The organism is Allobosea sp. 2RAB26 (assembly GCF_052115465.1).
Taxonomy (GTDB): Bacteria; Pseudomonadota; Alphaproteobacteria; order Rhizobiales; family Beijerinckiaceae; genus Allobosea.
This window is the reverse complement of the sequence record NZ_JBFRGS010000001.1, coordinates 458812-514457: the sequence shown is the minus strand read 5'-3', so window position 1 is coordinate 514457 and position 55646 is coordinate 458812. Positions and strand designations below refer to the sequence as shown.

General features: G+C 65.1%; 58 protein-coding genes (1 of these 58 running past the window's edge). 27 read left to right on the top strand and 31 right to left on the bottom strand.

The features are described from left to right. Window positions 1–86 precede the first annotated feature (86 nt). Entirely contained in the window at window positions 87–1079 is a 993-nt protein-coding gene (locus tag AB4118_RS02330) for a flagellar motor protein MotA (RefSeq protein WP_441488349.1), read from the top strand. 57 nt (window positions 1080–1136) lie between these two features. Beyond that, the gene (locus AB4118_RS02325) at window positions 1137–2153 is read left to right on the top strand and encodes a peptidoglycan -binding protein (protein ID WP_441488197.1); all 1017 of its coding nucleotides are present in this window, start codon (window positions 1137–1139) and stop codon (window positions 2151–2153) included. A gap of 93 nt (window positions 2154–2246) precedes the next feature. Here AB4118_RS02325 and AB4118_RS02320 read toward each other — a convergent pair whose 3' ends face one another. Then, window positions 2247–2909: a GNAT family N-acetyltransferase gene (locus AB4118_RS02320; RefSeq protein ID WP_441488348.1), complete on the bottom strand. Its 663-nt coding sequence runs from the start codon at window positions 2907–2909 to the stop codon at window positions 2247–2249. A gap of 82 nt (window positions 2910–2991) precedes the next feature. Between AB4118_RS02320 and pdxR the strand changes: the two genes are divergently transcribed. Next, complete coding sequence (gene pdxR / locus AB4118_RS02315; RefSeq protein ID WP_441488196.1) at window positions 2992–4440, top strand: MocR-like pyridoxine biosynthesis transcription factor PdxR; 1449 nt, start codon at window positions 2992–2994, stop codon at window positions 4438–4440. Window positions 4441–4452: 12 nt separating this feature from the next. On the opposite strand, the gene AB4118_RS02310 is transcribed toward pdxR, so the two are convergent. Together AB4118_RS02310 and AB4118_RS02305 are read right to left on the bottom strand one after the other, a co-directional pair. Beyond that, window positions 4453–6042, bottom strand: a complete 1590-nt coding sequence (locus AB4118_RS02310; RefSeq protein ID WP_441488195.1) for an EAL domain-containing protein — start codon at window positions 6040–6042, stop codon at window positions 4453–4455. Window positions 6043–6487: 445 nt separating this feature from the next. Beyond that, the gene (locus AB4118_RS02305) at window positions 6488–8266 is read right to left on the bottom strand and encodes an ABC transporter transmembrane domain-containing protein (protein ID WP_441488194.1); all 1779 of its coding nucleotides are present in this window, start codon (window positions 8264–8266) and stop codon (window positions 6488–6490) included. Between the two features lie 145 nt (window positions 8267–8411). On the opposite strand from AB4118_RS02305, the gene rpmE reads away from it, so the two are divergent. Then, window positions 8412–8645 carry a 50S ribosomal protein L31 gene (gene rpmE / locus AB4118_RS02300; RefSeq protein WP_043238453.1) on the top strand — a complete coding sequence of 78 codons (234 nt, stop codon included), beginning with the start codon at window positions 8412–8414 and terminating at the stop codon, window positions 8643–8645. Between the two features lie 119 nt (window positions 8646–8764). On the opposite strand, the gene rcdA is transcribed toward rpmE, so the two are convergent. After that, complete coding sequence (rcdA, locus tag AB4118_RS02295) at window positions 8765–9295, bottom strand: protease adaptor protein RcdA (protein ID WP_113513280.1); 531 nt, start codon at window positions 9293–9295, stop codon at window positions 8765–8767. A 418-nt stretch (window positions 9296–9713) separates the two neighbouring features. Continuing rightward, a complete protein-coding gene (locus AB4118_RS02290; protein WP_069879389.1) occupies window positions 9714–9914 on the bottom strand; it encodes a DUF1192 domain-containing protein in 201 nt (66 codons plus the stop codon). 120 nt (window positions 9915–10034) lie between these two features. Here AB4118_RS02290 and AB4118_RS02285 point away from each other — a divergent pair, with 120 nt between their 5' ends. The 3 genes from AB4118_RS02285 to AB4118_RS02275 all read left to right on the top strand — a co-directional run bounded on the left by AB4118_RS02285 (window position 10035) and on the right by AB4118_RS02275 (window position 12945). Continuing rightward, the gene (locus tag AB4118_RS02285) at window positions 10035–11036 is read left to right on the top strand and encodes an NAD(P)H-quinone oxidoreductase (RefSeq protein ID WP_441488193.1); all 1002 of its coding nucleotides are present in this window, start codon (window positions 10035–10037) and stop codon (window positions 11034–11036) included. Window positions 11037–11291: 255 nt separating this feature from the next. Beyond that, on the top strand, window positions 11292–12017 hold the full coding sequence (locus AB4118_RS02280) for a DUF1013 domain-containing protein (protein ID WP_441488192.1): 726 nt from the start codon (window positions 11292–11294) through the stop codon (window positions 12015–12017). A gap of 43 nt (window positions 12018–12060) precedes the next feature. Next, entirely contained in the window at window positions 12061–12945 is an 885-nt protein-coding gene (locus AB4118_RS02275) for an MBL fold metallo-hydrolase (RefSeq protein ID WP_441488191.1), read from the top strand. Window positions 12946–12987: 42 nt separating this feature from the next. Here AB4118_RS02275 and AB4118_RS02270 read toward each other — a convergent pair whose 3' ends face one another. Then, a complete protein-coding gene (locus tag AB4118_RS02270) occupies window positions 12988–14904 on the bottom strand; it encodes a propionyl-CoA synthetase (RefSeq protein WP_441488190.1) in 1917 nt (638 codons plus the stop codon). 166 nt (window positions 14905–15070) lie between these two features. On the opposite strand from AB4118_RS02270, the gene AB4118_RS02265 reads away from it, so the two are divergent. Next, window positions 15071–15835 carry a sulfite exporter TauE/SafE family protein gene (locus AB4118_RS02265; protein WP_441488189.1) on the top strand — a complete coding sequence of 255 codons (765 nt, stop codon included), beginning with the start codon at window positions 15071–15073 and terminating at the stop codon, window positions 15833–15835. Window positions 15836–15944: 109 nt separating this feature from the next. Then, window positions 15945–17573: an acyl-CoA synthetase gene (locus AB4118_RS02260; RefSeq protein WP_441488188.1), complete on the top strand. Its 1629-nt coding sequence runs from the start codon at window positions 15945–15947 to the stop codon at window positions 17571–17573. 116 nt (window positions 17574–17689) lie between these two features. On the opposite strand, the gene AB4118_RS02255 is transcribed toward AB4118_RS02260, so the two are convergent. Further along, a complete protein-coding gene (locus AB4118_RS02255; RefSeq protein WP_043238472.1) occupies window positions 17690–17878 on the bottom strand; it encodes a DUF465 domain-containing protein in 189 nt (62 codons plus the stop codon). A 228-nt stretch (window positions 17879–18106) separates the two neighbouring features. Between AB4118_RS02255 and AB4118_RS02250 the strand changes: the two genes are divergently transcribed. The 5 genes from AB4118_RS02250 (at window position 18107) to AB4118_RS02230 (ending at window position 21554) form a co-directional block, all read left to right on the top strand. Beyond that, window positions 18107–18325, top strand: a complete 219-nt coding sequence (locus tag AB4118_RS02250) for a YdcH family protein (protein ID WP_043238474.1) — start codon at window positions 18107–18109, stop codon at window positions 18323–18325. A 110-nt stretch (window positions 18326–18435) separates the two neighbouring features. Continuing rightward, entirely contained in the window at window positions 18436–18933 is a 498-nt protein-coding gene (gene purE, locus AB4118_RS02245) for a 5-(carboxyamino)imidazole ribonucleotide mutase (RefSeq protein WP_441488187.1), read from the top strand. Then, a complete protein-coding gene (locus tag AB4118_RS02240) occupies window positions 18930–20030 on the top strand; it encodes a 5-(carboxyamino)imidazole ribonucleotide synthase (RefSeq protein WP_441488186.1) in 1101 nt (366 codons plus the stop codon). Before purE ends, AB4118_RS02240 begins: the two co-directional genes overlap by 4 nt. A 209-nt stretch (window positions 20031–20239) precedes the next feature. Next, window positions 20240–20473: a 30S ribosomal protein S21 gene (gene rpsU, locus AB4118_RS02235; RefSeq protein ID WP_038359685.1), complete on the top strand. Its 234-nt coding sequence runs from the start codon at window positions 20240–20242 to the stop codon at window positions 20471–20473. Between the two features lie 235 nt (window positions 20474–20708). Further along, on the top strand, window positions 20709–21554 hold the full coding sequence (locus tag AB4118_RS02230; protein ID WP_244523454.1) for a tetratricopeptide repeat protein: 846 nt from the start codon (window positions 20709–20711) through the stop codon (window positions 21552–21554). Window positions 21555–21575: 21 nt separating this feature from the next. Here the strand turns inward: AB4118_RS02230 and AB4118_RS02225 are convergent, their stop codons facing one another. The 9 genes from AB4118_RS02225 to AB4118_RS02185 all read right to left on the bottom strand — a co-directional run bounded on the left by AB4118_RS02225 (window position 21576) and on the right by AB4118_RS02185 (window position 29520). Next, on the bottom strand, window positions 21576–22421 hold the full coding sequence (locus tag AB4118_RS02225) for an alpha/beta hydrolase (protein ID WP_441488185.1): 846 nt from the start codon (window positions 22419–22421) through the stop codon (window positions 21576–21578). Window positions 22422–22462: 41 nt separating this feature from the next. Further along, complete coding sequence (locus AB4118_RS02220; protein ID WP_441488184.1) at window positions 22463–22942, bottom strand: GNAT family N-acetyltransferase; 480 nt, start codon at window positions 22940–22942, stop codon at window positions 22463–22465. A gap of 70 nt (window positions 22943–23012) precedes the next feature. Continuing rightward, the gene (locus AB4118_RS02215; protein WP_441488183.1) at window positions 23013–24416 is read right to left on the bottom strand and encodes an NAD(P)(+) transhydrogenase (Re/Si-specific) subunit beta; all 1404 of its coding nucleotides are present in this window, start codon (window positions 24414–24416) and stop codon (window positions 23013–23015) included. Between the two features lie 6 nt (window positions 24417–24422). Beyond that, window positions 24423–24854, bottom strand: coding sequence for an NAD(P) transhydrogenase subunit alpha part 2 (locus AB4118_RS02210; RefSeq protein ID WP_069879377.1), 432 nt, complete (start codon window positions 24852–24854; stop codon window positions 24423–24425). Between the two features lie 26 nt (window positions 24855–24880). Beyond that, a complete protein-coding gene (locus AB4118_RS02205; RefSeq protein WP_441488182.1) occupies window positions 24881–26020 on the bottom strand; it encodes a Re/Si-specific NAD(P)(+) transhydrogenase subunit alpha in 1140 nt (379 codons plus the stop codon). 22 nt (window positions 26021–26042) lie between these two features. After that, entirely contained in the window at window positions 26043–26330 is a 288-nt protein-coding gene (locus tag AB4118_RS02200; protein WP_069879375.1) for an aa3-type cytochrome c oxidase subunit IV, read from the bottom strand. A gap of 168 nt (window positions 26331–26498) precedes the next feature. Beyond that, window positions 26499–27866 (bottom strand): ABC1 kinase family protein, encoded by a 1368-nt coding sequence (locus AB4118_RS02195; RefSeq protein WP_441488181.1) that lies wholly within the window; start codon window positions 27864–27866, stop codon window positions 26499–26501. A 117-nt stretch (window positions 27867–27983) separates the two neighbouring features. Continuing rightward, window positions 27984–28463 (bottom strand): SRPBCC family protein, encoded by a 480-nt coding sequence (locus AB4118_RS02190; RefSeq protein ID WP_441488180.1) that lies wholly within the window; start codon window positions 28461–28463, stop codon window positions 27984–27986. Window positions 28464–28635: 172 nt separating this feature from the next. Further along, window positions 28636–29520 (bottom strand): beta-keto acid cleavage family enzyme, encoded by an 885-nt coding sequence (locus AB4118_RS02185; protein WP_441488179.1) that lies wholly within the window; start codon window positions 29518–29520, stop codon window positions 28636–28638. A 178-nt stretch (window positions 29521–29698) separates the two neighbouring features. Between AB4118_RS02185 and AB4118_RS02180 the strand changes: the two genes are divergently transcribed. Next, window positions 29699–30151 (top strand): MaoC/PaaZ C-terminal domain-containing protein, encoded by a 453-nt coding sequence (locus tag AB4118_RS02180; RefSeq protein ID WP_441488178.1) that lies wholly within the window; start codon window positions 29699–29701, stop codon window positions 30149–30151. Next, window positions 30151–31782: an acyl-CoA synthetase gene (locus tag AB4118_RS02175; RefSeq protein ID WP_441488177.1), complete on the top strand. Its 1632-nt coding sequence runs from the start codon at window positions 30151–30153 to the stop codon at window positions 31780–31782. Before AB4118_RS02180 ends, AB4118_RS02175 begins: the two co-directional genes overlap by 1 nt. 29 nt (window positions 31783–31811) lie before the next feature. Here the strand turns inward: AB4118_RS02175 and AB4118_RS02170 are convergent, their stop codons facing one another. From AB4118_RS02170 to AB4118_RS02155, 4 genes are all read right to left on the bottom strand, one after another. Beyond that, a complete protein-coding gene (locus tag AB4118_RS02170) occupies window positions 31812–32774 on the bottom strand; it encodes an alpha/beta fold hydrolase (protein WP_441488176.1) in 963 nt (320 codons plus the stop codon). Window positions 32775–32889: 115 nt separating this feature from the next. Then, the gene (locus AB4118_RS02165) at window positions 32890–33744 is read right to left on the bottom strand and encodes a PCC domain-containing protein (RefSeq protein WP_441488175.1); all 855 of its coding nucleotides are present in this window, start codon (window positions 33742–33744) and stop codon (window positions 32890–32892) included. Then, window positions 33744–35384 (bottom strand): acyl-CoA synthetase, encoded by a 1641-nt coding sequence (locus AB4118_RS02160; RefSeq protein ID WP_441488174.1) that lies wholly within the window; start codon window positions 35382–35384, stop codon window positions 33744–33746. Before AB4118_RS02160 ends, AB4118_RS02165 begins: the two co-directional genes overlap by 1 nt. 1 nt (window position 35385) lies before the next feature. Next, window positions 35386–36249, bottom strand: a complete 864-nt coding sequence (locus AB4118_RS02155; protein ID WP_441488173.1) for an IclR family transcriptional regulator — start codon at window positions 36247–36249, stop codon at window positions 35386–35388. 317 nt (window positions 36250–36566) lie between these two features. Here AB4118_RS02155 and AB4118_RS02150 point away from each other — a divergent pair, with 317 nt between their 5' ends. The 3 genes from AB4118_RS02150 (at window position 36567) to AB4118_RS02140 (ending at window position 40492) form a co-directional block, all read left to right on the top strand. After that, window positions 36567–38435, top strand: a complete 1869-nt coding sequence (locus tag AB4118_RS02150) for a TRAP transporter large permease (RefSeq protein WP_441488172.1) — start codon at window positions 36567–36569, stop codon at window positions 38433–38435. Window positions 38436–38578: 143 nt separating this feature from the next. After that, window positions 38579–39598, top strand: coding sequence for a TRAP transporter substrate-binding protein (locus AB4118_RS02145; RefSeq protein ID WP_441488171.1), 1020 nt, complete (start codon window positions 38579–38581; stop codon window positions 39596–39598). An 87-nt stretch (window positions 39599–39685) separates the two neighbouring features. Further along, on the top strand, window positions 39686–40492 hold the full coding sequence (locus AB4118_RS02140; RefSeq protein ID WP_441488170.1) for an SDR family NAD(P)-dependent oxidoreductase: 807 nt from the start codon (window positions 39686–39688) through the stop codon (window positions 40490–40492). 104 nt (window positions 40493–40596) lie between these two features. Here the strand turns inward: AB4118_RS02140 and AB4118_RS02135 are convergent, their stop codons facing one another. The 6 genes from AB4118_RS02135 to AB4118_RS02110 all read right to left on the bottom strand — a co-directional run bounded on the left by AB4118_RS02135 (window position 40597) and on the right by AB4118_RS02110 (window position 46261). Continuing rightward, window positions 40597–40986 carry a VOC family protein gene (locus AB4118_RS02135; protein WP_441488169.1) on the bottom strand — a complete coding sequence of 130 codons (390 nt, stop codon included), beginning with the start codon at window positions 40984–40986 and terminating at the stop codon, window positions 40597–40599. A 353-nt stretch (window positions 40987–41339) separates the two neighbouring features. Next, a complete protein-coding gene (locus AB4118_RS02130; RefSeq protein ID WP_113513228.1) occupies window positions 41340–42014 on the bottom strand; it encodes a GntR family transcriptional regulator in 675 nt (224 codons plus the stop codon). 25 nt (window positions 42015–42039) lie between these two features. Next, window positions 42040–42936, bottom strand: coding sequence for a dihydrodipicolinate synthase family protein (locus AB4118_RS02125; RefSeq protein ID WP_441488168.1), 897 nt, complete (start codon window positions 42934–42936; stop codon window positions 42040–42042). Window positions 42937–43030: 94 nt separating this feature from the next. Next, window positions 43031–43849: a carbohydrate ABC transporter permease gene (locus AB4118_RS02120; RefSeq protein ID WP_441488167.1), complete on the bottom strand. Its 819-nt coding sequence runs from the start codon at window positions 43847–43849 to the stop codon at window positions 43031–43033. Next, on the bottom strand, window positions 43846–44760 hold the full coding sequence (locus tag AB4118_RS02115; RefSeq protein WP_441488347.1) for a carbohydrate ABC transporter permease: 915 nt from the start codon (window positions 44758–44760) through the stop codon (window positions 43846–43848). The genes AB4118_RS02120 and AB4118_RS02115 overlap by 4 nt, the downstream gene beginning before the upstream one ends. Before the next feature lie 148 nt (window positions 44761–44908). Then, complete coding sequence (locus tag AB4118_RS02110; protein WP_441488166.1) at window positions 44909–46261, bottom strand: ABC transporter substrate-binding protein; 1353 nt, start codon at window positions 46259–46261, stop codon at window positions 44909–44911. Window positions 46262–46449: 188 nt separating this feature from the next. On the opposite strand from AB4118_RS02110, the gene AB4118_RS02105 reads away from it, so the two are divergent. From AB4118_RS02105 to AB4118_RS02080, 6 genes are all read left to right on the top strand, one after another. Further along, complete coding sequence (locus AB4118_RS02105; RefSeq protein WP_441488165.1) at window positions 46450–47478, top strand: aldo/keto reductase; 1029 nt, start codon at window positions 46450–46452, stop codon at window positions 47476–47478. Window positions 47479–47482: 4 nt separating this feature from the next. After that, the gene (locus tag AB4118_RS02100; RefSeq protein WP_441488164.1) at window positions 47483–48322 is read left to right on the top strand and encodes an amidohydrolase family protein; all 840 of its coding nucleotides are present in this window, start codon (window positions 47483–47485) and stop codon (window positions 48320–48322) included. Between the two features lies 1 nt (window position 48323). Then, window positions 48324–48779 (top strand): RbsD/FucU family protein, encoded by a 456-nt coding sequence (locus AB4118_RS02095; protein WP_441488163.1) that lies wholly within the window; start codon window positions 48324–48326, stop codon window positions 48777–48779. 100 nt (window positions 48780–48879) lie between these two features. Further along, window positions 48880–49272, top strand: coding sequence for an OsmC family protein (locus tag AB4118_RS02090; protein WP_441488162.1), 393 nt, complete (start codon window positions 48880–48882; stop codon window positions 49270–49272). 128 nt (window positions 49273–49400) lie between these two features. Further along, window positions 49401–50375 (top strand): ornithine cyclodeaminase family protein, encoded by a 975-nt coding sequence (locus AB4118_RS02085; RefSeq protein WP_441488161.1) that lies wholly within the window; start codon window positions 49401–49403, stop codon window positions 50373–50375. A gap of 83 nt (window positions 50376–50458) precedes the next feature. Continuing rightward, window positions 50459–51370, top strand: coding sequence for an MBL fold metallo-hydrolase (locus tag AB4118_RS02080; RefSeq protein ID WP_441488160.1), 912 nt, complete (start codon window positions 50459–50461; stop codon window positions 51368–51370). Window positions 51371–51385: 15 nt separating this feature from the next. Here the strand turns inward: AB4118_RS02080 and AB4118_RS02075 are convergent, their stop codons facing one another. The 3 genes from AB4118_RS02075 to AB4118_RS02065 are packed head-to-tail and all read right to left on the bottom strand — an operon-like array spanning window position 51386 to window position 53313. Continuing rightward, a complete protein-coding gene (locus tag AB4118_RS02075; RefSeq protein ID WP_441488159.1) occupies window positions 51386–52483 on the bottom strand; it encodes a YeeE/YedE family protein in 1098 nt (365 codons plus the stop codon). Window positions 52484–52513: 30 nt separating this feature from the next. Next, complete coding sequence (locus AB4118_RS02070; protein ID WP_043238549.1) at window positions 52514–52897, bottom strand: ArsR/SmtB family transcription factor; 384 nt, start codon at window positions 52895–52897, stop codon at window positions 52514–52516. After that, a complete protein-coding gene (locus AB4118_RS02065; protein WP_441488158.1) occupies window positions 52894–53313 on the bottom strand; it encodes a thioredoxin fold domain-containing protein in 420 nt (139 codons plus the stop codon). Before AB4118_RS02065 ends, AB4118_RS02070 begins: the two co-directional genes overlap by 4 nt. A gap of 50 nt (window positions 53314–53363) precedes the next feature. On the opposite strand from AB4118_RS02065, the gene AB4118_RS02060 reads away from it, so the two are divergent. Both AB4118_RS02060 and AB4118_RS02055 read left to right on the top strand, forming a co-directional pair. Beyond that, window positions 53364–54104, top strand: a complete 741-nt coding sequence (locus AB4118_RS02060) for a cytochrome c biogenesis CcdA family protein (protein WP_441488157.1) — start codon at window positions 53364–53366, stop codon at window positions 54102–54104. Window positions 54105–54117: 13 nt separating this feature from the next. Continuing rightward, window positions 54118–54681 carry a thioredoxin family protein gene (locus AB4118_RS02055; RefSeq protein WP_441488156.1) on the top strand — a complete coding sequence of 188 codons (564 nt, stop codon included), beginning with the start codon at window positions 54118–54120 and terminating at the stop codon, window positions 54679–54681. 82 nt (window positions 54682–54763) lie between these two features. On the opposite strand, the gene soxX is transcribed toward AB4118_RS02055, so the two are convergent. Both soxX and soxA read right to left on the bottom strand, forming a co-directional pair. Beyond that, window positions 54764–55387 (bottom strand): sulfur oxidation c-type cytochrome SoxX, encoded by a 624-nt coding sequence (gene soxX / locus AB4118_RS02050; protein WP_441488155.1) that lies wholly within the window; start codon window positions 55385–55387, stop codon window positions 54764–54766. A 13-nt stretch (window positions 55388–55400) separates the two neighbouring features. Further along, window positions 55401–55646, bottom strand: the end of a protein-coding gene (soxA, locus tag AB4118_RS02045) for a sulfur oxidation c-type cytochrome SoxA (protein WP_441488346.1). It continues 546 nt past the right edge of the window; 246 of the gene's 792 nt are visible here — the last part of the coding sequence; its start codon lies beyond the right edge, outside the window; its stop codon occupies window positions 55401–55403.

Sequence of the window (55646 nt, the reverse complement as noted above, 5' to 3'; positions counted from 1 at the left end):
GAGACGCCAACTCGGGATCACCCGGGAGTGGCAGGCTCCAGGCGAACGGAAGACGAGGCATGGACAGAGAGGTCCCAGCGGCCGAGATGGGCACGGTCGCGACGACACGGGAAACCACCCGCTTTTCGCGGCCGCTGCGCTACGCGATCCGCGCAATCCTGTTCCTTGCCCTGATCGGATTCCTGGGCTTCATCCTCCAGGGTGGCCTCGTCACGGCCTTCATGACCAATCCCGGTCTCAACGGGCTCATCCTCGGCGCGCTCCTGGTCGGAGCGCTGATCGCACTGCGTGAGCTCTGGCGCGTCAACAGCGAAGCGGCCGCTGCGACCCGCCTCGCCGCAGCGCCCGGGCTCGCCGATGTCGAGCGCGGCCAGGTCATTGCCCCGCTCGGTCCGGTGCTGCCGGCCCTCGACGCCGGGACCCTCGCCCCTACTCAAGCGGCCTCCGTACTCGAATCGATTGCGGTCAGGCTCGACGACGGTCGTGAGGTCCTGCGCTATCTCGCAGGCCTGCTCGTCTTCCTCGGCCTGCTCGGCACCTTCTGGGGCCTCCTTGAAACCGTGAGCTCGGTCGGAAACGTCATCAAGAGCCTGCGCACCGGCGCGGAAGCCGGCGTGCTCTTCGACGAACTCAAGGCCGGCCTCGCCGCACCACTTGCCGGCATGGGCCTCTCCTTTTCGTCTTCGCTCTTCGGCATCGCGGGCTCGCTGATCCTCGGCTTTCTGGAACTGCAGGTCGGCCAGGCGCAGCGCCGCTTCCGCAACGAACTCGAGAGCTGGCTCGGCTCGCGCAGCCGCGAGGCGGCCTCGGCCGTCGCGGCCCCCGGCTTCGCCCCCGAGATCGGCCGCAATCTCGGCGACAAGCTCGACCGGCTCAGTGCAGCGCTGGCCGACGGCCCCAATAACCGCGCCGCCACTCAGGCCATCTCGAACCTTGCCGAAGGCGTGCAGGGGCTGGTTCAGCATATGCGCGCCGAACAGCAGCTGATCCGCGATTGGGTCGAGGCGCAGGCTGCCCGCGAGAAGGATCTGAAGCGCCTGATCGAGCGGCTGACCGCAAACGGCGTCTCCGAGCCATGATCCGCTCGTCGGGCTCATTGACGAAGGCCTACGCGAAGCCGAAGGAGGCCTGAGGCCATGGCTTTGTCCCGCACCTACCGCCGTGAGCAGCTGAATTTCTGGCCCGGCTTCGTCGATGCCCTCTCGACGATGCTGATCGGCATCGTCTTCCTGCTATCGGTCTTCGTGCTCGGCCAGTTCTTTCTGTCGCAGGAACTGACCGGCAAGGACACCGCGCTGGAACGGCTGAATCGCCAGATCTCAGAGCTGTCCGACCTGCTTGCGCTGGAGCGCGTCTCCAACCGGCAGGCCCAGGAGAACCTGCTCCTGATGCAATCGACCCTGACGCGCGAACAGAGCGAGCGCGGCCGTTTGCAGGGTGCGCTTGAAGCGCAGGCGACGAACGGACCAACCCAGCTTGCCGACACCCAGAAGGCGCTCGACGCGGAGAAGCAGCTCTCGGCGAGAGCCCAGGCGACGGTCGAGCAGGTCAACATGCAGATCCAGGCCATGCGCCGGCAACTCGCTGCGCTAGAGCAGGCCATCGAGGCTTCCGAAGCCAAGGACAAGGAATCGCAGGCCCGTATTGCCGATCTCGGCTCGCGCCTGAATGTCGCCCTCGCCCAGCGCGTGCAGGAACTGGCGCGCTATCGTTCCGACTTCTTCGGCCGTCTCAGGCAGGTGCTCGGAGCACGTCCCGACATCCGCGTCGTCGGGGACCGTTTCGTCTTCCAGTCAGAGGTGTTCTTCGATGCCGGCCAAGCCGTGCTGAAGCCTGAAGGAAAGGCCGAACTCGACAAGCTCGCAACCATCCTGACCGATCTCGGCCATGAGATGCCACCCGATATCCCGTGGATCCTGCGCGTCGACGGCCACACCGACGCGCGCCCGATCCGCTCCGCACAGTTCCCGTCCAACTGGAGCCTGTCGACGGCGCGTGCGGTCGCGGTTGTCGAGTATCTGATCACACGCGGCCTCCCCGCCGATCGCATCGCTGCAACCGGGTTCGGCGAGTTCCAACCCCTCGATCTCGCCAGCAACGACGAAGCCTATCGCCGCAATCGCAGGATCGAGTTCAAGATCACGGAGCGGTAGGGTAAAGCCGCTCCTGCGGCCTCCCCAACCCGCATCGCGCCCATCCAGCCAAGCGCCTTGACCGGAAGGGCATGCGAGACGCTGGCGCCAATCCTAAAACGCCAGCTTCGAACGCTGCTGGCCGGTCTCGTCGAAATTATCCGGGCTGAGCCAGGCCTCGTAGCCGGCCTTCAGGCGCGGCCAGTCGCCATCGACCATCGCGAACCAGGCCGTATCGCGGTTTCGCCCCTTGGTGACCATGTGCTGGCGGAACACGCCCTCCGGCGTGAAGCCGAAGCGCTGCGCGGCGCGCTTCGAGGGCTCGTTGAGGTTATTGCACTTCCACTCGAAACGGCGATAGCCGAGCGTGTCGAATGCATGGCTGGCAAAGAGATAGAGCGCCTCGGTCGCGACGCGGCCGCGAGCGATCGCGGGTCCCCACAGGATGTTGCCGATCTCGATCACACCATGTGCAGGCTCGATCCGCATCAGCGCCTGGCGTCCCTCGGCCCGACCGGTCCTCTTGTCGATCACGGCAAAGAACAGCGGATCGGGCGAGGCTGACGCCTTCTCGAGCCAGGGACCGAAGGCTGCCAGATCGGCCGGCGCTTCCTCGAACAGATAGCGGAAGCGGTCCTCCGCGCCTGGTTGCTGGGCTGAGGCGAAGAGATCCTTGCCGTGCCGCGCAGCCTCCAGCGGCTCGAGCCGAGTGTATCGCCCATCCAGCGCTACGCGTTCCGGACGCGGCACGCCCTTCCAATGTGAGAGATCCATGATGCGTTCCTGATGTCGAACCGGATTGAAGACCGGAACCGGCGACAGTTGCCGGGATTTCCGGTAGGACATAAACTGCCACTTCATGGATTTTCATCAGACCACTTTGGACGTCGCGACAACACCTCCGCATCCGGTGTGGTCTCCGCTCGATCGGGCCGCGGGCGATCTAGAAGGACAGGTCTACCGCGCGGTACGGGACCGCATCCTGCAGGGCCGATTGCTTGCAGGTCAGCGCCTGCTGTCGACGCGCGTCTTGGCCAACGCTCTTGGTGTCGCCCGCTCGACGGTCGTCCTGGCCTATGACCGGCTCAAGGCGGAAGGATATCTTGAGGCCGCGTCCGGATCGGCCAGTCGCGTTGCCCCCGTTGCGAAGCTGCCCTCGCCGGGACCGGATCGCGCCGAGCCGACCACTCCATGGCCGAGCGCCGAACCGCCCGCCCAGAAACTCTTCGAGCCCGGCATCCCGGACCTGGCCGGTTTTCCGCACGCAACCTGGGCGCGATGCCTGGGCGCCCGAGCCCGCTCGCTGCGGATTCACGATCTCGGCTACGGCGACGCCGGTGGCATCCGCGAGTTGCAGGAAGCGATCATCGCTCATGTCGCCGACCGGCGCGGGGTTGTCGCGCGGCCTGAGCAGGTCCTCGTCCTTCCCTCGACCAGGGCGGCGATCGGCCTGCTCGCGTCCATCCGGCTCCAACCCGCCGCAAGCGATGCCAGCATCGCCTGGATGGAAGAGCCTGGATACCCGGCGACACGGGCCTTGCTGCAGGCGGCCGGAGCACGCATCGTCCCGGTCCCCTGCGACAGCGCAGGGATCGATGTCAGCAAGGCCTCCGGCCCGCCGGCGCGGCTGATCTATGTCACGCCCTCGCATCAATACCCCACCGGCGCAACGATGAGCCTGCAACGACGACTGGCCTTGCTGGAGGTCGCACAGGCCAGTGGAGCTCTGATCATCGAGGACGACTACGACAGCGAATTCCAATACGCATCCCGCCCGATCGCGGCGCTGCAGGGCATCGATCGGAACAATGTCGTCGCCTATCTCGGCACGTTCTCGAAGGTTCTGGCACCGGGGATAAGGGTCGCCTATGCGATCGTTCCGCCCTGGCTGCTGGAAGACGCCCATGTCGGCCTGCAACTCCGTGGCGCGGTTGTACCGATCCATGTTCAGGCGGCGCTTGCCGATTTCATCCGAGAGGGGCGGCTGCGCGCCTATATTCGCAAGATGAACGCTGCCTATGCCGCGCGCATGGCCATGAGCATGGCGGCCCTGAGCCATCATTGCGGTCAGGTTCTGCACCTCGGCGGCGGTACAGGTGGCCTCCAGCTGGCCGCATGGTTCAAGGATCAGCGTGTCGATGATCGCGCCACGGCTCACCACCTCAGCCAGCACGGCTATGCAATGCAGCCCATGTCGCGCTTCCATCTTGGTCCGCCCCGGGCCGGGCTCGTCTTCGGCATCTCGCGCGTGACCGCCGACACGGTCGAGGAGGTTGTGGCGAAACTCGGTCGGTTGCTCCCGGCGTAACCGCGGGACCGTTCAGGCGGCGGCGCGCCGGATGACATCGGGCCCCGAACCGTGGCTCGCCTGCCTGTCGTGATAGAAGGCGATGAACTCCTTGGCGGGGAGCGGCTTTGCAAAGAACCAGCCTTGGCCAAAATGCACGCCGTGATCGAGCAGGTAATCGAACTGCTCGCGGGTCTCGACGCCTTCTGCGACGATGAACAGGTTCAGCGTCTTGGCCATGTCGATGATGTGAGAGGTCACCGAACTGGTCGCCGTGTTCCGGCCGATCGTGTCGATGAAGGATTTGTCGATCTTGAGGGCGTCCAGCGGCAGGCCCTGCAGATATTGCAGGCTCGAATAGCCCGTCCCGAAATCGTCGATCGCCACGGAATGACCAAGCTTTCGGGCCTGAATGATCGTCTCCCGCGCCGGATTGATATCGATGAAGCCGCGCTCGGTCGCCTCGAGCCAGATCTGCTGCGGCCTTATGCCCGTCGGCGCGAGCGCGGTCTGGATGAACGACAGAATCCGCCCGGTCTTGATATCGTCCGCACAGAGATTGACCGCGATGTGCAAGGACCGGTCGGTCACCAGCAGCGCCTTCATATCGAGGATCACCACGTCGATGATCTGATCGGTGATCGGCATGATCAGCCCGCTTTCTTCCGCAAGCGGAACAAAGAGATCCGGCTGCACCAGGGAGCCATCGGGGCGCCGCCAACGCACGAGGGCCTCGGCACCGACGCAGATGCCGGTCTCGAGCTCGATGATCGGCTGATAATGCACGATGAATTCGCGGTTGCGCACCGCGATCGTCAACTCCCCCAACGGAGACAGGCGCTTTCGGGACAGCCAGATGATGATGCCGACGATGAAGGCCGCGATGAAGGCCCCGACCGGCAGAAGCAGCATTCGTTCCCGCCGGAGGGGCCTCAACAGGCTCTCGCGCGACTGGGCCGCCACTGCGACCCACCCTTGAGCGCGGGCTGCTGCAAAGATGTTGTGATCATCCATGCCCGTGCGCGGATTGGCGAGCAGCTCGCGCAGCACCCCGGGATCTGGATCGTTCAGGGCACCGATCAGCACGCCCGGTTCGTTGCCGACGGCGATCTTGATGCCGGGGTCGACGATCACGTCAACCAGGCGCACCGGGTCGATCAGGACATTGTAGTCCCCGTGGTGCAGCGCCATCCTGGCATCGCCGCCGCTCACCATCGGCATCATCCTGACGATGACCTCGATGCCGTCTGCCGTCACGTAGTCGCCGGGAGAGTGGGCAATCCTGTCAGCCGTCTGACCCCAGGATGTACATTTCAGGATTCCGTCGCGAAAATACCCGACCTCGTCGATCGAGCGGTTGTTGATCGCGAGCCTGCGCATCGCGGCAATATGCTCCTCGGTGCAAGGCTCAAACGGAGTGCCGGCGATGGTCCGGAGGGCCTCGCTCGCCCCGGCGAAGGCCGTCTCCGCGCGCACGATCACCCGCTTGGCAAACAGCTCCAGCCGGGCCTGCTCGGCGCGGACGGCAAGCGTCCAGGAAATATGGAGCATCACGGCGATCGGAAGGACTGCGCCGACCAGGGCTAGCACTGACGCGACAAGGATGATGTGAAAACGCTTCACGCTTGCGCCTTCGCGAATGGCGTGCACCCCATCAACGAGCGGAGCGTACGGGTTCCGGAACTGCTGCGCAATTTGCGTCACAGACGGAGCCGATGTCTTGTCGAACTGCAGGAATAGTGAATCGGCGCCCTGCAGGAATGACAAGGGCGTTACAATTCCCTGACGCGTTTGATCGGCGCGAACAGCCGGACATCTCCGAGAGCCGGCCGTTTCACCTCGCAAGACGGAACCTCTACTCGTGCCGTGCGATGCCTCGCTTGCATTCCGCAGTCGACTTGCGTGGAGCGCTCCGACGTCGAGGGCGATCCGATTGAGGCGCGAGCTCCCTCCGCCATGCCGGAGGGCAAAGCAAAGAGCCCAGGCACCATGACAGCGTCGCCGCCGTCATGGTGTCGCGAAACCAGAATTGCTGGGCATCGGCCCAGATTGCGCCCGGGGCGCTCGGCTACGCCGCCTCCAGCCCGAATTGCAGGGCAGCCAGCCTGGCATAGAGCCCGCCTCTCGCCTTGAGCTCCGCGTGGGTGCCTTCCTCCACCACCCGGCCCTCGTCCAGGACCAGGATGCGATCGGCAGAAAGGATGGTGGCGAGCCTATGGGCGACCACCAGCGTAGTGCGGCCCTGCATCAGCCGGTCGAGCGCATCCTGGACCGCGCGTTCGCTTTCCGAATCGAGCGCGGAGGTGGCCTCGTCCAACAGCAGGATCGGCGCATCTTTCAGCACCGCCCGGGCGATCGCCAGACGCTGGCGCTGGCCGCCCGAGAGCGTGACGCCACGCTCGCCGACGACAGTGTCGTAACCCTGCGGCAGAGCACGGATGAAGCCGTCGGCTGCAGCAAGGCGGGCGGCTTCCTCGACCTCCTCGCGGCTCGCACCGGGGCGGCCATAGGCGATATTGTCCCGCACCGAGACGCCGAACACGGTCGGCTCCTGCGGCACGAGGGCGAAGCGTTGCCGCCAGGCTTCCGGATCGGCGTCGGTCCCGGCGATGCCATCGACCATGATGCGGCCATCGGCCGGATCAAAGAAGCGTAGCGCAAGCTGCAGCACCGTGCTCTTGCCGGCACCGGATGGGCCGACCAGGGCAATGCGCTCGCCCGGGCGGACGCTGAAGGACATCTCGTGCAGCGCCAGGACCGTCCGCCCAGGATAGGAGAAGGAGACGCGTTCGAAGGCGAGTTCACCGAGCGATGGCTCGGGCATCGGTTTTGGATGCACAGGAGCGGTGATCGCCGGTTTGGTCGCGAGGATTTCGCCGAGGCGCCCGGCGGCGCCGGTGGCGGCCGAGATCTCGCCATAAACCTCCGAGAGCTGTCCGAGCGAACTCGCAGCCAGCACCGCGTAGAGCACGAATTGCGAGAGCCTGCCGCCAGTCATCCGGCCGGCAAAGACATCCATGGCGCCGACCCAGAGCACGCAGACCACGCTCGCGCTGACCAGGAAGATCGCGACGCCTGAAAGGATGGCACGCGAGCGCGTCGCGGAGCGCGAGGCCGCATAGGCATCGTTCGAGGCACTCTCGAAGGCCCGGGCCGTCTGCCGCTCGGCCCCGAAGGATTGCATGGTGCGGATCGCACCGACCGCCTCCGAGGCGAAGGCCGAGGCATCGGCCAGACGATCCTGCGCCGCCCGCGCCCGGCGCCGGACCGAGCGTCCGGAGAAGACCAGCGGCAGCACGATCAGCGGGATCGCGGCGATGACGATGGCCGAAAGCTGGGGGCTGGTCACGACCATGAGCGCCAGGGCACCGAGAAACATGATGCCGTTGCGCAATGCGATCGAGGCAGCCGAACCGAAGGCCGATTTGATCTGCGTCGTATCCGCCGTAAGGCGCGAGACGAGGTCGCCCGCGCGGCTCGAATCGAAGAATGCGGGCTCGAGCCGGGTCAGATGGGTGAAGACATCGGCGCGCAGGCTGGAAACGATGCGCTCGCCGATCGTCATCACCAGATAGAATCGCGCCGAGCTCGCCAGTGCCAGCACGGCGACGACCCCGATCAGCAGCATGAAATAATTGTGGGCGAGCGCCTGATCGCCGCCGGAGAACCCGACATCGATGACGCGACGGACCGCGAGCGRCAGCACCAGAGTCGCGCCCGAGGCGACGATCAGTGCGAGGATGGCCAGCGCGATCCGCCCCTTCTGCGCCAGCGCATAGGGCCAGAAGGAGGAGAGAGAATGGAAATCGGGGCGCGTCTTTTTCTGGTCTTCGTTATCTTCGGCCACGCTTCACTGTCCTGTCATGCTTGCGCTGTCGCTTCGCCTGCGCTATTGCGCTGGCGACTTCACGACAGGCTCATACGAATTGTTCGACGGGCCGGCCAGCTAGCCTGGTTATCGACCGTGCCCGCTTACGATTGAGGATTTCGCCATGAAGACCGGCATCCATCCCGACTACCACACCATCAAGGTCGTCATGACCGATGGCACCGAATACTTCACGCGTTCGACGCTCGGCAAGGAGGGGGACACCCTCAATCTCGACATCGACCCGAAGACCCACCCGGCCTGGACCGGCGGCACCCAGCAACTGATGGACCGCGGCGGCCGCGTCTCGCGCTTCAATTCGCGCTTCGGCGCCCTCAGCGCGCTCGGCAAGAAGTAATTCGGCCGTCGATCGTCCCCGATCGACGCAGCCGGCAAACACAAAAGCCCGGCCTAACGGCCGGGCTTTTTGCGTGTCGGGCGGCGATTGGTCGCGGTCGCGAGCCCCTCGCATCGGGCTCAGTTGAGCAGGGCGAGCCGCGATTGCAGGCTGCGGATCTGGCTCTGGACGGGGTTCGGAGTGACCTCGAACACGTCTGAACCGGACATCAGCCCTTCGAGGTGGCGGATGCGGTCCTGCAGACGGATGGAGTGGGCAATCAGATCGCGCAGCCTCTGCGGCAGGCGCATCGCCTCTTCCTGCACCGGCGACAGCATCGGCTCGGCGATCTTGACCTTGTTCTTCTCCAGCCGAGCCTGCTCTGCGGTCATCTCCCCTTCGGCCACGGCGCGCTGCACCAGGAGCCAGGAGGCGATCTGCATCAGCCGCGTCGTCAGGCGCATGCTTTCGGTCGCATAGGTCAGCGCAACATCGCGCGGGAGTGCCGCCGACTCGGCGCGGCCGTCGCCATCGAGATAGCTCGCCGTCAGCTCGACCAGCGCCATGCCCTCGCGAAACAGCAGCATGAAGCCGTCCGATTTGACGAAGCCCCTTGCAAAGGAAAGTGCGCCTTCATCCGGCCCGGACTTCAGCAGCGTCATATCGGTCATCGCGACGTCTCCAATCGGCACAAAGGCGTGTGCGTCTGGGACGCGCCACGGATTGATACCGTCACAACGGCAAGAATAGCGCCGTTGCATTGTCGAGACTCTGGTAAGATGTTGTTAACCTTAACACGCCATGAAGGCCAAAAAAGAGCCGCCCCGAAGGCGGCTCGAAGGTCAACAGGGAGGCGTCAAACAGAGTGGGCAGGAGCCACTCGACATCCAGAGAAACTGGATGATCGGATTCATACTTTGGAATCGTTAAGGAGCGGTTAAGAACGCCGCCGCGCCAGCATATTTGCGCAAGGAAACGGCAGGATCGGGCGACTATTGCCCTCCTCCCGCGCCAGTCGGCCCGGTCGATGCGCGCTTCTGCAAACCTGGCACGACGAAGCCTGAGCTATTCGTGCCGCGAGCCCCTGCCTCAGCCTATCTTGCGGAAAAAGGCATCCGCAGCCGAGCGCGAGGCATCCTTCTTGGCCCTGATCTCCATCAGGCGCGCGATCTCGGTCTTGAGCGCCTCGATGCGTTGATCGATCTCCGCGAGCGACAGCATCGCAAGATCCTGCCCGATCTGGTGAATGGGTTGCGGCGCGGGGCGGTCATCCTCTGAAAATATCGACATGGCTGCCTCATTTTCGAAACGCGACGGCGGAGACTAGCCGGCTCGCCGCCGCAAGGCCACTATCTCTGCGAAGCAGGCGTCAGATGCGGACGCCTCATGACCAAAGAGGGACAACCAGACGTGATGCCAACCCTTCCCGAGACGATGACCGCCATCGGCTTTGCGGCCCCCGGCGGCCCTGACGTGTTGCGTCCTGAAACACGGCCCGTGCCGAAACCGGCCGCAGGCGAGGTTCTCGTCGAAGTTGCGGCCGCCGGCATCAACCGGCCCGATGTCCTGCAGCGGCTCGGCGGCTACGCTCCCCCGCCCGGCGCCTCGGATATCCCCGGCCTCGAGATCGCGGGCAGGGTCGTGGCGGTCGGCGATGGCGTCGGCCGCTTCGCGTTGGGAGACCGGGTCTGCGGGCTCGTCGCCGGCGGCGGCTATGCCCAATATGCAAGCGTCCACGAGAGCAATGCCCTGCCAGTCCCCGCCGGGCTGTCGCTGATCGAGGCGGCCGCGATTCCCGAGACCTATTTCACCGTCTGGACCAACGTCTTCCAGCGTGGCCGGTTGAAGAGCGGCGAGAGCTTCATGGTCCATGGCGGCAGCTCGGGCATCGGCACCACGGCGATCCAGCTCGCAAAGGCCTTTGGCGCGACGGTCATCGCAACCGCGGGCTCGGATGAGAAATGCGCGGCCTGCCGCGAACTCGGTGCCGATGTCGCGATCAACTACCGGGAGCAGGATTTCGTCAGCGCCGCGAAGGAGGCCACCGGCGGGCACGGCATCGACCTGATCCTGGATATGGTCGGCGGCGACTACATTTCCCGCAATTACGAGGCAGCGGCCGAGAGCGGCCGGATCGTCCAGATCGCCTTTCTGAACGGCCCCAAGGCGGAGGTCGATTTCCGTCGGCTGATGATGAAGCGCCTGACCCATACCGGCTCGACACTGCGCCCGCGCACCATCGCCGAGAAGGCAGCCATCGCCGCCGAGCTGGAGGCCAAGGTCTGGCCCCTGCTGGCCCAGGGCCGCTGCAAACCCATGATCCATGCGACCTTCCCCTTGGCAGAGGCCGCGGCCGGGCATCGCCTGATGGAGAGCAACGCCCATATCGGCAAGATCGTCCTGACGATGTGACCCGCAGCCGCGATATCAGTGCTCGCCTTGCCGGCCGGCGCTGTCATCGAACCGATCATAGGGCTGTCTGAGCCACCGGCGCCTTCCGCGCTTTTTCTTGGACAGCCTTCATGGCTTTGCATATAACGCCCGCATCCTGCTCATCGCTGATGATTTGGATGGCCGGCCGAGGAGGCCGGTCGGCGCATGAGAGCTTTTGTCCGCGACCCTGATCCGGCGTAAGCCGCCGGCCTTCGAGATCCAGGAGACGATGCCGTGTCACAACCCCCGCTGATGCCGAAAGCCACTGCGGTCTGGCTCGTGGAAAACACGTCGCTGACCTTCGAGCAGATCGCCGAGTTCTGCAAACTCCACCCGCTCGAAGTTCGCGGCATCGCCGATGGCGAAGTCGCCGCCGGCATCAAGGGCCTCGACCCGATCACCTCTGGTCAGCTCACCCGTGAGGAGCTCGAGCGCGCCGCCAAGAACCCGAACCACCATCTCCGGCTTGCCGAGCGCAAGGTGAAGGTGCCGGAGATCAAGCGCGCCAAGGGGCCGCGCTACACCCCGGTTTCCAAGCGCCAGGACCGCCCGAACGCGATCCTCTGGCTGCTGCGCAACCATCCCGAGCTCAAGGACGCGCAGATCATCCGCCTGATCGGCACGACGAAATCGACCATCGCCCAGATCCGCGACCGCACCCACTGGAACGCGCAGACCCTGACGCCGGTCGACCCGGTCAGCCTCGGGCTCAGCTCGCAGATCGATCTCGACTTCGAGGTCGGTCGTGCGGCCAAGGATCGCCCGGCCGCCCTTGCGGAGGCAGGCTCGACCTTGCTCCCGGCCGAGGAGACCACCGCGCGGGAGCCGGTCCATGCGAGCCAGCCTTTCGCCGATATGAGCAAGCCGAAGCGCGAGGAGGAAGCGGCGATCGACGTCGATTCCGTCTTCGCCAAGCTGAAGCAGCTCAAGCGTCCGGCCGACGAGGACGACGAGATCTGAGGTCGCTGACGACCGAGCGGCCTGCCTGTCGCGGAGAATGGCCTTGGCATCCGATCTTGCCTTCACCTTTCTCGGCACGGGCGCGCCGCCGGTCAGCCTGCGCCGGGCCGGCCCGTCCCATCTCGTCGAGGGGGCCGGACGCAAGGTCCTGATCGATTGCGGTTCAGGCGTGAGCCAGCGCCTGGTCGCCGCCGGCCATCGCGGCACCGATATCGACCTGCTCATCGTTACACATGAGCATTCCGACCATCTGGTCGATTTCTACCAACTTGTGGTCTCATCCTGGCATCAGGGCCGCGCCCGCCCCTGGCGTGTGCTGGCCCCTGCCCCCGCACTTGCCAATATGCGCGCGCAATACGAGGGCTTTGCCCGCGAACGCGCCTTGCGCATTGCCTTCGAGAAGCGGCCCGACGCCACGGGGCTCGATGTGCAGTTCGAGGAGCTGCGCGAAGGCATCGTCTCCGGGCTGGGCGAACTCGCGATCGACGCCTTCCTGGTTGATCACCGGCCTGTCGAGCCCGCTTTCGGACTCGCGATTTCGCTGGCAGGCAGCAGCCTTGTCTTCTCGGGCGACACGCGCCTGACACCGTCGCTCGAACGCGCCGCGCAGAATTGCGATCTGCTGGTCTGCGAGGTCTTCATCGACAGTGAGATGCCTGTCGTCGCCGGTATTCGCTCGGCCGAGACCGTAGCGGCCGTACAGGCCTATCACATGACACCCGCCGTGGTGGCCAAACTGGCGACGCAGGCCGGCGCAGGCATGCTCGCGCTGACGCATCTGGTACCGCCTGGCGCCGACACCTCCCGGCTTGCCCGCGAGATCAGGACGGCAGGTTATGCCGGCCCGCTGATTGTTGGCGAGGATCTGATGGCGCTCGATGTCGGCGAACGACTGCTGCACTGGAATGGCGCGACGATCGGGATCTGAGCCGCATCATCGCGAGCCAGGCAATCCTGTCTCGCCCTCGGACTAGCCAACGCCTCTCGCCTTGAGGACCTCGCCGATCTCGTCGAGCACGACAGGATCGTCGATCGTCGCCGGTACGGCATATTCCTCGCCATCGGCGATCTTCTTCATCGTCGCGCGCAGGATCTTGCCGGAGCGTGTCTTCGGCAGGCGTGCCACAGTCACCGCGAGCTTGAAGGCAGCAACCGGGCCGATCTTGTCGCGCACCAGCGCAACCAGCTCCTTCTCGACCTCGGCCGGGCTTTGCGTCACGCCCGATTTCAGCACGACGAACCCGCAGGGCTGCTCGCCCTTCAGAGCATCCCTGATACCAACCACGGCGCATTCCGCCACCGCCGGATGCGAGGCAAGCACCTCCTCCATGCCACCGGTCGAGAGCCGATGGCCGGCGACGTTGATGATATCGTCGGTGCGGCCCATGATGAAGACGTAGCCGTCCTCGTCGATGAAGCCGGCATCCGAGGTGTTGTAATAGCCCGGGAAGGAAGTGAGATAGGATTGGCGGAACCGCTCGTCGTCCTGCCACAGCGTCGGCAAGGCGCCGGGCGGCAGCGGCAGCTTGACCACGATCGCCCCCATCGTGCCGGCCGATACGGGTTTTCCGGTCTCGTCGAGGCACTGCACGTCATAGCCCGGCAGCGGCACGGTCGGCGATCCATGCTTCACCGGCAGGAGCTCCAGCCCGACCGGGTTGCCGACCATGCAGGAGCCGCTCTCGGTCTGCCACCAATGGTCGATGACCGGAACCTTCAGCACGTCCTCGGCCCATTTCAACGTATCGGGATCGGCCCGTTCTCCGGCGAGGAAGAGCGTGCGGAACTGCGACAGGTCGTAGCGTGCGAGATGGGTTGCCTGCGGATCCTCCTTGCGGATCGCGCGAAACGCCGTCGGTGCGGTGAACATCGCCACCGCCTTGTGTTCGGAAATGACGCGCCAGAACGCGCCGGGATCAGGCGTGCCGACCGGCTTGCCCTCATAGAGCACCGAGGTCGCGCCATGCAGCAGCGGGCCATAAACGATATAGCTATGGCCGACGACCCATCCGACATCGGACGCGGTAAAGAAGACCTCGCCCGGCTTCACGCCGTAGAGGTTCTCCATAGTCCATTTCAGCGCGACCATATGGCCGCCATTGTCACGGACCACTCCCTTGGGCCGACCCGTCGTGCCCGAGGTGTAGAGCACATAGAGCGGGTCCGTGGCGGCGACCTCGACGCAATCGGCCTTGCGTCCCGCGGCCTTGGCCGAGGCGACCAGCGCCCGCCAGTTCCGGTCGCGCGTGACATGCATGGAGGCGTCCGCCTGGGGACGCTGCAGCACGATGCAGGTTTCCGGCTTGTGGGCGGCGAGCGCGATCGCGCCGTCGAGCAGCGGCTTGTATTCGACGATGCGTGTCGGCTCGATGCCGCATGTCGCGGTCAGGATGACCTTTGGCCTGGCGTCATCGATGCGCGTCGCCAGCTCCTTGGCGGCGAAGCCGCCGAACACCACCGAATGCACCGCCCCGATCCGGGCGCAGGCCAGCATGGCAAAGGCTGCCTCCGGGATCATCGGCATGTAGATGATGACGCGGTCGCCCTTGCCGACGCCCAGATCCTGCAGGACAGCCGCAAGCGTCGCGACCTCGCCGAGCAGATCACGATAGCTGTAGCTCGCCTTGGTTCCGGTGACGGGGCTGTCATAGATCAGCGCCGTCTGCTCGCCCCGCCCGTCACGCACATGCCGGTCGAGCGCATTGAAGCAGGTATTGCAGCTCGCATCCGGGAACCAGCGTCCATAGACACCGGCTTCGGCATCGAAGATCGCCTGCGGCGGCTTGATCCATTCGATCTCGCCTGCCGCCTCGCGCCAGAAGCCGATCGGATCCGCCTGCCAGCGCGCATAGGTTTCGCGATAGTGGCTTGCATGCGTGGCATTCATCGGACGCGTTCCTCTTCGCCTGGTTCTGGCCTAGACCCGGCAAGCGGGTCGGGCGATTTTGCGCGGGATCGTGCTCACTCTCCCCCGCCTGCGCAAGCACGCCGCCGTCAGACTTTAGCTACGCATCCGCGCACGACCGCTCCCGCCCTCGCCCCCCCGGACAGCCATGAGCTTCGACCCAGCCTATCTCGCCGCGATGGTGCCTGCCGTCATCCTGGTCGGGCTCGCCAAGGGTGGCTTCTCGGGCCTGGGGCTGCTCTCGCTGCCGCTGATGGCGCTCGTGCTCCCGCCGGTCCAGGCGGCCGCGATCATGCTGCCCATCCTGATCGTCCAGGACATGGTGAGCGTCTGGGCCTATCGCCGTGAGTTCGACAAACGCAACCTCGCGACGATGCTGCCGGGTGCTCTTCTCGGCGTGCTTGCGGGTTATGTCTTGGCATCGCGGGTTTCCGATGCCGCGGTTGGCCTTTCGGTCGGCATCATCTCGGTTGCCTTCGCAGGCCGTCGGCTCTTCGCCGACCGCAAGGCGCAGTCGCCGGTCACGAAGCCCGCGTTCGGGCCCGGCAGCTTCTGGGGCGCGGTTTGCGGTTTCACCAGCATGATCGCCCATGCCGGCGGCCCTCCCTTTCAGATCTACGTCATGCCGCAGCGGCTCTCGCCGCCGACCTTCGTTGGCACCGGCGCGATCTTCTTCGCGCTGCTCAATCTCATGAAAGTCGGCCCCTATATCGCGCTCGGCCAGTTCACCCGCGAGAACCTCGCCGCGTCGGCGGCACTGTTTCCGGTCGCGATCCTCGCGACCGTTGCCGGTGTCTGGCTGGTGCGCCGCGTGCCGGCGGAACGCTTCTACACCATCATCTACTGGCTGCTGATTGCTGTCGGCAGCAAGCTGATCATCGACGGGTTCCTGGCGTTGCGCCTCCATCCCTGACCCACGAGTCCAGCTGCGTCGATTGCGCCGCATCGGAAAAAGGGATGGATTACGGGAGAGCGCGGGACCGGCTAGATCCGAAGGCGACGCGACGGAAGAAGGCGCCCCGATGAAGACCTCGCCCTATGACATCGACCTCGACCGCAACCCGGCCAACTTCCAGCCGCTGACGCCGCTGACCTTCCTCGAGCGTGCCGCCGCCGTCTTTCCCGACCATGTTGCGATCATCCACGGCCCGTTGCGCCGGACCTATGCCGAATTCTACGCACGCTCGCGCAGGCTTGCATCCGCGCTGGCGAAGCACGGCATCCGCAGGGGCGATACCGTCGCAGCCATGCTGCCGAACACGCCCGCCATGCTCGAATGTCACTACGGCGTGCCAATGACCGGCGGTGTGCTCAACACGTTGAACACGCGGCTCGACGCCGCCATCATCGCGTTCTCGCTCGACCATGGCGAAGCCAAGGTGCTGATCGCGGACCGCGAATTCTCGAGCACAGTCCAGGCGGCACTGGAACTCTGCAAGGTCAAGCCGCTGGTCATCGACTATGACGACCCGATCTATGACGGCAGCGGCGAGCGGCTTGGCAGCGTCGAATACGAGGACTTTCTCGTGACCGGCGACCAGGATTTCGCCTGGACGTTACCCGGCGACGAATGGGACGCGATCTCGCTGAACTACACATCGGGCACCACCGGCGACCCCAAGGGGGTGGTTTATCATCACCGCGGCGCCAATCTGCTCGCGACCTCGAATATTGTGACCTGCGGCATGGGTCGTCATCCCGTCTATCTCTGGACGCTGCCGATGTTCCACTGCAATGGCTGGTGCTTCCCCTGGTCGATCTCGATCCTCGCTGGCACCCATGTCTGCCTGCGGCAGGTCCGCGCCAAAGCGCTGTACGCGGCGCTGGCGGATCATGGCGTCACCCATCTCTGCGGCGCTCCCATCGTGATGTCGACGCTGCTCAACGCCCCGGCGGAGGAACGCCGCCCCTTCTCGCAGAAGGTCTCCTTCCTCACCGCCGCCGCCCCGCCGCCAGAAGCCGTGCTTGCCGCGATGAAGCAGGCTGGGTTCGAGGTGACGCATCTCTACGGCCTGACCGAGACCTATGGTCCCTCAGTCGTGAATGAGTGGCAGCGCGACTGGGACGCCTTGGAAGCTGCGGACCAGGCCGTGCTGAAAGCACGCCAGGGCGTGCGCTACCCCGCCCTGGAAGCCCTCGATGTACTCGACCCGGAAACCATGCAGCCGGTTCCCCGCGATGGTCAGACACTCGGCGAGGTGATGTTCCGCGGCAATGTCGTGATGAAGGGCTACCTCAAGAATCCGAAGGCGACCGAAGCTGCCTTTGCCGGTGGCTGGTTCCATTCCGGCGACCTGGGCGTGCGTTATGCCGACGGCTATATCCAGCTCAAGGACCGCTCCAAGGACATCATCATCTCCGGCGGCGAGAACATCTCCTCGATCGAGGTCGAGGACGCACTCTACAAGCATCCCTCAGTGCAATCGGCTGCAGTGGTCGCCAAACCGGATGAGAAATGGGGTGAGACGCCCTGCGCCTTCGTCGAACTCATGCCGGGGAAGAATGCGACCGAGGCGGAGATCATCGCCTTCTGCCGCGGGCTTCTGGCCTCATTCAAATGCCCCAAGACGGTGGTCTTCACCGAGATCCCCAAGACCTCGACCGGCAAGATCCAGAAATTCAAGCTGCGCGAGATGGCAAGGGCCCTGTAGCGCCAGGCGCGGCTTCCAGGCCTGCATGTCCATTCTACGAGAAAGCCGGCCCCTCCTGGGACCGGCTCGATCAAAACCATCCTATTCGACGGGCGATGGCTGCCCCGTTATCCCGTTCAATGCAGCGTCGGCTGCGGCATCGTCATTCTGACGCGCTCGATCTCTTCCTTCAGCAGCAGCTTCTTCCGCTTCAACTCGGACACACTCAGCGTATCGGAAGAGGGGCGCGCCGCGGCTTGGGCGATGGCTTCCTCAAGCTGACGATGCTTGCGCTCGAGCTCGGCGAGGTGGGTCTGCAGCGACATCTGGATTCTCCTGATGAGCGATTGACGGGGGGAGTCTGACACAGAGCCGGCTTCAAGTCTCTGGGGCAGCAGTGCACTGCACCATGAGTTTCCGTGATCCTGGGTCTCTCCTTCCCGCAGGGCGCGAATGGCACGCGCTATCCCTGCGCGAAGCGACACTGCGCTCTTGCCGGGCCGCCCGCGCCTGAGCATAGTCGGCTCGGATCGCGGCAATGATGAGACGGCTTCATGGGATTCGAGCTGAGCCCTGAGGAGATCGAGGCCTTTACGGCCGAGCTGGCTCGTCTGCGCGAAGAGCATCGCGACCTCGACAGCGCCATCGACGCGTTGGAGCGCATGGGCGCGATCAATCAGATCCAGGTGCAGCGCCTGAAGAAGCGGAAGCTCTACCTCAAGGACCGCATCACGCAGATCGAAGACGCGCTGACGCCCGACATCATCGCCTGATGCGGAAAACAGCACACAGAACAATGATTTCGACGAATCGGTGCTTGCCTGCCGGGCTGCCCGCAGTTTAAGTCGCGCGCTTCCTCCCCTCGCATGGGAAGCGAGTGCACATGGCCGATACCAGCCCTCCTGTCGCCATCATCATGGGCAGCCAGTCCGACTGGGCGACGATGCGTCATGCGGCCGAAGTCCTCGACATGCTCGGCGTGGCCCACGAGGCTCGCATCATGTCCGCGCACCGGACCCCGGAACGCATGTTCTCCTTCGCGAAGGAAGCCAAGGCGAAGGGCTTCAAGGTCATCATCGCGGGCGCCGGCGGGGCCGCGCATCTGCCGGGCATGACGGCTTCGCTGACGCCGCTTCCGGTCTTCGGAGTGCCGGTCGAATCCAAGGCCCTTTCCGGCCAGGACAGCCTGCTCTCGATCGTGCAGATGCCGGCGGGCATCCCGGTCGGCACGCTCGCCATCGGCCGGGCCGGGGCGGTCAATGCCGGCCTCCTCGCCGCCGCCGTGCTCGCCTTGGGCGATGAGCCCCTGGCCGAGCGGCTGGAAGCCTATCGCAGCCGCCAAAGCAGGGCGGTCGCCGAATTCCCCAGGGACGACGCATGAGCACGCCCGATCCGCGCGGGCTTGGCCCCGGCGCCATGCTCGGCATCCTCGGCGGTGGGCAGCTTGCCCGCATGATTGCGCTCGCCGCCGCCGATCTCGGCATTCGCGCCCATATTTTCGCGCCCGAGGCTGATAGCCCGGCCTTCGACGTCGCCGCCCGTCATACGATCGGCGCCTATGAAGACGAGGCTGCGTTGGCCGGATTTGCCGATGCGGTCGACCTCGTCACCTATGAGTTCGAGAATGTGCCGCATGCGACAGCGGCCTTCCTCGCCGCGCGCACGCCGCTTCATCCCGGCGCGCGCGCCCTGGCCCTGACGCAGGACCGGCTGAGCGAGAAGAGCTTCGTCGCCGATCTCGGGCTGGCGGTTGCGCCGTTCCGCGCCGTCGATTCGCTGGCCGATCTCGAACGCGCGGTCGCCGAACTCGGCCGCCCCAGCGTCCTGAAGACGCGCCGCTTCGGCTATGACGGCAAGGGGCAGGTGAAGATCGCGGCTGATACCGATCTGGCCGAAGCCTATGAGGCCATCGGGCATTTTCCTGCCATCCTCGAAGGCTTCGTCAGCTTCAGCCGGGAGGTTTCCGTCGTCGCAGCCCGCAACACTGCCGGCGACTTCGCTGCATTCGATCTTTGCGAGAACGAGCATCGCGACCACATCCTCGCCTTCACGCATGTGCCGGCGCAGGTTGCGGCCGGGACCTCCGCCAGCGCCATCGAGGCGGCGCGCAAGATCGGAGAAGCGCTCGGCTATATCGGTGTCTTCGCCGTCGAGATGTTCGTGGTTGGCGAGGGCGCGAGCGAGACCGTCATCATCAACGAGATCGCGCCGCGGGTGCACAATTCCGGACACTGGACCAGCGAAGGCGCCGAGACCTCGCAATTCCACCAGCATGTCCGCGCCGTCTGCGGCCTGCCGCTTGGATCGGCCACCCGTCGCGGCACTGTCGAGATGGAAAACCTTGTCGGCGACGCCGCACTTCGTTGGCGGGAAATCCTGGCAGAGCCGGGCGCGCATCTGCATCTCTACGGCAAGCGGGATGCCCGCCCCGGCCGCAAGATGGGCCATGTCACGCGGCTGAAGCCGGCCCGCACATAACGTGCTTCCTTACGGAGTCGGCACTCATTCCTGCCGGCTTGTCCGGACGAATCCCGCGGCTCGTCTCCGCCCGCGATTTCTCCACGTTCTCCGGCTCTTCCGGCGTGGACAGCCGAATTGAATTCTGTTATCCGCACAACCCTTCCTGCGAGTTGAGAAACTTCGCCGGACCCGAAATCTTGACCAACCCGCTAAAGACGGACAATCACGTGCAGGTTCTCGTTCGCGACAACAATGTCGATCAGGCTCTTCGCGCCCTCAAGAAAAAGATGCAGCGCGAAGGCATTTTCCGGGAGATGAAGCTCCGCGGTCATTACGAGAAGCCTTCCGAGAAGAAGGCGCGCGAGAAGGCGGAAGCCGTCCGCCGCGCCCGCAAGCTGGTCCGCAAGAAGCTGCAGCGCGAGGGCCTTCTGCCCGCGCCGGTGAAGCCCAAGCGCCCCTGATCTCCGGCTGAGGGCGGCCGCTTTGGCCGCTTCGCACGGATGCATCATGTCGAAACAGCGCCTGGAGCCTCTCCGGGCGTTGTTGCTTTTTCGGCGGCGTTAACCAAAGCTTGGCAGGATGCAGGCGTTCTCGCGTGAAGGGGCGCTGTCGGCTGGGGAGCGCAATCAGGTCATGACGACCAACGGGGTCGAGCATGGCAGTCGAGGCACAGAACCGGGACCGATGAGGCAGAGCATGTTTCGAGGCAAGAGCTGGCTGGCTGCAGCCGGCATCGCCGTCGCGCTGGCAGGATGCGACACCGTTTCCAATCTGGGCTCACAGAGCGCAATTGCTGAAGTCGATGCGGAATCATCCGCCAATGCGAGCGTGAATATCGGCTCGCTCAGCGAGGTCATCAACCGCAACCCCAACGATCCGCAGGCCTATAACACCCGCGGCGCGGCCTATGCCCGTGCCGGCCGCTACTCCGACGCGATCTCCGATTTCACCAAGGCGGTGCAGATCGACCCGAACCTCGCCTCGGCCTATACCAATCGCGCATTGGCGCTGCGCCAGAGCGGCCGCAATGACGCGGCGATGGCAGACTTCAACCGCGCCACCACAGCCAACCCGAACTATGCCCCGGCCTATATCGGGCGTGCCAACCTGCTGCGCCAGCAGGGCAACAGTCAGCAGGCGCTGTCCGACCTCAACACCGCGATCCGCCTGAATCCAGAATCGGCCGAAGCCTTCCATGCCCGTGGTCTGGTCTATCAGAAGGAAGGCCAGCACCAGCATGCGATCACCGATTTCGACTCGGTCATCGATCGCAATCCCTATAACGCCCCGCCCTATACGGCCCGCGGCCAGAGCCTGATCGCGGTCGGAAAGTTCGAGCAGGCGATCGAGGACTTCACGGCTTCGCTCAATGTCGACAACCGCAACGCCGAAGCCTGGGCCGGTCGCGGACTCGCCAGCGAAAAGCTCGGCAAGAAGACTGAAGCGGCCGAGAACTATCAGCGCGCCCTGAGCCTGGACAGCAACAATGCAACCGCCCGCGCCGGCCAGGCGCGCCTCGGCGGAGGCAGCCTCTTCCGCTGACCATAACGCCAGGCCGCCGCGCTACTCGACGGCGCGGCTTTCTTGGCCGGCAACGGCGCCGTTCGTCAGATTGGCCAGGAAGCCCCGGATCTCTGGCAGCGAACCATGCGCCGGCAGGTCCTGGTGGCCACCGCTGGAAAAGCGGACGAAGCGCTTGGGCATGTTCGCCATGTCGTAGAGTGCCTGCCCCTGCGCGAAGGGAATGACGGCATCGCGGCCACCGTGCAACACCAGCAGTGGCGCGGTGACGCGGCCGATGACGGCGTCCGACCGGAACTGATCCTTCATCAGCCAGCCGATTGGTGCGAAGGGATAGGCGAGTTGCGCCACTGCAGCTGCCGACAGATAGGGCGCCTCGAGTATCACGGCCTTGAGCGGGCGCTCCGCTGCAAGCTTGAGCACAACACCGGTGCCCAGGGATTCGCCATAGCCAACCAGCCGATCGGCGCCGAAGCGTGAGACGGCAGCGTCATAGGCCGCACGCGCATCGAGCAGCAGCCCCTCTTCCGACGGCGCGCCGCTCGACCCGCCATAGCCGCGATAATTCACGGCGAAGAGCCCGGTCCCGTCCTCGGTCAGGCCACGGAAGCGCGCCTGGCGGGCGGATCTCGCGAAATTGCCGGCATTGCCGTGGAAGAACAGCAGCACCGGCTTGCCCTCGCGCGGCGGCACCACCCAGGCGATCAGCCGCTCGCCATCGGCAGCAGTTAGCGTCGTCTCCTCGACACCTGGCAGATTGGCCGCAGCGATGTCTGCACGTGTCGGGTCGCGCGGATACAAAAGCTCGCGCTGCTCGACATAGAGCAGCGCCAGAAAGGTCAGATAGAGGACAAGCCCAGCGAGCGCGAGAAGGCGAATGAGCTTCATGCCGATCATGGTCCCCGATCACCGCGGCGGCACGGCCACGCTCAGTCCAGCACCTTCATCATGTCCACGGAGGCCGTCTCGAAGCCTGCGCGGCGATAAGCCCTGAGCGCGAGGTCATTGCCCTCCAGCACACCGAGATGGAGGACCTTGCGCCCCGTCGCCCGCGCAAAGCGCTCGGCTTCCGCCAGCAGGATCTGACCGATGCCGGTCCCACGCTCCGCGGCGCCAACGACGATATTCTCGATATAGACGTGATCGCGCAGGTGCTCGTGTACGAACGGGCCGGTCCGGGCAAGCTGCAGCGCGAGATAGCCGACGACGCGGCCATCGCTCTCGGCGACCATCAGCACACCCCCGGTCTCGTCCGCCTTCTCACGATCATCTGCCAGGCAGGCGGCGGCCACCTCCGGCCCGGTCCCGCGCGCCGGACTCAGGCCCGCCTCATGGGCGGTCAGCTCCAGGAGCAGCGCCAGCACGGCGGGACGGTCCGCCTCCGCCATCGGTCTGATCGTGATGCCCACCGTTTGAAACTCCAAAAGAAAAGGGCCAGCGAGACGCCGGCCCCTCGCAACTTGCCGTGGGTCCGGCGGCTCAGTGCGCCATTGCCTTGACGATCTCGTCGGTGACCTTCTTGGCGTCCCCGAACAGCATCATCGTGTTGGGCATGAAGAACAACTCGTTCTCGACGCCGGCATATCCCGAGCCCATGCCGCGCTTGATGAAGAGCACGGTCTTGGCCTTTTCGACATCAAGGATCGGCATGCCGTAGATCGGCGACTGCGGATCGGTCTTGGCCGAAGGGTTGGTGACGTCATTGGCTCCGATGACGAAGGCCACATCCGCCTGGCCGAACTCGGAGTTGATATCCTCGAGTTCGAAAACCTCGTCATAGGGCACGTTCGCTTCGGCGAGCAGCACGTTCATGTGCCCGGGCATCCGGCCAGCGACCGGGTGGATGGCGTACTTGACCTCGACGCCTTCCTTCTTCAGCGCGTCGGCCATCTCGCGCAGCGCATGCTGGGCTTGCGCCACCGCCATGCCGTAGCCCGGCACGATGATGACCTTGCCGGCATTCTTCATGATGAAGGCCGCATCGTCGGCCGAGCCCTGCTTCACCGGGCGAGCCTCTGTGGCGCCACCGGCAGGGCCAGCGGTCTCGCCGCCGAAGCCACCGAGGATGACCGAGATGAAGCTCCGGTTCATGCCCTTGCACATGATGTAGGACAGGATCGCACCGGAAGAGCCGACCAGCGCACCGGTGATGATCAGCGCCATGTTGCCGAGCGTGAAACCGATGCCCGCAGCCGCCCAGCCCGAATAGGAGTTGAGCATGGAGACCACGACCGGCATGTCCGCGCCACCGATCGGTACGATCAGCAGCACGCCGAGCGCGAAGGCGAGGAGCACGATCAGCCAGAAGGCGACGTGGCTCTCGGTCTTCAGGAAGAACAGCAGCAGCACGATGACCGCGATGCCAAGGCCGATATTGATGCCATGGCGCTGCGGCAGCATGATCGGTTTGCCGCTCATCCGCCCGTCGAGTTTCAGGAAGGCGATGATCGAGCCCGTGAAGGTGATCGCGCCGATGGCGCAGCCCAGCGCCATCTCGAACAGGCTTGCGCCCTTGATCTTGCCGACCTGACCGATGCCGAAGGCCTCCGGCGCGTAGAGCGCCGCTGCCGCGACCAGCACTGCCGCCAGACCAACCAGCGAGTGGAAGAAGGCGACGAGCTGCGGCATCTGGGTCATCTGCACGCGCCGGGCCATGTAGGCGCCGATGCCGCCGCCGATAGCGATGCCGAGAACGACCAGGAACCAGCCGGAGAAGCCGGAAGGCGGATAGAAGATCACGGTGGTGGCAATGGCGATGCCCATGCCCACCATGCCGTAGAGATTGCCCTGACGCGAGGTCGTCGGATGCGACAGGCCTCGCAGGGCCATGATGAACAGGACGCCGGAGACGACGTAGAGAAGGGCGGAGAGATTAGCGGCCATGTGCGCTCAGCCCTTCTTCTTGTACATCGAGAGCATGCGCTCGGTGACGAGGAAGCCGCCAAAGATGTTCACGGACGCCAGGACCAGCGCGACGAAGCCAAAAATCTTGGCCCAGATCGGACCATCGCCCAGAGCAGGCGCCGCATTCACGCCAACGGCGAGCAGCGCGCCGACGACGATGACGGAGGAGATCGCGTTGGTCACCGACATCAGCGGCGTGTGCAGTGCCGGCGTCACCGACCAGACGACATAGTAGCCGACGAAGACCGCGAGCACGAAGATCGCAAGCCGATAGACCGTCGGGTCCACGCCGGTAGCGGCACCGGCGGCGGCCGCAGCCTGCTCGGCATAGCGCTCCGCCAGTTCTGCAGCCTGTTTCGCGAGGGCAGCCGCCGAGCGGGCCTGCTCGAGCGCTTGTTCAGGTGTCGGATTAGCCATGGTCGGACACTCCCCCTAGCGATGCTTCAGGCCTTCGGCGCGAAATTCGGATGAACCACCGCGCCGTCCCGGGTCAGCGCAGTCGCCTTCACCAGCTCGTCGTCCCAGTTCACCGCGAGCTTCTTCTCGCCCTTGTCGATCAGCGTTTCGACGAAGGCGAAGAGATTCTTGGCGTAGAGGCTGGAGGATGTCGCAGGCAGACGCCCGGGCACATTCAGATGGCCCACGATCTTGACGCCATTCGGCGTGGTCACGATCTCGCCCGGCTCGGCGAGCTCGCAATTGCCGCCGCGCTCGACGGCGAGATCGATGATCACCGAACCCGCCTTCATGCTTTCGACCATCGCGGCGGTGATCAGCTTCGGCGCCGGGCGGCCCGGGATCAGCGCGGTCGTGATGACGATGTCCTGCTTGGCGATGTGGCCGGCGGTGAGCTCGGCCTGCTTTGCCTGGTATTCCGCGGACATTTCCTTGGCGTAGCCGCCGGCGGTCTGCGCCTGCTTGAACTCCTCGTCCTCGACGGCGAGGAATTTCGCACCGAGCGACTCGACCTGTTCCTTCGTGGCGGGGCGCACGTCGGTCGCGGTGACGATGGCGCCCAGACGCCGCGCAGTCGCGATTGCCTGCAGGCCGGCGACGCCGACGCCCATGATGAAGATCTTCGCCGCGGGAACCGTGCCTGCCGCCGTCATCATCATCGGGAGAGCCCGGCCATACTCGGCGGCGCCGTCGATCACGGCCCGATAGCCGGCGAGATTGGCCTGAGAGGACAGGACGTCCATCACCTGCGCACGGGTGATGCGCGGCATGAATTCCATGGCGAAAGCAGCGACATTGGCCTTCGCAAGGCCTTCGACTGCGGCCTCGTTACCGTAAGGATCCATGATGCCGACGACGAGCGCGCCCGCCGGCAGGCCGGCGAGTTCGCTCTCGGCCGGGCGGCGCACCTTGAGAACGATATCGGCGCCCTTCAGCGCCTCCTTGGCGTTCTTGGCGGTGGTCGCGCCGGCAGCCTGGTAGTCCGCGTCGGTAATACCGGAAGCGAGCCCCGCTCCCTTCTCCACTGCGACATCGGCCCCGAGGCCAATGAACTTGCGGACGGTTTCCGGCGTCACGGCGACGCGGGTTTCCGTCCCTTGCGTTTCGGCTGGGACAGCAATGCGCATGGCAGGCGGGGCCTTTCCGGCGTTACATCAGGAGGAGCGCGAGCAGCATCAGAACCAGCGGAACCGCCGGTGCACGCCAGGACAGCGAGGGAGCGGCAATGCCGACGCCTGTGGCGACGAGGGTCAGGAGCGTTCCGACGACCGCAGTACCCCAGGCATGCTTGGTTCCGCCCACGGCGAGCGCCGCGACGATGGCAAGGCAGGCTGCAGTGGTAACTTCGGCCATGTGGACGAAGCCGCGATAGGTCCGCTCGTGTTCCGGATAATCCATCTGCGGAGCATCGGCTGCGCTGTGTCCGTGGTGGGCCATAAAAACTGTTCCCGCATAAAAAGGTCTCATTGCCGTGTAGCGCACCAGCGAAGGGTCTGGCAACGCGTCAACACGCCATCGCCGCCTGTTTCAGGGGCATTTCAGGCAGTGAAGCCGCTTGCTCTGCAAAGCCCTGGTAACAGCGGGGATGCCGGAACGAACATCCCGTCAATGCGCAGCGGCCAATCCGGCGCGATCGAGTGCCTTCGCCTGAACGTCAGCCACATGCTCGGTCGAGAAATTCTCGATTTCCTGCTCGAACAGGCGATGGAAATTCAGCTCGGCATCGAGATGCAGGAAGACGCCGCCGAGGCCGATCGCGGCGCGGTCCATGAAGACGAATTCACGCGGCACGGTCACCGGCCCGCGCTTCTTCAGCGCCTGATGCACCTGGAAGGCCTGCTTGCGGCCATACTCCGCCGGGCTGACATCTTCGGCGATGCGCCGGGCCCTGTCCTCCAGCAACGGCCCGTAGATGAAACGCGCCCAGATGTTGAGGGTGTCGACCAACTCCTTGGTCAGCCCCTTGAAGCCCCAGGTCTCATAGGCGTGGATCACGCGCGCCTGGTCATTCTCCAGGAGGCCGCGATAGAGATCGACCACCCCGCCGACGAAGGAGGGTGGGAAGATCCGGATGCAGCCATAATCGAGCAGGTTGATGCCTTGTGGCGCACCATCCTCCGAGAACACCGTGTAGTTTCCGAGATGCGGGTCGCCGTGAATGACGCCGTGATGGCTGAAGGGGCGCCACCAGGCACGGAACATCGCGGTCGAGATCCGATCGCGGGACTCCTGCCCGTCCTGCTTATGGTCGAGGATTCGGTCACCCTCGAGCCAGTGCATGGTCAAGAGCCGGCGGGTCGACAGCCCGGCTTCCGGCGCCGGCACGCGCACGTCCGACGTCTCGGCCAGCATCGCGCGGTAAAGCGCGATATGTTTCGCCTCGCGGACGTAGTCGAGTTCCTCTCGCACCCGCGCGCCGATCTCCTTGGCGATCTCTGTGGTGTCGATCACCGGATCCATGCGTCGATGCAGCGCAAACAGGATGTCGAGCTGGGCGATATCGGCCTCGACCGCCGATTCCATATCCGGATATTGCAGTTTGCAGGCGACCGGCACGCCATCATGCGTCGTCGCCCGGTGCACCTGGCCGAGCGACGCTGCCGCCGCAGGCTTCAGGTCGAACTCGGCGAAGCGCATGCGCCATTGCGGCCCGAGCTCCGCCATCATACGGCGCTTGACGAAGGCCGGCCCCATCGGCGGCGCCTGCGATTGCAGCTTCTGCAGCTCGGCGGCGTATTCCGGCGGCACGACGTCGGGAATGGTGGCGACGAGCTGCGCCACCTTCATGATCGGCCCCTTCAGCCCACCCAGCGCCTTGGCCAGCGCCTCGGCATTGCTGAGATTGCGGCCTTCCAGTCCGAGCAGCCGCGTCCCGGCAATGCGTGCCGCGACCCCACCGACATTCGCCCCGACGCGGGCGTAACGGGCTGCGCGGGCGGAGAAACGATTGGCTTCGCTGTCGCGTTCGGACATGTCGCTCACAGGATTGGCTGCAGGGTCGCGCCCAGGATGTAGGGCACGATCACGGCAGAACCAATGCTACATCATGCCCCGTCGGCGCAGCACGGTACCGTGCGCGCCCGGCGCCCTTCACTCGAGGAAGGCCGCAAGGTTCGCCAGCGTCGACCTCAAACCCACATCGTGGTCCTCCTGCCGGATGCCCGCGGGCACATTCTCGCAGAGGATGGTGACCTCTGTGCCGCTCCCGACCGGAGCGAGGCTCCATGACATCGTGATCGTACCCGCGAAAGACGGATCCTCCGACACGAACTCAACCGACTGTACGATCCGCTCGTCCGGAATCAGCTCCAGAAAACGACCCTGAACGATGTCGGTGTTCTCCGAGGTCTTGCCGGCCCCTGAATGCTGCGATGCCTCATAGGTCAGGACCATGCGATAGCGTCCGCTGACCCGCGGTTCGAATGCGAGAATCTCGCCCGTCATGCCGCGTGGCGGGAGCCAGGACGCCAACGCCTTGGGGTCAACGAAGGCGCGGTAGATGGCTTGTGGAGACGCTTGGACGATCCTCGAAGCGGAGTCCGTTCTCGTCCTGGCGCCAGGATTGGTCATGGCGTCCCTCCTTTCGGGCAGTACACGTTGCTCTTCAACTGCGGCATCGATGCCGTCCAGAGGAGCCCAGCTTCCTCAATGCGACGTTTGCAAACTCCGTTCCGTGCAGGTGGCCAGCACCACTTGAACCTGGATTGACCACCAGTCACCTCCCGTCCAGATTCGCTGGTTTCTATCCAACCCGCGCCGCGAGGTCGGCCCTGACATCCGCCGCACCGACAACCCGTCCACCGGCGGCTTCGACCCGTTTGACAGCTTCCGCGATCAGCGCGGCATTGTTCCGTGTCTCGCCGAAGGGCGCGTCTTCCAGTCCGGCACGAACATGCACACCGCGGGCAACCGCGTGCGGGATCAGGTTGCCAAGTTCCACGCCCAGCCCCGCGATCATCACGGGCGCCTGCGGCGCAACCTCGGCAAGCAGCGCAAGATGGGCCTCGAGCGCATAGGACTTCGGCGGGAAGCCCCAGGCAAAGGCGTCCGAGAACATCAGCCGGTAGATCGGCATCGGCATGCCGGGATAGGCCTTGGCCAGCGCAGCTCCCAGGCGTGTGAAGCCTGGCTCGTAAATGGCATAGCTCGGATGGACCTTATGGCGCTGCGCCACCTCCATGCCCTCGCGAATATGCTCGCCGGGGTTCTGGTAGATGAAGCCTGCCTCGCCTTGTGGGATGCCGGCAAAGGTCGTCCAGTTGCAGGACCCGGGATCGAGCACGCCCCACTCGACCAGGCCGCGCTTCGCCAGCTCCTCCAGATGCCAGTAACGGCCGGAACCGACGATATCGCCGGCATAGCCGGAGCCGACGATCGGGATGGTCGGATAGACGATGGCATCGACCTTGGTGCGGATGCCCTCGATCGCCTGCGCATAGAGTTCCCAGTCGTCGCGCTGGCGGCCGGTCACGAGGTCGTAGACATGAAGATGGACAATGGCCGCCCCGGCCTCGACCGCCGCAATGCCGTCGGCAACAATCTCGGGGATGCTGATCGGAATGCCGGGCTGACGCTCCCTGCCCCAGGGGCCGTTGATCGCGGCTTCGATCCAGATCGGTGTGCTCACGGCGTTTCGTCCTCAGGCCAGGTGTCGGGAACCGAGCGAGCGTCCCCCTCGATGTCGATGCAAGTGAGAACCGAGTGTCGCCAACAGTGCAACACCACGGTGAGCAAATGAGCTCTGCTTCGGCCTTGCCAGCAACCCGCGCCAGCACGCTAGAATGCGCAAAAGCCGGGAGGAACGGATGGGGCTCCATTTCGAGGACTTTGACCTCGACAGCAGCGTCACGACCCGCGGGCGTACCGTCGGCGAGGGTGACATCACGCTGTTCGCCGGCCTTTCCGGCGATTTCAACCCGCTGCATGTCGACAGCGAGTATTGCGCAGGCACGCCCTTCGGCGAGCGCATCGCCCACGGCCCCCTGACGCTCGCCATGGCGATCGGCCTGATGTCGCAGCAGAACCTGATCGATGCCACCACCATGGGCCTGCTCGATCTGCACTGGACATTTACCGGGCCGGTGAAGGTCGGCGACACGGTCCATGCCGTCGTCACAGCCGTCGAAAAGACAGCCAGCCGCAAGCCGGACCGCGGCATCGTCACCCTGCGCCTCGAGGTGCACAACCAGCGCGGCGAGCACATCCAGACCGGCCATCTCAAGCTGCTGATGAAGCGCCGCACTGGGGATCAAGGCTGATGTTGGAACGGCGCCCCAGCTATCGCGAGACCTTTGAGCGGTTCGCCTGGCAGATCCCCGAGCGGTTCAATATCGGCGTCGCAGCCTGCGACCGCCACGCGGACGGCAGTGGCAAGCCGGCGCTGATCTATGAAGACCAGGGGCACGGCGTCGCGACGATGAGTTTCGACGCGCTCAAGCTCGACACGAACCGGCTCGCCAATATGCTGCGTGCCCATGGCGTCAAACCGGGTGAGCGCGTCGGCATCCTGCTGCCGCAACGCCCGGAAACCGCGATGGCCCATCTCGCCATCTACAAGATGGGTGCGATCGCCCTGCCGCTCTTCACCCAGTTCGGACCGGATGCGCTTGAACACCGGCTGCAGCATAGCGGCGCCTGCACGCTGATCACCGATGGCGAGAACATTGCCAAGGTCGAGGCGATCCGCGGGAGCCTGCCGGAACTCAGGCGGATCGTCCTGATCGACGGCGCAGGCCACCTCGACTTCTGGAGCGAGTTGAACAAGGCGTCCGACAGTTTCACGCCTCTCGACACCACGCCCGACGATCCGGCGCTGATCATCTACACCTCCGGCACCACGGGAAAGCCCAAGGGCGCGCTGCATGCCCACCGTGTGCTGCTCGGCCATCTACCCGGCGTGCAATTGCCGCAGGAATTCTTCCCGCAGGCCGGCGACCTGTTCTGGACGCCGGCGGACTGGGCCTGGGCCGGCGGATTGCTCGATGTTCTGCTGCCGAGCCTCTATTTCGGCGTTCCGGTGCTGGCCTCGCGTGCCCGCAAATTCGATCCCGAGGCAGCCTTCGACCTGATGGCGCGCCACAGCATCCGCAACGCCTTCCTGCCACCGACAGCGCTGAAGCTGATGCGGCAGGTTCACAATCCAAGAGAGCGCTTCGCCTATGCGATGCGCTCGATCGGCACCGGCGGCGAAACACTCGGCGCCGATATGCTAGCCTGGAGCAAGGAAACCTTCGGCTTCGAGGTCAACGAATTCTACGGCCAGACCGAAGCCAATCTGATCGTCTCCAACTGCGCCAGTCTGTTCCCGGTCAAGCCTGGCTCGATGGGGCGCGCCGTTCCCGGCCATCGCGTCGCGGTGATCTCGCCAGAGGGCGCGGTCCTGCCTGCTGGAGAGCAGGGGCTGATTGCGGTCGCGCGACCTGACCCCGTGATGATGCTGGAATACTGGCGCCAACCCGAGGCGACAACGGCGAAATTCCTCGGCGACTGGCTCGTCACCGGCGATACCGGCGCCTGCGACGAAGACGGCTATTTCTGGTTCCAGGGCCGTGATGACGACATCATTTCCAGCGGCTCCTATCGCATTGGCCCCGGCGATATCGAGGATTGCATCATCCGCCACCCCGCCGTGCTGATGGTTGCCGTGGTCGGCAGTCCGGACCCGCTGCGGACGGAGGTGGTCAAAGCTTTTGTCCTGCCGAAACCGGAGATCACCGCCTCGGCGGCGCTCGCCGCCGAGATCCAGGACTTCGTCAAATCGCGCCTCGCCGCCTACCAGTATCCGCGCGAGATCGAGTTCGTGACGGAATTGCCGATGACCCCGACCGGCAAGATCAGGCGCAAGGATCTGCGGGACCAGGAGATCGCAAGGAAGCGGGGCGGCGAATAGCCAGGCGGAGGCGATTCAAAGCCAAATCTTCATGAGCCTCTCTTCATGAGGAAGGCCCCCGTCGCCTCGAAGAGCCCGGAGCGCGCATGCTCGAGATGCATCAGATGCGTGCCCTCGGGAATGACGACATCTCGGGTTTCGCTCGTGCCAAGCCGCCCGCGCATCCATTGCGCATCGCTTTCCCTGCACAGGCTGTCCCAGGCGCCGCGCACGATCAGGGTCGGCGCCGTGATGCGAGACGGGTCGTAGCCGAGCCGCCCCAACCAGGCCGAGGCGATATCGGCGCGAGGCCCGGAGGGAATCTTGACCGCCGGTTCAGGCCTTCTGCTTGCGGCTTGCGCATCGCTGGCGAGATAGGCTGGACCCCAGTCTGCGAGCGTGGGTTCGATCAGGACCGGGGAGTGGCCATGCGGGACGTCCTCGATGAAGCGCGCGAGCTGGTCGGCAACCGAGACGAGACGCCACGCCCCGATGCTCTCCGGCGCAAGGAGGCCTGGGGTCTTGCGTTGCGCGATGGGCCCGAACAGGACCAGTCGCTCGACACGCTCCGGATGCAGCGAGGCAAGGAGCCCGGCGACGATGCTGCCCCAGGAATGCGCGATGAGCGACACTCGGGCCCGTCCGGTTAGGTCCAGCACGTGCTCGATCACCCGCGCCAGCTGTTTTGCGGCCTCTGGCGCGCGCCCGGATGGCGCATTGTCAGGCGCCTGGGCAAGGAAGCTCGCGGGCCTGTCCGAGCCGCCATAGCCCGCGAGATCAAAGCTCCAGACATCGAAGCCGCGCTCCTGCAGGTCGTCCATCCAGGAACGCCCGTCGAAGCGGTATGCAACAGAAAGGGCCGACGGAAAGGTCGCGCCATGAACGTAGACGACGCTCGGCCCGGCCCCAGCCGCACGCCGGACCAGCAAGCCGGGCGTCTCGGCCGTTTCCGTCAACCGCATGACCTCGCCCGCGGCGATGGCGCGCGCTGTGTTGATCGAAGCTATGTTCATGGCTGGCTCCCGCCCTTGCTGGGTGGGCGGGAGACTGCGCCTGCGAATACGCGCTGACACCTGGAAACACTTCGGTGCCGACCGAAGGCTTCGGTGGGACTGCCTCTCTGGGCGCCTACAAGGCCTCGAGTACCAGCTCGAAGGTCATCAACACCGGATTGTCGCCACGTCTCAGACGGCCCTGCGCCATCGCACCGGTGAAATCGACCAGCGCCACATCGATCTCTGCGGCAAGTCGCCCCTGCGCGGGTTCGATGACCCCGGCCTGAATCGCGACTTCGGTCGCGAAATTCTCGACGATCCGGCCATCCTCGAAATGCGCGCCGATGGTGCTGCCGACGCCGCCATGGATGACGGCACGCCGGATGCCGCGTTCGGCACAGAACTCTTCCAGCGCCGTGGTGAAATCGACATTCGGGCCCACACGCAGGGCGAAATAACGCCCTTCGCGCGAAGCGCCGGAGAATGGCACTGCGACCGGGCCAAACAGCTTGAAATTCGTCTCCGGATCGGGCGCGGCGGCAAAACCGGCGCCATCGAGGCCCAGCGCCGGTACGGTGACCGTTTCCGCGAGCACGGTGTCGTCCGGCAGGATATGACCGCCGCTGACCTTGCCGTCCGCTTCCGTCCAGAGCGCGTGGCAGTGGAAGAAGGGCGCTCCATCACGCATACCGAAGGTCATCGCCCCCGTCTCGACGCGCGTCACGCCGGCAGGCCGAAACGTGTCGCTATAGAAGGCGGCATGCTCCGGTGTCTTCGACAGCGCCGGCATCACATAGGCGAAGGGTCCTAGGACGAGCCCATCGACCGTGACCACGCCACTGGTGAAGCCCATTGCCGCAAAGCCGCGGCGCACCGCTTCCAGAAGCGGAAGCCCGGCCGCGAGAGACATCCTGAAGCGTCGGCCATGCGCTTCGATCCATTGAATGCGCTCAGGCGCAGCGGGACCGGGCTGGATGATCTGCCGCATCACCTTTCGCCCCGCATCCGGGCGAGTTCGCCGCGCGCTTCAAGCTCGTCCTTGACCAGCCGCTTCGGCACCTTGCCGTAACCCGACTTCGGCAGCGCCTCCCAGAACAGGAAGCGCTTCGGCATCTTGTAGCGGGCGATCTTGGTCGAGAGGAACTCGGCGAGTTCGGCCTCGCTGGCCTGCGCCCCCGAACATGCGACGCAGACGGCGATACCGATCTCGCCCCAGACCGGATCGGGCACGCCGACCACGGCCACCTCCGCGATTGCCGGATGGGTCAGGATCTTCTCCTCGATCTCGCGCGGGTAGATGTTCGAGCCGCCGGAAATGTACATATCGGACGCGCGCCCGGTAATGTAGATAAAGCCCTGTTCGTCCATGTGACCGAGGTCACCCGTACGGAACCAGCCGTCGCGGAACGATTTCGCATTGGCCTCGGGGTTGTCGTAGTAGCCCGCGAACACGGCCGGGCCGACGACGCAGATTTCGCCCTGCTCCCCTGCCGCGACCTCACGCCCCTCATCATCCTGGATCTGGACCTGCATTCCCGTGCGCTCGAAGCCGCAGGTCCCGATACGCGCATTCGGGCCATCCTCGGGATCATGCAGGGCTGGCGGCAGCACCGTGATATTGCCGGTGACCTCACCGAGCCCGAAATACTGCACGATCACCTTGCCCAGCTTGGCAAGCGCCGCCTTCTGATCCTCGCGATACATAGGCGCGCCGGCATAGATGACATAGCGCAGCGAGGAGTGGTCATGCGTGTCGACGGCCGGATGCTCGACCAGCATCTTCAGGATCGTCGGCACGGTGAAGATATTGGTGATGCGGTGGCGCGCGATCAGGCGATAGGCCTCGTCGACGTCGAAACGCTCCGACGGCAGCAGGATCGTCGGCGCGCCGCGCGCCGAGATGACGAGCTGGTGCACGCCCGCGCCATGCGAGAGAGGCGCGACCACGAGCGATGCATCCGACTCCGTCGTTCCCGGCATCAGGTCGCAGAGATGATTGGTGACGACGAAACCCATCTGGCCATGGGTGAGCACCGCGGCCTTCGAGCGCCCCGTGGTCCCCGAGGTAAAGAAGAACCAGCAGGGATCATCACGCTCGACCGCGGCATTCGCAACGCTTGCACCAGCATGGCGCGCGATCATCTCGCCGACCTCGGCCTCGCCAAAAGCTCCTGCCCCGATACGCCAGGTAAAGCCCAACGCGGGTTCAGCAGTGGCGACCGCCGCAGCATGCTCCGGAAAATCGCCATGGCACAGGAAGGCCTTCGCACCGGACGCCGTCGCGAGATAGGCGACCTCGTCCGGCAGCAGCCTGAAATTGGTCGGCACCCAGACGGCACCAAGCCGAAAGGCCGCGAACATCGAGAAGAACATCGCCTCGCAGTTCTTCGAATGAACCAGGATGCGGTCCCCCTTGCCGATGCCTCGCGTCGCCAGCGCCGCGGCCAGCGCCGAAACCTGCGCATCGATCTCGGCCCATTTCCACTGCCTGTCCCCCCAGATGAAGCCAGGGCGCTGGCCGAAGCGGCGCGCATTCTGGGTGACGATATGGGCAAGGTTCATCACGCGGCGCGTCACGGGTGCGACGCCGCCGCGCGGGGCGGCCTGGCTGGCAAGGGCTTCGGTCACGTCAGACGCTCCTCGATTTTGTAATTGGGCGTGCTCCCTGCTGCGGGCTGCCGCCTTGGGATGTCTTGCGGACGAACATCTGCGCGAGCAGGCGCTCGATCCTCTCGGCCTCGGTCGAAAGATGGCGCGCCAACTCGACCTGGCGCGCGGGAACCATGCGGCTGTCGATCGCCGCCAGGCTGAGTGCGCCGGCGACGCGGCCGTCCGGATAGCGGAAGGCGATGCCGACGCCCCAGGAACTGGCCACCAGCCGGCCGGGATTGAGCGAAAAACCACGCTCGCGGGCCAACGCCAGATCGGCGCGGATCTCGTCAGGCGGAAAACCGGGATACTGCGTCAGCAGCGCTTTCTCGTTCGCCGCCATGACCCGCTCTACCTCGCCGTCCGGCAGCGCTGCCAGCATGGCCAGCGAGCCGGCGCCGACCCCGAGCGGGTGCTGCTGGCCAGTCTGCAGCGCGTGGGTCCGGACCGGATAGGTTCCTTCCTCCCGATGCAGGCAGACCGAGTAATTCTCGCGCCGGATCGAGAGAAAGCTCGTATCCATGGTGATCTCCGACAGGCGCCTCAGGCTCTCCATGGCCAGTTCGAGCAGCCCGTGCCGGCGCGCGGCCAGCACGCCCAGCACGAAAGCCTCCTCGCCGAGGCAGTAATGCCGCGACACAGCCTCCTGCTCGACGAGTCCCGCGCGCATCAGGGCGAGCAGCAGCCGCCGCGCCGTCGGCTTGTTGAGCCCGCTTTCGATGACGATATCGCTCAGCGGCAACCCGCCCGCGGGCTCACGACCGATCAAAGCCAGGAGCCGCAAGGCCCGATCGACACTCTGCGAACCCGAGAGATCACCGGCTGATGCAACGAAATGCTCCATCCTGCGGCCTCAGAGACAGTCCATAATATGGACCCTTTGGTTGTTTTCAGCAGCCTAGTTCGGGCTCAGATAGATTGCAACGCAGGCCTGCTCGTGTATTCTTGGCCACGTCCGCTGGATCATTCATCCACAGTATGGACCGCGCCGGGCCTCAAGAACGTTCACAAGATCGGCGCGCGGGAGGAAGGGCAGATGTTGTCACGGGATTCCGGCTGGCCGGAGGCCAACGCCATGACTGAAGCGGGTATCCGCTGCGGTTCCGTTCCGACATGCGCACGCTCCGGCGTTGCCGTGCGGACGCAGGCTTGAGCCCGGGCATGGCACAGCTCAGCGAGAGCATTGTTCCTTCAGAGAACCCGCTGGATACGGATGCAATCCGCACTGGCTCGGCGATCATGCGGCCGATCGAGATGATCAGCGCCGCACTGCTGCTCCTGATCGTCGGGCTGCTGCTGCTCGGCGTCACCACGCGCTATGTTTTCTCCCTGCCGATTGTCTGGATCGACGAAGCCGCCTCGATCTCTTTCCTCTGGCTCGCCATGCTCGGCTCTGCGATCGCGATCGATCGCAACGAGCATCTCAAGCTGACGCTCTTCATCGGCATGATGCCTGAGCGCATGAGCCAGTTCGTGCAGACGCTGGCCCTGGTCGTGGTTGCCGCCTTCCTCGCGGCCATGATCCACCCGGCGATCGACTACACAATCGAGGAATCCTACGTCACCTCGGCCGCGCTCAACATTCCAAACAGCTGGCGCGTGTCGGCCATCGCATGCGGCATCACCATGATGTTCGTGCTGACGGTTCGCCATGCCATCCGCACCGCGAGGCTGCCGGACCTGATCGTCGCCGTCGCGCTCGTGGCCGGGCTCGCCGCCGCCTGCTGGGGGTTGATGCCGGTCTTCAAGGGTCTCGGCTACACCAACATCCTGATCTTCCTCGTCGTCACGGTGGCACTCTGCCTCGCTGCCGGCGTGCCGATCGCCTTCTGCTTCGGTATGGGTACGCTCGCCTTCCTCGCCTTCAGCACCAATGTCCCGATGATCGTGATGATCGGACGCATGGACGAGGGCATGTCGAGCATCATCCTGCTCTCCGTGCCGATCTTCGTGCTGCTCGGCTGCATTCTCGATGCGACCGGCATGGGCAAGGCGATTGTCGACTTCCTCGCCTCGATGCTCGGCCATGTCCGCGCCGGCATGTCCTATGTGCTGCTCGGCTCACTCTTCCTGGTCTCGGGCATTTCGGGCTCGAAAGTCTCCGACATGGCAACGGTGGCGCCCGCGCTCTTTCCCGAGATGAAGCGCCGCGGCTACCAGCCCAAGGAGCTCATCGCCCTGCTCTCGACCGGCGCGGCCATGGCCGACACGGTGCCCCCGAGCATCGTCCTGATCGTGCTCGGCTCGGTCGCGGGCGTCTCGATCGCCGGTTTGTTCAATGCCGGCTTCGGCATCGCCATGGTGCTCCTCGTCGCACTGGCGCTGCTGGCACGCTGGAAAGCCATCGGCGAAGACATGAAGGGCGTGCGGCGCGCGCCCATGGCCGTGATCGGGCGGACCGCTCTGGTCGCGGGTCCGGCTCTCGTCCTGCCCTTCCTGATCCGCGGCGTGGTCGGCGGCGGCATTGCCACCGCGACCGAGGTCTCGACCATTGCGGTGCTCTACGCCTTCGTCATTGGCATCATCCTCTATGGCGGCATCGGCCTGCGCAAATGCTACGCGATGCTGGTCGAGACGGCGGCGCTCTCGGGCGCGATCCTGATGATCCTCGGCACCGCGCTCGCCATGGCCTGGGCCCTGACCCAGACCGGCTTCGCGCGCGACCTCGCCACTTTCATGGCCGGCCTGCCGGGCGGCTGGCTGACCTTCATGGCAGTGACGATCGTCGTCTTCCTGGTTCTGGGCTGCGTGCTCGAAGGCCTGCCCGCGATCGTGTTGATGGCGCCGCTGATGTTCCCGATCGCCAAGAATCTCGGCATCAACGATGTGCACTATTCGATGGTGGTGGTCACGGCGATGAATATCGGCCTGATGACCCCCCCGATCGGAATCGGCTTCTACATCGCCTGCAAGATCGGCAATGTCTCGCCGGATGAGGCGATGGGCGCGATCTGGCCCTATCTCGTCGCGCTGCTGATCGGCCTTGTCGTCATTGCAGTCGTGCCCGGCCTGTCGACCTGGGTGCTCTGATGCTCCGGCATGGTCGCCACCATCGCAGTGAGGGTTGCAGGGCTGCGGTCCGGAACGCGAGAATTTAGGATAACCGAGATCCCGTCGTCGCGAAGCAAACCAGCGGCGGCGTGAAAGCAACATCGACAGGGAGAGAAACGCTCATGACCATCTCACGCCGCACTCTGCTGCAGGGCACCGCCGCTGCCGCCACCATCGGCTCCTTCCATATCGGCAGGGCCGAGGCGCAGACCGCTGAATTCACCTACAAATACGCCAACAACCTGCCCGTCGCGCACCCGATGAATATCCGCGCCAACGAGGCAGCGGAGAAGATCAAGCAGGACACCAAGGGCCGGGTCGTCATCCAGATCTTCCCGAACAATCAGCTCGGTTCCGACACCGACATGCTGAGCCAGGTCCGTTCGGGCGGCGTCGAGTTCTTCACGCTCTCGCCGCTGATCCTCTCGACACTGGTTCCGAACGCCTCGCTCAGCGGCATCGGCTTCGCCTTCCCGAACTATGATGCGGTCTGGAAGGCCTTGGACGGTGAACTCGGCGCCTATGTCCGCGGCCAGATCGGCAAGGCCAATCTCGTCGTCATGGACAAGATCTGGGACAACGGCTTCCGGCAGATGACGAGCTCGAAGGGCCCGATCAACACACCCGACGATCTCAAGGGCTTCAAGATCCGCGTGCCGGTCAGCCCGCTCTGGACCTCGATGTTCACCGCCTTCCAGTCGGCCCCGGCCAGCATCAACTTCGCCGAGGTCTACACCGCCCTGCAGACCAAGGTGGTCGATGGCCAGGAGAATCCGCTGGCGATCATCGCCACTGCCAAGCTGTTCGAGGTGCAGAAGTACCTCTCCATGACCAACCACATGTGGGACGGCTTCTGGTTCCTGGCGAACCGTCGCGCCTGGGAGAAGCTGCCGGAGGATCTGCGCAAGATCGTCGCCAAGAACCTCGACGACGCAGCCCTGCTCGAGCGCGCCGATGTCGCCAAGCTCAATGCCGGCCTCAAGGACGAACTCGTCTCGAAGGGCATGGTCATCAACGACACCCAGGCAGCTCCCTTCCGCGAGGCGCTTCGCAAGGCCGGCTTCTATGCCGACTGGAAGAAGAAGTATGGCGACGAGGCCTGGGCCATTCTCGAGAAGGCCGTCGGCAGCAGCCTGAGCTGAGCCGGCCCGCTCATCTTTCAAGCCCGGCGGTGCAACAGCGCTGCCGGGCTTTCATTTGAACCACTCGCCACCTGAAGGAAGCACGTCATGGCCGACCGGCTGAAGGGCAAGACCGCGATCGTTTTCGGTGCCGGCTCCTCAGGCCCGGGCTGGGGCAATGGCAAGGCCGCAGCGGTCGCCTATGCGCGGGAGGGCGCCAGGGTCATCTGCATCGACCTCGTCCAGGCTGCTGCCGACGAGACAGCGGCCATCATCAGCGAGGAGGGAGGCGAAGCGCTCGCGATCGCAGCCGATGTGACTGAGCAGGGCTCGGTCGATGACGCCGTCGCGACCACCATGGCGCGCTTCGGCGGCATCCAGATTCTGCACAACAATGTCGGCGTGACCCATATGGGTGGACCGGTCGAACTTAGCGAGGAGAAGTTTCGGGCTGCGCTCGATCTGAATCTCGGCTCGGTCTATCGCACGGCCAAGGCGGTCATCCCGGCGATGCTTGCGAGCGGCGGCGGCGCGATCGTCAACATCTCCTCGCTCGCCGCGATCCGCTGGACCGGCTACCCCTACTTTGCCTATTACGCCACCAAGGCAGCGGTGAACCAGGCGACGATGGCGCTCGCCATGCAATATGCCCGGCAGAACATCCGGGCGAACTGCATCATGCCGGGCCTGATCGACACGCCGCTGATCTACAAGCAGATCTCGGGTCAGTATGCCTCGGTCGACGAGATGGTCGCTGCCCGCAACGCCGCCGTACCGATGGGCAAGATGGGCACGGCCTGGGATATTGCTGCGGCCGCCGTGTTCCTGGCCTCGGACGAAGCAGCCTTCATCACCGGAGTTTGCCTGCCCGTCGATGGCGGTCAGAGCTGCGCAGTCGCAGCCTTCCCGAGCTGACACCTGGATCATCGGACCGGATACCGTACCGGCTCCGATGATCTGACCTTCTGTGCCTGCATCCGCTTTCCCGAGGACCGCAGCCCACGTTTCGGGCCGATGCTTTAGACGAGCGCCGACTGCATCTCGATCTGATAACCCTCCGGATCATCGAACACGAATGCCCGGATCCGGAGTGCTTCATGGCTGCGCGGCGGCTTCAGCGCGGAGACGCCGACGCTCTCGACATAGGCATGCCAGCCGTCGACATCAGCGACGCGGATGCAGATCTGCACCGGCTTGACCGGGTGGGCGCGATGACTGCCCCGGCTCTCGTCGACGAGGCCGACATAGCCCCCCTCGGTGATGCGGTAGATCTTCGACCAGCCCTGATCGATCGTAAGTTCGAGCCCGAGCACGTCCTCGTAGAAGCGCATCGCCTGCGGCAGATCGCGATAATAGAGGAAGGTGATGAGCTTCTGGGTCGCGTCATGCGACGGTCTTGCAATCGTCAAGGTTTGCCTCCGAACCGCGCTGCCATTTGCCCATCTCCAGGTTTGGCAGCGGGGTCGTCAAGCGGCGGCCAGAGCGTGATCGCGACCAGCAGCGCCGGACGCGGTAGGAAACAGGGTATGATCGCGCGAGATGGCCACGAAAGCGAAGCGGAGCTCACCGGCAGCGCAATCAGCTCGACATCCGCGCCCGCTTGATCGGCCCGTAGGAATAGCGCGTCATGATCTCCAGCACATCGCAGAACGAGTGACAGCCGCTCGGCGAAGAGCGTGACGCGGTCCGTTTTGGCGGCGCCGGCCAATACCACGTTCTCCGATCGCGATCTTCAGTAGCCCATGCTTCAGTAGCTCATGTTTCAGTAGCTCATGGCCCGGTTGCGGGCGTTCCCGATATGCGCGCTCATCTCGGCTGCCGCCCGTTCGGGGTCGCGCGCCTCGATGGCCGCGATGATCTTCAGGTGGTCCTGCATCACCGGAACCAGGATGTGGTTCTGGATGCGCGTCTCGTACTGGCGGATCAGCCTGATCTTCAGCCAGGTGACGCGGAAGGCCTTGGAGACGATGTCGTTATCGAGGTGATCGATGATCGCCTCATGCATCAGCCGGTCTACATCCTCGGCGTCCTCGATCAGCGTCTCGTCGCCACCCGCCTCGGCCCTCCGGATGATCGCTTCGTGGCGTTCACGCTGTTCGGCGATCTCTTCGTCCGTCGCCGTTTTCGCGTAGAGCGCAGTCGCTTCCTTTTCGAGGAAGAGCCGGAACTGGAACGCATTGCGGATCAGGTTGAGATCGACATGGGCAACCTGCATGCCGCGCTGCGGCACGGTCTTGATCAGACCTTCCGCCTCGAGGCGCGGGATCAGTTCGCGAATGGCACCGAGCGGCAGGCCAGTCATCGCCACGAGCTCGCGCTGGGTGACGAACTGGCCTGGCTTGATCTCGCGCGCCAGCAGCCGCTCGGTGAAGCTGACATAGGCCTTGTCCCGCAGCTTCAGCGGTTCGCCGTCGCGCTCCTGATCGTTCTCGCCCATGCGCTCCTGTTCCTCTCGTGGCTCCTCAGGCGGCCTTGGCCCGCGTAATCGTGTCGAAGGCTGCGAACAAGCGCTGTCGCTGCACCTCGCTCAAAGCCTCGAGCGGCGGGCGCATAGCGCTATAGCCCTTGTCGCCATGCAGATGGCCGACCAAGGCCTTGACTGCCGGCAGGACCGGATAGCTGCAGACCTCGTCGACCAGCGCATTCACCACCGGGCTCTCCGTCCCTTCATAGACCATCGGCCGAAGCAGCCCCGGAACCAGATTGGCGACGCCGCAGATCGAGCCCTGAGCCCCGGCCCTCACCGCGCGGGCGAGCAGCCGTTCGTCACCGACCAGGATGGCAAGCTCACCGTGAGCTTTGAGCAGGGCTTCGGTATTCGCATAGCTGCCCGAGGAATCCTTCACCCCGGTGACGATGCCCGGAAACGCCTTCTTCAGCCGCTCGACCAGCCCGACGCTGATATCGACCGCCGTGACCGAGGGGATGTGGTAGAGGATGGTGTTGCGGGCGGACGGCCCCAGCTTCTCGAAGAACTGCGAGAACCAGACAAAGAGGCCCTCGTCGCTGACGCCCTTGAAATAGAAGGGCGGCGCGACCAGCAGGCCCTTGGCGCCGATACCGAGCGCGACCTTGGCCTGCTCGATCGATTCATGCAGCGAGGCGGCGGCGACGCCGGCATAGATTTGCGTGCCAGGATCGATGCCGGCACCGACCAGCGCGCCCAGCATCGCGGTACGCGCCGGCAGGCCAAGCGCCGCCCCCTCGCCCGTCGTGCCAAACAGCGTGACGGAGTCACAGCCCTCGGCCAGCACGTGGCGCGCATGCTTGACGAGGCGCGGCAGATCGACGGCTCCGCCCTCCCGCATCGGCGTCGTGATGGCGCAGGAAAGGCCAAAGCGGTTCGGGTCGATAGCCATTGGAGGGAGCTTTCCTGAGATATGAATGTCTGACATGTTAGTTTGCAGTCAAAACTGACGCAAGGTCGGGAAGACACGGAAATCGGGGTGCGGCTCAGCCATCCTTCAGCCCCCCGGCCGACAATCCAGCGACGATCTGACGCTGGGCCAGCACCGTCAGCAGCAACACTGGCAGCGTCACCAGCAGCGCGGCAGCGGCGAGCGGCCCCCAGGAAATCTGCTCGAAGGTCAGGGAGTTGTAGACGGCAGACGGCAAGGTACGGCTGTTCTTGCCGCCGAGCACGACCGAGAAGATGAAGTTGTTCCAGGAGAAGATGAAGGCGAGGATGCCGCCGACCACGATGCCGGGCCGCGCCAGCGGCAGCGCGACATGACGAAAGGCCTGCCAGGTCGTCGCACCGTCGATGCGCGCCGCATCCTCCAGTTCCATCGGCACATTCTCGAAATAGCCGATCATGATCCAGACGATGATCGGAATGGTGATGACGAGATGCGTGATCACCAGCGCCGTGATGCTGCCGACGAGCCCGGTCATCTGGAACAGCAGGAAGAGCGGGATCAGGTAGGACAAGGCCGGTGTCATGCGGGCGACCAGGATCAGGATCGCGAACTTCGTCGCCTTGCCGCGGGCGATGCCGTAGCCCGCTGGCACGCCGACCCCAAGCCCGATCAGCACAGCCCCGCCCGTGACCAGGATCGAATTCCAGAGATAGAGCGCGAAGTTGTTCTTCTCGAAGACGTCGAGATAGTTCGCCAGCGTCGGCGGGTTCGGGATGAAGACCGGCGGGAAAGCGGTGTTGTCGAGTTCGTTCTTGAACGAGAGCGACAGCATCCAGAGGAAGACGAGGACGGCCGGCGAAACCAGTACGAAGACCGAAAGCGCAAAGCCGATCTTGGAGGCGAGCCGCTTCATTCCGCGTTCCACTTCGACTTCTGGCGCGCGTAGAGCAGCAGCAGCGAGAGCATGATGATGATGACGAAGAAGATCACCACCACGGCCGAGGCGTAGCCGATCTTGTAGAACTGGAAGGCCTGCAGATAGAGGAAGATGTTGAGCGTTTCGGACGCCGTACCCGGCCCGCCCTGGGTGATCACGAAGATCGTGTCGAAGGCCTTCAGCGCATCGATGGTGCGGATCACGATCGCCACCATGATGAAGGGCCAGACCAGCGGCAGCGTGATGTGGCGGAACATGTGCCAGGAATTGGCGCCGTCGATCAGCGCGGATTCATAGGGTTCCTTCGGCAAGCCGGCCAGACCGCCGAGCACGATCAGCATGACGAGCGGCGTCCAGTGCCAGACTTCGACCAGGATCAGCGTCGGGATCACGGTATGGGGGTCGTAGACCCAGGGCTGGGGTCCAACCCCGACGAGCGATAGCAGGTAGTTCAGCACGCCAAGCTGCGGGTGGAACATCATCGTCCAGACCAGTGCGACAGCGACGGGCGTCGCCATCATCGGCATCACGAAGATGGTGCGCAGCAGCCCCCGGAACGGGAACTCGCGGTGGAAGACCAGGGCCGCCGCCGTGCCGAAGACGATCGGCAGCACCACGGCGAGGACCGTGAAATAGGCGGTATGCCCCATCGATTCGAGGAAGCGCGTATCGCGCAACAGCTCCGAGAAGTTCTGCAGGCCGACGAATTCGGGGCCTCCGCCGATCTTCCAGTCATGGCCCGACATATAGAGCGTGAACAGCCACGGGAAGACGATCACCCCGAGGATGACCAGCACGGCGGGCAACGAGAACAGCCAGTAGCGCGGCGTAAAATCCGCTGAATGTCTCGCAGGCAGCACCTTCGGCGTCGCGAGATCCGCTGGCATGGCGGTTGAGTTGGTCATGCTCTGCGCTTTGCTGAAAACGGTTTGTCATGCCCGCCCTGTGGCGGGCATTCGCGTCGTGAACATCGCCCTCCCCGAACGGGGAAGGCCATCATGGCCAGGGCATGCCCGGCCATGATGGTGATGTTCGTCAGCCCTGTTCGCTCTTGACCAGGACCGGCGCGAAGGTTTCGGTCGCCTTCTTCAACTCCGCAGCGACATCGGCACCGCCGAGCGCATTGGTCAGCGCCACGCCGAAGACATCGCGGAATTCGGTCACCGGAACGATCTGCGGCAGCGCAGCGCGGGCGACCTTGGCTGAACCCAGCAGACACTCGAAATATTGCTTGCCGAATTTCGACTGCGAGATGGTCTCGGTGTCGAGATAGGCCGAGGCACGCCCGGGCGCTCCGGCGCCGGCCTTGAGCATCGCGATCTGCTGCGCCTTGCTTGTCATGAACTGGAGATAGAGCCATGCGGCCTGCTTCTTCTGCGAGCCGCGCGAAATGCCCATGCCATCGGCGAACATCCCGGCATGATGCGCCTTCGGCCCGGGCGGCGTGATGCCATAGCCGACCTTGCCGACGATACGCGACTTCGTCGGGTCCTCGAGCGGCGTGGCAAAGCCGATGCCGTCGAGCCACATCGCGGCGCGACCCTGCATGAAGGTGGTCTGGCATTCATTCCAGTTGAAGCCGACCTGACCGGCCGGGCCAGTCTCCTTGTTCAGCTTCTTGTAGAGTTCGCCGGCCCAGGCCGCCTCGGGCGTATCGGTGAGCAGCTTGCCCTGGGGCGAGGTGGTCTCGATGCCCTGGCCCAGCAGCAGGCTGGCCCAGACCGGGACGTTGGCGTTCTTCAGGCCGCGCGAGACGAAGCCTGCGATGCCCTTGGCCGGATCATGCAGCTTGGCCGCGACCGTGGCGATCTCGTCCATCGTCTTGGGATAGGCCACGCCCTTCGCGTCGAAGAGCTCCTTGTTGTAGTAGATCATCCAGTAATCGACGAAGAACGGGATCGTATCGAGCGATCCGTCGGCCTGGCGCGCATAGGCGACCGGTCCCGCGCCAAAATCATCGAAGTTGAAGTCCGGCGAGGTCAGCGAGGCGTCCTTGATGAAGGGCGTCAGATCCTCGAACCACTTGCCCTTGGCGGCCATGCGCTTCTGCACATGCAGCGAGATGCCGCTGACGTCGAAGCTCGGCTTGCCCGAGGCAAACTCGATTACCGCCTTCTGGCGCTGCTGCTGCTCCGGCACCTGTTCGGCCGAGACCTTGATTCCGGTGAGCTCGGTGAACTCCTTCTCGGCCGCCTGCATCAGGTCGGAACGCGGGTTCTTCACCAACAGCACATCGATCGTCGTGCCGGCAAAGCGCTTCCAGTTGAAGGCGGCCTGCGCATGGGCTTCGCGCAGAACCATCGGCGAACCGACGGCGCCCGCTGCGCCCAACGCTGCGGCCCCGCGCAGAAGCGCGCGCCGGCTCGGCCTCAGAATGCTGTCTGTCATGATTGTCCTCCCTGTGGACGCGGATTGCGGCCCGTTGACGAGCCTGCCTGTTTATCCGGCTGTGCGCCGGTCCCGTCGAGACTTTGCCCTTCGGATCCGGCGCTGACGCTAATCGCGTTCGAGGTCGGTTGCAAGCTGACATGTTGGCGTGCACATAGTCACTGCAGCACATTCCTGGACCCGCATCCATGCCCGCAATTGCGCCGCCCCTCCCCTCGCGAAACCTTGGCCGCACCGGACTGAAGGTCTCGATACTCGGCTTCGGCGGGGCGCCCCTCGGCGATCTCTATGCACGGCTCGACGAGGCTCAGGCCGTCGCAACGGTAGAGGGTGCCGTCGCCAGTGGTGTCACCCTGATCGATACCTCGCCACTCTATGGTCACGGATTGTCCGAGCATCGCATCGGTGCGGCATTGCGCCGGGTCGACCGCGAGAATGTGCTGCTTTCCAGCAAGGTTGGCCGCGTCGCACAGCCCTTCATGGGGCGCGGCAACGGCTCGGGCTATCTGGGCGGCCTGCCGCATGGCATGCGTTTCGACTATTCCTATGACGGGACCATGCGCTCGCTCGAACAATCCGCCCTCCGGCTGGGCACGGACCATATCGATATCGTCCTGATCCATGACGTCGACATCTGGACCCATGGCGCGGACGCCATCGAGAACCGGTTCTTCGAGGCAATGGCCGGCGCCTACCGCGCGCTCGACAAATTGCGGGCGGCCGGTACGGTCAAGGCGATCGGAGTCGGGGTCAATGAAGCGGAGATGTGCGAGCGCTTTGCCCATGCCGGCGACTTCGACACGATGCTGCTGGCCGGCCGCTATTCGCTGCTGGAACAGCCGGCGCTCGTATCCTTCATGTCGATCGCGCAGAAGAAGGGCATTGGCCTGATGCTCGGCGGCGTCTTCAATTCCGGCATTCTGGCCACCGGCCCCGTCGCTGGCGCCAAGTACAATTACAAGCCGGCTCCACCCGAGATCCTCGCGCGGGTTGCCGCCATCGAGACGATCTGCCGGCGCCATGAGGTGCCGCTGCGCCGTGCGGCGCTGCAGTTCCCGCTGGGCCACCCCGCCGTTTCCAGCGTCGTCATGGGAGCGGTCTCACCCGCGGAGGTCGCCGACCAGCTTGCCGAAATCGCCGCGCCGGTTCCGTCCGAGCTCTGGAGCGCGCTCAAGGCCGAAGGCCTGCTCGGCGCTGACGTTCCTGTACCGGAATAGCCCGATGCGGATCGACGCCCATCAGCATTACTGGCGGCTCTCACGCGGCGACTATGGCTGGCTGACCCCGGCACTGGGCCCGATTCATCGCGACTTCGGTCCACCGGACCTGGCGCCGCTGCTGGCACGGCACGGCATCGCGCGCACCATCCTGGTCCAGGCCGCGCCGACCGAGGCAGAGACGGCATTCCTGCTCGGCATCGCAGAGCACGACCAAAGCGTCTCCGGCGTCGTCGGCTGGTGTGATTTCGATGCGCTCGATGCGTCCGAGCGGATTGCCCGCCTGAGCGGCAATCCGCTGCTGGTCGGGCTCAGGCCCATGGTCCACGACATTCCCGACGAGAACTGGCTAGCCCGCCCTTCCCTTGCGCCCGCCTTCGCAGCGGTGGCAGCCCATGACCTCGTCTTCGACGCGCTGCTGCGACCGCAGCACATTGCGCCACTATTGGCCGTTCTCGATCGACATCCGACGCTCGCCGTCGTTGTCGACCATGCCGCCAAGCCGGATCTCGTCAGTGGGGAGATCGCGAATTGGCGCGAGGATATCGCCGCAGTCGCCGCGCGGCCCCAGACCTTTTGCAAGATCTCCGGCCTCGTCACCGAAGCCTCGGCCGGCTGGACGATCGAGACCCTGCGCCCGGTCGTTTCGCATCTGCTCGCCGTCTTCGGTCCCGATCGCCTGATCTGGGGCAGCGACTGGCCCGTCGTCACCTTGCGGGCCCACTATTCCCGCTGGTTCGAAACCGTCGCGGAATTGCTGGCGCCCCTGCCCGAAGCCGATCGCGCTGCGATCATGGGCGGCAATGCCCAGAGACTCTATCTCTCCCACCGAGGACGCAACTGATATGCTGAAGGGCATCGACCCTGTCTTGAGCGCCGATCTGCTCTGGGTTCTCGCAGCGATGGGCCATGGCGACGATCTGGCCATTGTCGATGCCAATCATCCGGCCGATACCATTGCCAGCGCGACCGCCAGCGGAAGGCTGATCCGACTGCCGGGCCTTTCGATGGCCCGCGCGACCCGCGCCATCCTCTCCGTCCTGCCAATCGACGATTTCGAGCCCGGCGCGCTGCGTCGCATGGAGGTTGTCGGCAAGCCTGACGAGATCCCGCCGGTCCAGGCCGAGGTTCAGGCCGAAATCGACCGCGCCATGGGAGAGCCCGTGCCATGCCTCGGCATCGAGCGTTTCGCCTTCTATGCCGCGGCGAAGGCGAGCTTCGCTGTCGTCCAGGTCGGCGACCCCCGGCCCTATGGCTGCTTCCTGCTGCGCAAGGGCGTCATCGCGGGGCTTCCAGGCTGAGCCCGCACGAGGGTTGGCAAGCGCGCCTGCACCGCTCAGGATCGTGACGCCGTCGGCGCAGCTTCGACAGACTGCGCTGACGTGCCTGGAGGATGGCTTCATGGCCCGCGCGAACGCCCATATCGGCACGACGAATTTTGCGACGACGATCAGAATGGGCGGCCGGACGCTGGTTGCCGACGAACCGGCTGCCTTGGGCGGAGCCGATGCCGGGCCAGCGCCCTATGACCTGCTGCTCGCCAGCCTCGGCGCCTGCACGGCCATCACCTTGCGGATGTATGCCGAGCGCAAGCAGTGGAGCCTTCAGGCTGTCGATATCGATCTGCACCACGTCAAGGTCGAGAACCGTTCAAAGATCGAACGTGTCATCACGCTGACGGGCGATCTGTCTGAGGATCAGCGGATGCGCCTCGCCGATGTCGCCGAGCGTACACCCGTGACCCTGACGCTGAAGGCCGGCGCCGATATTGCGACAAGACTGTCGGACGGTTGACACCCTCGTGAGTCCGTTTCCGTTCCGGCACCCACGCCGCTAGAAGAACCACGCTGAGCGATCGGTCACGCCCGTGCGCCCTTGGCACGATCCAGTTCAACCGAGCCCCCCCTGCTGCGAGCCTGCCCATGCCTGACACTCTCCTCTATCTCGCCGAAGCCGACATCGCCGGGCTCGAACTCGATCCGGCGCTCGCCCGCGCGGCGGTGAGGACGATCTTCAAGGCTCATCACGACGGCCAGACGCTGAGCAAGCCCAAGCTTGCGCTCGAGATCGGCCCCGGCCACGCCTTCCAGTCGCTTTGCGCGGCCTCGCCCGAGATCGGCATGGCAGCGACGAAATGGCTCGGCATGGCGCCCGCCGCGAATGGAGCGGGCACGCCCGGCATCCACGCCATGATTGCACTCAACGACTATGCATCCGGCACGTTGTTGGCCATCCTCGATGGCAACCTCGTCACGGCGATCCGCACGGCGGCCATGTCCGCGGCAGCGGGCGCGTTCCTGGCACGGCCGGAAAGCCGCACCATCGGCTTCATCGGCTGCGGCCTGCAGGCTCGCTCGCATCTTGCCGCGTTCAAGTCCCTGCTGCCCGGCCTGACCGAGCTTCGCGCTTTCGGCCGAAGCCGTCGGACCACCGACGTCTTCATAGAGCACGCCCGCGAGCAGGGCCTTGCGGCGAAGGCCCATGATGACGCCGGCGACGTCGTTCACAGCAGCGACGTGATCATCACCTCCGTGCCCATGCAGCCCGGTTTCGCGCCCTTCCTCGATCCTGCCTGGTTGAAGCCGGGCGCCTTCGTTGCTGCCGTCGACGTCGCCCGCAGCTGGCTGCCGGATGGCTTGCGCAAGCTCGACCTCTTGGCCACCGACGATCACCAGCAACAGGCGGAGAGCCCACCGATCGCTCGGGATGTCGGCCCGCTCGGCAGCTTCGATGCCGACCTGACGGAACTTGCCGGCGGGGTCCGGCCCGGACGCCTCGACGCGGAGCAGCGCGCCATGTTCATTTTCCGCGGCTTCGCGCTCGCCGATCTCGCCGTGGCGGCTACCGTCTATCGCGCGGCCCTGGCCAGGGGAGCCGGCCTGCGCCTCCCGCGCTGAGACTGCGTCTGCAAACAGGAAGACAAGGCAACGGAGCTCTGCTAGCGTCACATATTCATCCATAGGAATATGTGAGATCTTCAATGCTTGACCGGCGCGCCTTTACTCTCGGAGCCAGTCTGACGGCGGCGGCCTCGTTCTGCGGCGGTGCGGCACGAGCCCAGGTCGTGGCGCGGGCCGGACTCGGCAAGGCCGAGATCCTGGTGCTGAGCGATGGGGGCTTCCAGCTGCCGCTCTCGATGATCGCGCGCGATACGCCGCTGCCCCAGCTCGAGGCGATGACCGGCAGCAAGGGGCCAGCCGAGACCGTGCTGAACGTCACCTGCCTGAAGCGCGGCAGCGAGACGATCCTGTTCGATTGCGGCGCCGGCGCGCACTTTCTCGCCGGCAGCGGCAAGCTCGCGGCAAGCCTGGAGGCCGCCGGTATCGCGCCCGACAGTGTGAGCCATGTCGTCTTCACCCATTTGCACCCGGACCATCTCTGGGGGGCGCTCGACGAGTTCGACAGCCCGGCATTCCCGAGTGCGACCTGGCTGGCGGCCCGCGACGAGGTGGCGTTCTGGACTGATGCCAAGGTCTATGAGCGTCTCTCCGAAGACCGGCACGCCTTTGCAGCCGGCGCACAGCGCGTACTTAAGGGTCTCCAGGACGGGCTGAAGACCTTCGCCGCAGGCGAGGAAGTGCTGCCGGGAATCGCGGCTGTCGCGACGCCCGGCCATACGCCGGGACATGTCTCCTTCGAGATCAAGGACGGCAGCGACAGGCTGCTCGTGCTGGGCGACGCGGCGACGCATCCGGTCGCATCCTTCGCACATCCGGAATGGCGCCCAGCGTCCGATCATGACCCGGATCAGGCGGTCCAGACCCGCAAGACCGTGCTTGGCCGGGCCGCCGACGAGAAGCTGCGGGTGATTGGCTATCATCTGCCAAAGGGCGGGATCGGTACGGTCGAGCGCACCGGGCAGGCCTTCCGCTTCATCCCGTCCGCGGCCTGATCGGCGGAAGAACGCTCAATCGCAGCGACGGCGGCGCCCGAAGCGTTCGGCCAGCATCTCGCTCACCGAGCCCTCGACGAGAATTGCGATACCGATGCGGGCGCCGAGCATCATGCCGGCGACCGCCAGCGGCCAGGACAGCGCCATCAGCGAGCCAGCCGTGACGCCCTGCCCGATGGTGCAGCCGCCGGCGAGAATGCCGCCGAATCCCATCAGCGCACCGCCCGCCAGATGGCGGCGCATCTCGTGGTGATCGTCGAAGGCCTCCCAGCGGAACTCGCGATCGTAGAGCGCCGAGGCAAAGGCTCCGAGCATCACCCCCAGAATGGTGCCGACCCCGAAATCGAGGAACCCGATGGGGTGGGTCAGGACCGCGTAGAGCGCCCGGCCGATTGGCGAGACGAAGGTCAGGCTCTGCGGGCGCGGAAACGCGGCGAATTCGTCGATCGCCACACCTGTCGCCCACCAGCCTGCAACGACGCCGAACCCCAGCGTCAGCCCGGCCAGCAGCAGCCGCGGCGAACGCCGCAACCGAGGGTCAGTGAGCACAGCCAGTATCAGCACCAGGGCGGCGACGAGAACGATGGCAAGCCGCCAGTCGCCGAGACCGAACCAGGCGAGCAGCGAAGGCAGATCACCCTGCACTCCACCAGGTATCGGCAGGGCGACCGTCTCGAGCACATCGATTCGAAAGGAAGCCAGCATGCCGCGGAGCGTGGCATAGGCGACGGCACCGAAGACCATCATCACGATCAGGCTGCGCAGGTCGCCGCTGCCGAGACGAACGAGAGAGCCAAAGCCGCAGGTGCCGACCAGCGCCATGCCGATCCCGAAGACCGTGCTGCCGAGCAGGATCGAGAGCCAGGGCAGGGCCGAAGGCACATAGGTCGAGAGCCGGGGCGAAAGCCAGCCGAAGCCGACCAGAAGCTGCGTGCCCACGAGCGCAACGGCGAGCGCAAGCCCGAAGATGCGCAGGCGGCGCGTATCGCCACCCATCCAGGCGTCCTCGATCGCCCCGAAGGAGCAGAGCCGGGCACGCCGGGCAGTGAAGCCGCAGGCCGCGCCGATGACGACGCCGATCAGCGTCACGGCCCAGGTCGGCAGAGGTTCCATGATCGTCAGACGCCCCTGCCGGCCCGCATTTCAATCACGCAAGCGGTCCGTGCTCTCGGGACGGTTGCAGAAGATGTCGTAGATCACCGAGATGACCTGACGCACATCGTCATTGGCGAGGCTGTAATAGATCGCCTTGCCGTCGCGGCGGGTGGTGACCAACTGGTCGAGCCGCAGCCGCGCCAACTGCTGCGAAACCATCGGCTGGCGCAGCGAGAGGATGTTCTCAAGTTCCGTTACGGTGCGCTCGCGCTCGGCCAGCAGGCAGAGCAGCAGGAGCCGGTTTTCGTGGGACAGGGCCTTCAGGAAATCGCTGGCCTTGCGGGCCTTGCGCATCAATTGATCGAGCTCGGCCGAGAATTCGGCACCGTCGCGCAGCTCGGCTTCAAGGGCCTTGGAGACAATCGCGCTCATTTTCGTTCCATTGTCGCGGACTGGCCGCGGGTTCGATGGCTGGGACTGTCCATGCCAGCAAGCATCTTGCCAAGCAAACCCCAGAATGCGTCGTCGCCGATATAGCCGGTGATCCGGCCGACCTCGCGCCCTTCATCCATCAGGACGAAGGTCGGCGTGAAGCGGACCGGTGCAGCAAGTCCAGGCTCATCAGCGCGGGTGGAACCGAGATCGACCCGCCTCAGCGGTGCTGCCTTGCCCTCCGGCGTGTTGGCATAGACACGTGCGACCTCCCGGTCCCAGCGGGCGCACCAGATGCAGCCGTCGCGTTCAAACATCACCAGCTCTGCCGCCCGCAACGGCAGGCTGACAAGCGCCATCCCCACCAGTGCTGCGAGGCCGGCATGCCAGCTCAGCCATTTCGCGATTGCTTTCATCAGACAAACATAGTCGTATTCATATGTTTAAACAATTGGCGGGTTGAACCTTGTTCGACATCTCGATCGCAGGGGCTTTCGCAGCAGGTCTGCTCTCCTTCCTGAGCCCCTGCGTGCTGCCCCTGGTGCCGCCGTATCTCTGCTTCCTCGCGGGTGTCGGCATCGGCGAATTGTCCGGCTCGGACGGCGCGCTGACGGCCGCGCAGCGTCGCCGCATCATCGCCATGGCCGCCGTTTTCGTGCTCGGTTTCGCCACCGTCTTCGTCGCACTCGGCGCCACCGCCTCGACCATCGGGACCTGGATCACCGCCCATTTCGACACGCTGTCCATCGCCGCCGGTGCAATCATCCTGGTCATGGGCCTGCATTTTCTCGGCTGGCTGCGGATTCCCCTGCTCTACCGGGAGGCCCGTTTCCAGACATCCGCACGTCCCGCCGGCCTGCTCGGCGCCTATCTCGTCGGGCTTGCCTTCGCGTTCGGCTGGACGCCCTGCGTCGGGCCTGTGCTGGCGACGGTGCTGATGGTCGCGGGCGCCGAGGGCAGCGCCTCGCGCGGCGCGCTTCTGCTCGCATCCTATGCGCTCGGCATCGGCCTGCCCTTTCTGCTGGCGGCGGTCTTTGCCGGTCCCTTCCTGACCTGGCTCTCCCGCTTCCGCCGGCACATGGCCGTCATCGAGAAGACGATGGGCGCCGCACTCGTCGTGACAGGCTTGCTGTTCATCACCGGAATGATGCCGGCGCTCGCCGGCTGGCTGCTACAGACCATCCCGATCCTCGGCACGATCGGCTGAAGGGAGAGTTTCCATGCTGACCCGACGCAGGCTTCTCGGCTCTGCCCTCGCCGTCTCCTTCGCGCCTCAGACCCTCGCCGCCGCCAGACTCGGCGAGGACGGGCTCTACCAGCAGGACTGGTATCTCGAGAGCTTCCTCGACCTTTCCGAAGACATCGAGACCGCGACCCGCAACGGCAAGCGCCTCGCGATCATGTGGGGTCTCAAGGGCTGCCCGGCCTGCCGGCGAATGCATGAGGTACATCTCGCCGATCCCAAGATCGAAGGTTACATCAAGGCCAATTTCGAGGTGCTGCACCTCAACCATATCGGCGCCCGCGAGGTCACCGATTTCGACGGACGCAAACTGGGCGAGAAGGCGCTGGGCGAGGCCTATGGCGTGCGCTTCACTCCGACGATCCAGTTCATGCCCGAGAGCGCGGAAGGACTTGGCCAACGCAAGCCGCAAGCCCGCGAGGTCGCCCGCATGCCGGGACTGCTCGAACCACGCGATTTCCTCGCCATGTTCCGCTTTGTGCGGGAGAAGGGCTATGAGACAGCGCCCTTCCCGGAGTGGCTGAAGCGGCAAGGCGCGTGACGTTGGTCACCTCCAAACGCAATCATCCCGGCCACGGAAGAACCGAGGCCGGGATGACGTTTACTGCCGCTGGGCCTTGCCGCTACTTGTTCACCGGCGATTCCGGGTCGAACAGATAGGCCATCACGTCCTTGATCTGCTGTTCGCTCAGCACCTTGTTGGTGCCGAAGCGGGGCATGTTCGAACAGGGCACCACGGCCTGTGAATTATAGATCTTCGTGTAGGCGTCCTTGATCGCCTCGGCGTCGTATTTCCGGTCCTTGCCATAGGCGGCGAGGCTCGGGCCGAGCGTGCCGTAGCTCAGCTCCTTGGGATCGAGCTGGTGGCAGGCGAAGCAGTTGCCGCCGGCAATAGTGTCCGGTGGATCGGAGAACTGACCGCCGCGGCCGTTATTGGCGACCTTGTAGCCTTCCTTCCAGTTGCCGAGGAATTTGCCGTCGGCGGGATAGCTGACCCTGGCGAGTTCGCGCTTGGTGATGGCCTCCGCATCCGCGGACGAAACCTGATTGCGATGGACGTTGCACGCCGCCAGCGATTCATCGGGCGTGATGCGCGCCTGCCATTCCGCCGGCGCCTTGCCGAAAGTGGACTTCACATAGGCCTCGATCGTCGCCTGGCTGGGCTTGGCCGGCTTGTCCTGCGCAAGGGCTGGCCCACAGAGCACGAAGCTGCCCAGGGCGAGGGAGGCGAAAGCTGATCTGATCATCGGTTCAGTCCCCTCAGCGCTTGATCGAAGGCACATTGAGTTCACCGCCGGCCGCCTGCTTGTTCAGAAAGACGGTGAGCGCGGTCAGGCTGTCCGAGCCAAAATCCGGCACCGGCCAGCGCTGCTGCCGATAACAGTCCCAAAGGCGGTGCTGCATCGTGCGAAGCGCGCTCTGGGAGACCCGATAGGTCGGCCAGGTCGCCATCGTCGCCTGGGCAGCGGCCCCCGGCACGGACAGGTTGGGCAGGCCCTGAAGGCG

Excerpts from the sequence above, each read along its gene's own strand:
- AB4118_RS02115 (WP_441488347.1), bottom strand. The coding sequence starts at position 44,760 with ATGCCAGCGGATCTCGCGACGCCGAAGGTGCTGCCTGCGAGACATTCA.
- AB4118_RS02110 (WP_441488166.1), bottom strand. The coding sequence starts at position 46,261 with ATGACAGACAGCATTCTGAGGCCGAGCCGGCGCGCGCTTCTGCGCGGG.
- rcdA (WP_113513280.1), bottom strand. The coding sequence starts at position 9,295 with ATGACCGATATGACGCTGCTGAAGTCCGGGCCGGATGAAGGCGCACTT.
- AB4118_RS02075 (WP_441488159.1), bottom strand. The coding sequence starts at position 52,483 with ATGGAACCTCTGCCGACCTGGGCCGTGACGCTGATCGGCGTCGTCATC.
- AB4118_RS02100 (WP_441488164.1), top strand. The coding sequence starts at position 47,483 with ATGCGGATCGACGCCCATCAGCATTACTGGCGGCTCTCACGCGGCGAC.
- AB4118_RS02190 (WP_441488180.1), bottom strand. The coding sequence starts at position 28,463 with ATGACCAATCCTGGCGCCAGGACGAGAACGGACTCCGCTTCGAGGATC.
- AB4118_RS02210 (WP_069879377.1), bottom strand. The coding sequence starts at position 24,854 with ATGGCTAATCCGACACCTGAACAAGCGCTCGAGCAGGCCCGCTCGGCG.
- AB4118_RS02070 (WP_043238549.1), bottom strand. The coding sequence starts at position 52,897 with ATGAGCGCGATTGTCTCCAAGGCCCTTGAAGCCGAGCTGCGCGACGGT.
- AB4118_RS02240 (WP_441488186.1), top strand. The coding sequence starts at position 18,930 with ATGAGCACGCCCGATCCGCGCGGGCTTGGCCCCGGCGCCATGCTCGGC.
- AB4118_RS02260 (WP_441488188.1), top strand. The coding sequence starts at position 15,945 with ATGAAGACCTCGCCCTATGACATCGACCTCGACCGCAACCCGGCCAAC.
- AB4118_RS02270 (WP_441488190.1), bottom strand. The coding sequence starts at position 14,904 with ATGAATGCCACGCATGCAAGCCACTATCGCGAAACCTATGCGCGCTGG.
- rpmE (WP_043238453.1), top strand. The coding sequence starts at position 8,412 with ATGAAGACCGGCATCCATCCCGACTACCACACCATCAAGGTCGTCATG.
- AB4118_RS02105 (WP_441488165.1), top strand. The coding sequence starts at position 46,450 with ATGCCCGCAATTGCGCCGCCCCTCCCCTCGCGAAACCTTGGCCGCACC.
- AB4118_RS02175 (WP_441488177.1), top strand. The coding sequence starts at position 30,151 with ATGTTGGAACGGCGCCCCAGCTATCGCGAGACCTTTGAGCGGTTCGCC.
- AB4118_RS02095 (WP_441488163.1), top strand. The coding sequence starts at position 48,324 with ATGCTGAAGGGCATCGACCCTGTCTTGAGCGCCGATCTGCTCTGGGTT.
- soxX (WP_441488155.1), bottom strand. The coding sequence starts at position 55,387 with ATGATCAGATCAGCTTTCGCCTCCCTCGCCCTGGGCAGCTTCGTGCTC.
- AB4118_RS02090 (WP_441488162.1), top strand. The coding sequence starts at position 48,880 with ATGGCCCGCGCGAACGCCCATATCGGCACGACGAATTTTGCGACGACG.
- AB4118_RS02155 (WP_441488173.1), bottom strand. The coding sequence starts at position 36,249 with ATGGAGCATTTCGTTGCATCAGCCGGTGATCTCTCGGGTTCGCAGAGT.
- AB4118_RS02290 (WP_069879389.1), bottom strand. The coding sequence starts at position 9,914 with ATGTCGATATTTTCAGAGGATGACCGCCCCGCGCCGCAACCCATTCAC.
- AB4118_RS02130 (WP_113513228.1), bottom strand. The coding sequence starts at position 42,014 with ATGGGCGAGAACGATCAGGAGCGCGACGGCGAACCGCTGAAGCTGCGG.
- AB4118_RS02205 (WP_441488182.1), bottom strand. The coding sequence starts at position 26,020 with ATGCGCATTGCTGTCCCAGCCGAAACGCAAGGGACGGAAACCCGCGTC.
- AB4118_RS02330 (WP_441488349.1), top strand. The coding sequence starts at position 87 with ATGGGCACGGTCGCGACGACACGGGAAACCACCCGCTTTTCGCGGCCG.
- AB4118_RS02055 (WP_441488156.1), top strand. The coding sequence starts at position 54,118 with ATGCTGACCCGACGCAGGCTTCTCGGCTCTGCCCTCGCCGTCTCCTTC.
- AB4118_RS02325 (WP_441488197.1), top strand. The coding sequence starts at position 1,137 with ATGGCTTTGTCCCGCACCTACCGCCGTGAGCAGCTGAATTTCTGGCCC.
- purE (WP_441488187.1), top strand. The coding sequence starts at position 18,436 with ATGGCCGATACCAGCCCTCCTGTCGCCATCATCATGGGCAGCCAGTCC.
- AB4118_RS02170 (WP_441488176.1), bottom strand. The coding sequence starts at position 32,774 with ATGAACATAGCTTCGATCAACACAGCGCGCGCCATCGCCGCGGGCGAG.
- AB4118_RS02180 (WP_441488178.1), top strand. The coding sequence starts at position 29,699 with ATGGGGCTCCATTTCGAGGACTTTGACCTCGACAGCAGCGTCACGACC.
- AB4118_RS02255 (WP_043238472.1), bottom strand. The coding sequence starts at position 17,878 with ATGTCGCTGCAGACCCACCTCGCCGAGCTCGAGCGCAAGCATCGTCAG.
- AB4118_RS02085 (WP_441488161.1), top strand. The coding sequence starts at position 49,401 with ATGCCTGACACTCTCCTCTATCTCGCCGAAGCCGACATCGCCGGGCTC.
- AB4118_RS02165 (WP_441488175.1), bottom strand. The coding sequence starts at position 33,744 with ATGCGGCAGATCATCCAGCCCGGTCCCGCTGCGCCTGAGCGCATTCAA.
- AB4118_RS02265 (WP_441488189.1), top strand. The coding sequence starts at position 15,071 with ATGAGCTTCGACCCAGCCTATCTCGCCGCGATGGTGCCTGCCGTCATC.
- AB4118_RS02120 (WP_441488167.1), bottom strand. The coding sequence starts at position 43,849 with ATGAAGCGGCTCGCCTCCAAGATCGGCTTTGCGCTTTCGGTCTTCGTA.
- AB4118_RS02200 (WP_069879375.1), bottom strand. The coding sequence starts at position 26,330 with ATGGCCCACCACGGACACAGCGCAGCCGATGCTCCGCAGATGGATTAT.
- AB4118_RS02140 (WP_441488170.1), top strand. The coding sequence starts at position 39,686 with ATGGCCGACCGGCTGAAGGGCAAGACCGCGATCGTTTTCGGTGCCGGC.
- AB4118_RS02230 (WP_244523454.1), top strand. The coding sequence starts at position 20,709 with ATGTTTCGAGGCAAGAGCTGGCTGGCTGCAGCCGGCATCGCCGTCGCG.
- AB4118_RS02145 (WP_441488171.1), top strand. The coding sequence starts at position 38,579 with ATGACCATCTCACGCCGCACTCTGCTGCAGGGCACCGCCGCTGCCGCC.
- AB4118_RS02125 (WP_441488168.1), bottom strand. The coding sequence starts at position 42,936 with ATGGCTATCGACCCGAACCGCTTTGGCCTTTCCTGCGCCATCACGACG.
- AB4118_RS02080 (WP_441488160.1), top strand. The coding sequence starts at position 50,459 with ATGCTTGACCGGCGCGCCTTTACTCTCGGAGCCAGTCTGACGGCGGCG.
- AB4118_RS02250 (WP_043238474.1), top strand. The coding sequence starts at position 18,107 with ATGGGATTCGAGCTGAGCCCTGAGGAGATCGAGGCCTTTACGGCCGAG.
- AB4118_RS02150 (WP_441488172.1), top strand. The coding sequence starts at position 36,567 with ATGGCACAGCTCAGCGAGAGCATTGTTCCTTCAGAGAACCCGCTGGAT.
- AB4118_RS02195 (WP_441488181.1), bottom strand. The coding sequence starts at position 27,866 with ATGTCCGAACGCGACAGCGAAGCCAATCGTTTCTCCGCCCGCGCAGCC.
- AB4118_RS02225 (WP_441488185.1), bottom strand. The coding sequence starts at position 22,421 with ATGAAGCTCATTCGCCTTCTCGCGCTCGCTGGGCTTGTCCTCTATCTG.
- AB4118_RS02215 (WP_441488183.1), bottom strand. The coding sequence starts at position 24,416 with ATGGCCGCTAATCTCTCCGCCCTTCTCTACGTCGTCTCCGGCGTCCTG.
- pdxR (WP_441488196.1), top strand. The coding sequence starts at position 2,992 with ATGGATTTTCATCAGACCACTTTGGACGTCGCGACAACACCTCCGCAT.
- AB4118_RS02065 (WP_441488158.1), bottom strand. The coding sequence starts at position 53,313 with ATGAAAGCAATCGCGAAATGGCTGAGCTGGCATGCCGGCCTCGCAGCA.